The 52,620-nt window shown below is 69.8% G+C and carries 67 protein-coding genes and 2 tRNA genes (2 of these 69 cut by a window edge); 25 read left to right on the forward strand and 44 right to left on the reverse strand.

All coding sequences use genetic code 11. The annotated features are described in order from the left end of the window. From MKK58_RS17500 to MKK58_RS17510, 3 genes are all read right to left on the reverse strand, one after another. A protein-coding gene (locus MKK58_RS17500) for a beta-ketoacyl-ACP synthase (RefSeq protein WP_243913332.1) crosses the window boundary here: on the reverse strand, positions 1-422 show its start. It extends 718 nt beyond the left edge of the window; the window shows 422 of its 1,140 coding nt (coding positions 1-422); it begins with the start codon at positions 420-422; its stop codon lies beyond the left edge, outside the window. A gap of 46 nt (positions 423-468) precedes the next feature. Further along, positions 469-939: a 3-hydroxyacyl-ACP dehydratase FabZ family protein gene (locus MKK58_RS17505; RefSeq protein ID WP_243913334.1), complete on the reverse strand. Its 471-nt coding sequence runs from the start codon at positions 937-939 to the stop codon at positions 469-471. 65 nt (positions 940-1,004) lie between these two features. Next, positions 1,005-1,307 (reverse strand): acyl carrier protein, encoded by a 303-nt coding sequence (locus tag MKK58_RS17510; protein ID WP_243913336.1) that lies wholly within the window; start codon positions 1,305-1,307, stop codon positions 1,005-1,007. Between the two features lie 297 nt (positions 1,308-1,604). On the opposite strand from MKK58_RS17510, the gene MKK58_RS17515 reads away from it, so the two are divergent. Continuing rightward, positions 1,605-2,765 (forward strand): AI-2E family transporter, encoded by a 1,161-nt coding sequence (locus tag MKK58_RS17515; protein ID WP_243913338.1) that lies wholly within the window; start codon positions 1,605-1,607, stop codon positions 2,763-2,765. A 22-nt stretch (positions 2,766-2,787) separates the two neighbouring features. On the opposite strand, the gene MKK58_RS17520 is transcribed toward MKK58_RS17515, so the two are convergent. After that, on the reverse strand, positions 2,788-3,165 hold the full coding sequence (locus MKK58_RS17520) for a hypothetical protein (protein WP_243913340.1): 378 nt from the start codon (positions 3,163-3,165) through the stop codon (positions 2,788-2,790). 170 nt (positions 3,166-3,335) lie between these two features. Then, positions 3,336-3,758: a nucleoside-diphosphate kinase gene (ndk, locus tag MKK58_RS17525; RefSeq protein WP_238280611.1), complete on the reverse strand. Its 423-nt coding sequence runs from the start codon at positions 3,756-3,758 to the stop codon at positions 3,336-3,338. Positions 3,759-3,980: 222 nt separating this feature from the next. Here ndk and MKK58_RS17530 point away from each other — a divergent pair, with 222 nt between their 5' ends. Next, the gene (locus MKK58_RS17530) at positions 3,981-4,514 is read left to right on the forward strand and encodes a DUF2147 domain-containing protein (protein WP_243913342.1); all 534 of its coding nucleotides are present in this window, start codon (positions 3,981-3,983) and stop codon (positions 4,512-4,514) included. Positions 4,515-4,524: 10 nt separating this feature from the next. Here the strand turns inward: MKK58_RS17530 and MKK58_RS17535 are convergent, their stop codons facing one another. Continuing rightward, a complete protein-coding gene (locus MKK58_RS17535; RefSeq protein ID WP_243913343.1) occupies positions 4,525-5,160 on the reverse strand; it encodes a glutathione binding-like protein in 636 nt (211 codons plus the stop codon). Between the two features lie 220 nt (positions 5,161-5,380). On the opposite strand from MKK58_RS17535, the gene MKK58_RS17540 reads away from it, so the two are divergent. From MKK58_RS17540 to MKK58_RS17560, 5 genes are all read left to right on the forward strand, one after another. Beyond that, complete coding sequence (locus MKK58_RS17540) at positions 5,381-5,692, forward strand: hypothetical protein (RefSeq protein ID WP_243913468.1); 312 nt, start codon at positions 5,381-5,383, stop codon at positions 5,690-5,692. A 101-nt stretch (positions 5,693-5,793) separates the two neighbouring features. Then, the gene (locus MKK58_RS17545; protein WP_243913344.1) at positions 5,794-6,210 is read left to right on the forward strand and encodes a DUF4345 domain-containing protein; all 417 of its coding nucleotides are present in this window, start codon (positions 5,794-5,796) and stop codon (positions 6,208-6,210) included. Beyond that, a complete protein-coding gene (locus MKK58_RS17550; RefSeq protein WP_409565265.1) occupies positions 6,207-8,228 on the forward strand; it encodes an FUSC family protein in 2,022 nt (673 codons plus the stop codon). Before MKK58_RS17545 ends, MKK58_RS17550 begins: the two co-directional genes overlap by 4 nt. Then, positions 8,228-8,422, forward strand: coding sequence for a DUF1656 domain-containing protein (locus tag MKK58_RS17555; protein WP_243913345.1), 195 nt, complete (start codon positions 8,228-8,230; stop codon positions 8,420-8,422). The genes MKK58_RS17550 and MKK58_RS17555 overlap by 1 nt, the downstream gene beginning before the upstream one ends. A 2-nt stretch (positions 8,423-8,424) precedes the next feature. Beyond that, on the forward strand, positions 8,425-9,471 hold the full coding sequence (locus MKK58_RS17560) for an efflux RND transporter periplasmic adaptor subunit (protein ID WP_243913346.1): 1,047 nt from the start codon (positions 8,425-8,427) through the stop codon (positions 9,469-9,471). Between the two features lie 7 nt (positions 9,472-9,478). Here the strand turns inward: MKK58_RS17560 and MKK58_RS17565 are convergent, their stop codons facing one another. From MKK58_RS17565 to MKK58_RS17585, 5 genes are all read right to left on the reverse strand, one after another. Beyond that, a complete protein-coding gene (locus MKK58_RS17565) occupies positions 9,479-10,111 on the reverse strand; it encodes a LysE family translocator (protein ID WP_243913347.1) in 633 nt (210 codons plus the stop codon). 129 nt (positions 10,112-10,240) lie between these two features. Then, positions 10,241-11,116, reverse strand: a complete 876-nt coding sequence (locus MKK58_RS17570; RefSeq protein ID WP_409565267.1) for an outer membrane protein — start codon at positions 11,114-11,116, stop codon at positions 10,241-10,243. Positions 11,117-11,484: 368 nt separating this feature from the next. Continuing rightward, a complete protein-coding gene (locus MKK58_RS17575) occupies positions 11,485-12,765 on the reverse strand; it encodes an aminopeptidase (RefSeq protein WP_243913350.1) in 1,281 nt (426 codons plus the stop codon). A 96-nt stretch (positions 12,766-12,861) separates the two neighbouring features. Next, positions 12,862-13,155, reverse strand: a complete 294-nt coding sequence (locus MKK58_RS17580; protein WP_243913351.1) for a DUF2218 domain-containing protein — start codon at positions 13,153-13,155, stop codon at positions 12,862-12,864. Between the two features lie 281 nt (positions 13,156-13,436). Then, positions 13,437-14,861 carry an FAD-binding oxidoreductase gene (locus MKK58_RS17585; protein ID WP_243913353.1) on the reverse strand — a complete coding sequence of 475 codons (1,425 nt, stop codon included), beginning with the start codon at positions 14,859-14,861 and terminating at the stop codon, positions 13,437-13,439. Positions 14,862-15,006: 145 nt separating this feature from the next. Here MKK58_RS17585 and MKK58_RS17590 point away from each other — a divergent pair, with 145 nt between their 5' ends. The 5 genes from MKK58_RS17590 to MKK58_RS17610 all read left to right on the forward strand — a co-directional run bounded on the left by MKK58_RS17590 (position 15,007) and on the right by MKK58_RS17610 (position 17,264). Then, a complete protein-coding gene (locus tag MKK58_RS17590; protein WP_243913355.1) occupies positions 15,007-15,705 on the forward strand; it encodes a fumarylacetoacetate hydrolase family protein in 699 nt (232 codons plus the stop codon). A gap of 4 nt (positions 15,706-15,709) precedes the next feature. After that, complete coding sequence (locus tag MKK58_RS17595) at positions 15,710-16,186, forward strand: NUDIX domain-containing protein (RefSeq protein WP_243913357.1); 477 nt, start codon at positions 15,710-15,712, stop codon at positions 16,184-16,186. A gap of 111 nt (positions 16,187-16,297) precedes the next feature. Further along, positions 16,298-16,372, forward strand: a tRNA-Gly gene (locus tag MKK58_RS17600). 106 nt (positions 16,373-16,478) lie between these two features. Next, a tRNA-Gly gene (locus MKK58_RS17605) sits at positions 16,479-16,553 on the forward strand. Positions 16,554-17,045: 492 nt separating this feature from the next. Then, positions 17,046-17,264, forward strand: coding sequence for a hypothetical protein (locus MKK58_RS17610; RefSeq protein WP_243913359.1), 219 nt, complete (start codon positions 17,046-17,048; stop codon positions 17,262-17,264). Positions 17,265-17,313: 49 nt separating this feature from the next. Here the strand turns inward: MKK58_RS17610 and MKK58_RS17615 are convergent, their stop codons facing one another. Genes MKK58_RS17615 through MKK58_RS17625 form a run of 3 tightly spaced genes read right to left on the reverse strand, consistent with a single transcriptional unit; the run spans position 17,314 to position 18,982 of the window. Next, on the reverse strand, positions 17,314-18,099 hold the full coding sequence (locus MKK58_RS17615; protein WP_243913361.1) for a hypothetical protein: 786 nt from the start codon (positions 18,097-18,099) through the stop codon (positions 17,314-17,316). Then, positions 18,096-18,527, reverse strand: coding sequence for a hypothetical protein (locus MKK58_RS17620; RefSeq protein WP_243913363.1), 432 nt, complete (start codon positions 18,525-18,527; stop codon positions 18,096-18,098). The genes MKK58_RS17615 and MKK58_RS17620 overlap by 4 nt, the downstream gene beginning before the upstream one ends. Next, the gene (locus tag MKK58_RS17625; RefSeq protein ID WP_243913365.1) at positions 18,524-18,982 is read right to left on the reverse strand and encodes a hypothetical protein; all 459 of its coding nucleotides are present in this window, start codon (positions 18,980-18,982) and stop codon (positions 18,524-18,526) included. Before MKK58_RS17625 ends, MKK58_RS17620 begins: the two co-directional genes overlap by 4 nt. Before the next feature lie 183 nt (positions 18,983-19,165). On the opposite strand from MKK58_RS17625, the gene MKK58_RS17630 reads away from it, so the two are divergent. The 9 genes from MKK58_RS17630 (at position 19,166) to MKK58_RS17670 (ending at position 24,332) form a co-directional block, all read left to right on the forward strand. Further along, on the forward strand, positions 19,166-19,603 hold the full coding sequence (locus MKK58_RS17630; RefSeq protein ID WP_243913367.1) for a hypothetical protein: 438 nt from the start codon (positions 19,166-19,168) through the stop codon (positions 19,601-19,603). A gap of 111 nt (positions 19,604-19,714) precedes the next feature. Continuing rightward, positions 19,715-20,014, forward strand: coding sequence for a hypothetical protein (locus MKK58_RS17635; RefSeq protein WP_243913369.1), 300 nt, complete (start codon positions 19,715-19,717; stop codon positions 20,012-20,014). Between the two features lie 110 nt (positions 20,015-20,124). Then, on the forward strand, positions 20,125-20,598 hold the full coding sequence (locus tag MKK58_RS17640) for a hypothetical protein (RefSeq protein WP_243913371.1): 474 nt from the start codon (positions 20,125-20,127) through the stop codon (positions 20,596-20,598). 71 nt (positions 20,599-20,669) lie between these two features. Next, entirely contained in the window at positions 20,670-21,206 is a 537-nt protein-coding gene (locus MKK58_RS17645) for a hypothetical protein (RefSeq protein ID WP_243913373.1), read from the forward strand. Positions 21,207-21,279: 73 nt separating this feature from the next. After that, the gene (locus MKK58_RS17650) at positions 21,280-22,914 is read left to right on the forward strand and encodes an AAA family ATPase (protein WP_243913375.1); all 1,635 of its coding nucleotides are present in this window, start codon (positions 21,280-21,282) and stop codon (positions 22,912-22,914) included. 11 nt (positions 22,915-22,925) lie between these two features. After that, positions 22,926-23,168: a hypothetical protein gene (locus tag MKK58_RS17655; protein ID WP_243913376.1), complete on the forward strand. Its 243-nt coding sequence runs from the start codon at positions 22,926-22,928 to the stop codon at positions 23,166-23,168. After that, positions 23,155-23,487, forward strand: a complete 333-nt coding sequence (locus MKK58_RS17660; protein ID WP_243913377.1) for a hypothetical protein — start codon at positions 23,155-23,157, stop codon at positions 23,485-23,487. Before MKK58_RS17655 ends, MKK58_RS17660 begins: the two co-directional genes overlap by 14 nt. Next, a complete protein-coding gene (locus MKK58_RS17665) occupies positions 23,487-23,900 on the forward strand; it encodes a hypothetical protein (protein ID WP_243913378.1) in 414 nt (137 codons plus the stop codon). The genes MKK58_RS17660 and MKK58_RS17665 overlap by 1 nt, the downstream gene beginning before the upstream one ends. Before the next feature lie 57 nt (positions 23,901-23,957). Then, complete coding sequence (locus MKK58_RS17670) at positions 23,958-24,332, forward strand: hypothetical protein (protein ID WP_243913379.1); 375 nt, start codon at positions 23,958-23,960, stop codon at positions 24,330-24,332. On the opposite strand, the gene MKK58_RS17675 is transcribed toward MKK58_RS17670, so the two are convergent. From MKK58_RS17675 to MKK58_RS17750, 16 genes are all read right to left on the reverse strand, one after another. Beyond that, positions 24,329-24,679: a hypothetical protein gene (locus MKK58_RS17675; RefSeq protein ID WP_243913380.1), complete on the reverse strand. Its 351-nt coding sequence runs from the start codon at positions 24,677-24,679 to the stop codon at positions 24,329-24,331. The two genes, MKK58_RS17670 and MKK58_RS17675, sit on opposite strands and share 4 nt — an antisense overlap. A gap of 114 nt (positions 24,680-24,793) precedes the next feature. Then, positions 24,794-25,636: a Rha family transcriptional regulator gene (locus tag MKK58_RS17680; RefSeq protein WP_243913381.1), complete on the reverse strand. Its 843-nt coding sequence runs from the start codon at positions 25,634-25,636 to the stop codon at positions 24,794-24,796. Between the two features lie 264 nt (positions 25,637-25,900). Then, on the reverse strand, positions 25,901-26,089 hold the full coding sequence (locus MKK58_RS17685) for a hypothetical protein (RefSeq protein WP_243913383.1): 189 nt from the start codon (positions 26,087-26,089) through the stop codon (positions 25,901-25,903). Between the two features lie 2 nt (positions 26,090-26,091). Then, a complete protein-coding gene (locus MKK58_RS17690) occupies positions 26,092-26,256 on the reverse strand; it encodes a hypothetical protein (protein WP_243913384.1) in 165 nt (54 codons plus the stop codon). 61 nt (positions 26,257-26,317) lie between these two features. Continuing rightward, complete coding sequence (locus MKK58_RS17695) at positions 26,318-26,497, reverse strand: hypothetical protein (RefSeq protein ID WP_243913385.1); 180 nt, start codon at positions 26,495-26,497, stop codon at positions 26,318-26,320. Continuing rightward, a complete protein-coding gene (locus MKK58_RS17700; RefSeq protein WP_243913386.1) occupies positions 26,494-26,733 on the reverse strand; it encodes a hypothetical protein in 240 nt (79 codons plus the stop codon). Before MKK58_RS17700 ends, MKK58_RS17695 begins: the two co-directional genes overlap by 4 nt. Further along, positions 26,730-27,110, reverse strand: coding sequence for a hypothetical protein (locus MKK58_RS17705; RefSeq protein WP_243913387.1), 381 nt, complete (start codon positions 27,108-27,110; stop codon positions 26,730-26,732). Before MKK58_RS17705 ends, MKK58_RS17700 begins: the two co-directional genes overlap by 4 nt. Beyond that, positions 27,110-27,355, reverse strand: coding sequence for a hypothetical protein (locus MKK58_RS17710; protein WP_243913388.1), 246 nt, complete (start codon positions 27,353-27,355; stop codon positions 27,110-27,112). The genes MKK58_RS17705 and MKK58_RS17710 overlap by 1 nt, the downstream gene beginning before the upstream one ends. A 2-nt stretch (positions 27,356-27,357) precedes the next feature. Then, positions 27,358-27,804 carry a hypothetical protein gene (locus MKK58_RS17715; RefSeq protein WP_243913389.1) on the reverse strand — a complete coding sequence of 149 codons (447 nt, stop codon included), beginning with the start codon at positions 27,802-27,804 and terminating at the stop codon, positions 27,358-27,360. 2 nt (positions 27,805-27,806) lie between these two features. Beyond that, on the reverse strand, positions 27,807-28,259 hold the full coding sequence (locus tag MKK58_RS17720) for a lysozyme (RefSeq protein WP_243913472.1): 453 nt from the start codon (positions 28,257-28,259) through the stop codon (positions 27,807-27,809). Positions 28,260-28,342: 83 nt separating this feature from the next. Next, positions 28,343-28,576 (reverse strand): hypothetical protein, encoded by a 234-nt coding sequence (locus MKK58_RS17725; protein ID WP_243913391.1) that lies wholly within the window; start codon positions 28,574-28,576, stop codon positions 28,343-28,345. Then, positions 28,573-28,917 carry a hypothetical protein gene (locus MKK58_RS17730; RefSeq protein WP_243913393.1) on the reverse strand — a complete coding sequence of 115 codons (345 nt, stop codon included), beginning with the start codon at positions 28,915-28,917 and terminating at the stop codon, positions 28,573-28,575. Before MKK58_RS17730 ends, MKK58_RS17725 begins: the two co-directional genes overlap by 4 nt. Then, positions 28,910-29,362, reverse strand: coding sequence for a hypothetical protein (locus MKK58_RS17735; protein WP_243913395.1), 453 nt, complete (start codon positions 29,360-29,362; stop codon positions 28,910-28,912). Before MKK58_RS17735 ends, MKK58_RS17730 begins: the two co-directional genes overlap by 8 nt. Further along, positions 29,359-29,628, reverse strand: coding sequence for a hypothetical protein (locus tag MKK58_RS17740; RefSeq protein WP_243913397.1), 270 nt, complete (start codon positions 29,626-29,628; stop codon positions 29,359-29,361). Before MKK58_RS17740 ends, MKK58_RS17735 begins: the two co-directional genes overlap by 4 nt. Further along, the gene (locus MKK58_RS17745) at positions 29,625-29,996 is read right to left on the reverse strand and encodes a hypothetical protein (RefSeq protein WP_243913399.1); all 372 of its coding nucleotides are present in this window, start codon (positions 29,994-29,996) and stop codon (positions 29,625-29,627) included. Before MKK58_RS17745 ends, MKK58_RS17740 begins: the two co-directional genes overlap by 4 nt. A 230-nt stretch (positions 29,997-30,226) precedes the next feature. Next, a complete protein-coding gene (locus tag MKK58_RS17750) occupies positions 30,227-32,212 on the reverse strand; it encodes a hypothetical protein (RefSeq protein WP_243913401.1) in 1,986 nt (661 codons plus the stop codon). Between the two features lie 899 nt (positions 32,213-33,111). Between MKK58_RS17750 and MKK58_RS17755 the strand changes: the two genes are divergently transcribed. Together MKK58_RS17755 and MKK58_RS17760 are read left to right on the forward strand one after the other, a co-directional pair. Continuing rightward, on the forward strand, positions 33,112-33,498 hold the full coding sequence (locus MKK58_RS17755; protein WP_243913403.1) for a hypothetical protein: 387 nt from the start codon (positions 33,112-33,114) through the stop codon (positions 33,496-33,498). Between the two features lie 78 nt (positions 33,499-33,576). Then, positions 33,577-34,185, forward strand: coding sequence for an alpha/beta hydrolase family protein (locus MKK58_RS17760; protein WP_243913405.1), 609 nt, complete (start codon positions 33,577-33,579; stop codon positions 34,183-34,185). A 130-nt stretch (positions 34,186-34,315) separates the two neighbouring features. Here the strand turns inward: MKK58_RS17760 and MKK58_RS17765 are convergent, their stop codons facing one another. The 6 genes from MKK58_RS17765 to MKK58_RS17790 form a co-directional block, all read right to left on the reverse strand. Further along, positions 34,316-35,113, reverse strand: a complete 798-nt coding sequence (locus tag MKK58_RS17765) for a metallophosphoesterase (protein ID WP_243913407.1) — start codon at positions 35,111-35,113, stop codon at positions 34,316-34,318. Next, positions 35,110-35,664, reverse strand: a complete 555-nt coding sequence (locus MKK58_RS17770) for a metallophosphoesterase (protein WP_279578430.1) — start codon at positions 35,662-35,664, stop codon at positions 35,110-35,112. The genes MKK58_RS17765 and MKK58_RS17770 overlap by 4 nt, the downstream gene beginning before the upstream one ends. 209 nt (positions 35,665-35,873) lie before the next feature. Continuing rightward, entirely contained in the window at positions 35,874-36,668 is a 795-nt protein-coding gene (gene qatD, locus MKK58_RS17775) for a Qat anti-phage system TatD family nuclease QatD (protein ID WP_243913409.1), read from the reverse strand. Positions 36,669-36,709: 41 nt separating this feature from the next. After that, positions 36,710-37,903: a Qat anti-phage system QueC-like protein QatC gene (gene qatC, locus MKK58_RS17780; protein WP_243913411.1), complete on the reverse strand. Its 1,194-nt coding sequence runs from the start codon at positions 37,901-37,903 to the stop codon at positions 36,710-36,712. A gap of 80 nt (positions 37,904-37,983) precedes the next feature. After that, complete coding sequence (gene qatB, locus MKK58_RS27005) at positions 37,984-38,853, reverse strand: Qat anti-phage system associated protein QatB (RefSeq protein WP_313899293.1); 870 nt, start codon at positions 38,851-38,853, stop codon at positions 37,984-37,986. 3 nt (positions 38,854-38,856) lie between these two features. After that, positions 38,857-40,722 carry a P-loop NTPase fold protein gene (locus MKK58_RS17790; RefSeq protein WP_243913415.1) on the reverse strand — a complete coding sequence of 622 codons (1,866 nt, stop codon included), beginning with the start codon at positions 40,720-40,722 and terminating at the stop codon, positions 38,857-38,859. Positions 40,723-41,003: 281 nt separating this feature from the next. On the opposite strand from MKK58_RS17790, the gene MKK58_RS17795 reads away from it, so the two are divergent. Further along, positions 41,004-41,696 carry a DNA-binding protein gene (locus MKK58_RS17795; protein ID WP_243913417.1) on the forward strand — a complete coding sequence of 231 codons (693 nt, stop codon included), beginning with the start codon at positions 41,004-41,006 and terminating at the stop codon, positions 41,694-41,696. A 135-nt stretch (positions 41,697-41,831) separates the two neighbouring features. Here MKK58_RS17795 and MKK58_RS17800 read toward each other — a convergent pair whose 3' ends face one another. The 4 genes from MKK58_RS17800 to paoA are packed head-to-tail and all read right to left on the reverse strand — an operon-like array spanning position 41,832 to position 46,364. Continuing rightward, entirely contained in the window at positions 41,832-42,551 is a 720-nt protein-coding gene (locus MKK58_RS17800; protein ID WP_243913419.1) for a RibD family protein, read from the reverse strand. 22 nt (positions 42,552-42,573) lie between these two features. Continuing rightward, positions 42,574-44,778, reverse strand: a complete 2,205-nt coding sequence (paoC, locus tag MKK58_RS17805) for an aldehyde oxidoreductase molybdenum-binding subunit PaoC (protein WP_243913421.1) — start codon at positions 44,776-44,778, stop codon at positions 42,574-42,576. Positions 44,779-44,781: 3 nt separating this feature from the next. Beyond that, positions 44,782-45,732, reverse strand: a complete 951-nt coding sequence (locus MKK58_RS17810) for an FAD binding domain-containing protein (RefSeq protein WP_243913422.1) — start codon at positions 45,730-45,732, stop codon at positions 44,782-44,784. Further along, on the reverse strand, positions 45,729-46,364 hold the full coding sequence (gene paoA / locus MKK58_RS17815; protein WP_243913423.1) for an aldehyde dehydrogenase iron-sulfur subunit PaoA: 636 nt from the start codon (positions 46,362-46,364) through the stop codon (positions 45,729-45,731). The genes MKK58_RS17810 and paoA overlap by 4 nt, the downstream gene beginning before the upstream one ends. A gap of 227 nt (positions 46,365-46,591) precedes the next feature. Here paoA and MKK58_RS17820 point away from each other — a divergent pair, with 227 nt between their 5' ends. Continuing rightward, positions 46,592-47,485, forward strand: a complete 894-nt coding sequence (locus MKK58_RS17820) for a LysR family transcriptional regulator (RefSeq protein WP_243913424.1) — start codon at positions 46,592-46,594, stop codon at positions 47,483-47,485. A 10-nt stretch (positions 47,486-47,495) separates the two neighbouring features. On the opposite strand, the gene MKK58_RS17825 is transcribed toward MKK58_RS17820, so the two are convergent. The 4 genes from MKK58_RS17825 to MKK58_RS17840 all read right to left on the reverse strand — a co-directional run. Further along, positions 47,496-48,263, reverse strand: a complete 768-nt coding sequence (locus tag MKK58_RS17825; protein ID WP_243913425.1) for an SDR family oxidoreductase — start codon at positions 48,261-48,263, stop codon at positions 47,496-47,498. A gap of 58 nt (positions 48,264-48,321) precedes the next feature. Next, positions 48,322-50,739, reverse strand: a complete 2,418-nt coding sequence (locus MKK58_RS17830) for a membrane-bound PQQ-dependent dehydrogenase, glucose/quinate/shikimate family (RefSeq protein ID WP_243913426.1) — start codon at positions 50,737-50,739, stop codon at positions 48,322-48,324. 35 nt (positions 50,740-50,774) lie between these two features. Then, positions 50,775-51,818 (reverse strand): SMP-30/gluconolactonase/LRE family protein, encoded by a 1,044-nt coding sequence (locus tag MKK58_RS17835; protein WP_243913427.1) that lies wholly within the window; start codon positions 51,816-51,818, stop codon positions 50,775-50,777. A 217-nt stretch (positions 51,819-52,035) separates the two neighbouring features. Further along, positions 52,036-52,620, reverse strand: the end of a protein-coding gene (locus tag MKK58_RS17840) for an MFS transporter (protein WP_243913429.1). It continues 636 nt past the right edge of the window; the window shows 585 of its 1,221 coding nt (coding positions 637-1,221); the start codon falls outside the window, past its right edge — the gene reads right to left on this strand; its stop codon occupies positions 52,036-52,038.

The following is a 52,620-nucleotide window of genomic DNA, read 5'->3' on the forward strand; positions in this document are numbered from 1 at the left end:
GGGCGCAGGTCGTTCTGCAGGTGCTCGTTGAGGTAGGCGCCGGGATCCTCCGCCGTGCGCAGGCCCGTGAGGATCGCGCCGTCCACCGCCGTGTCGCGCTCGCCGCCGCCGGCAGAGACCACGAGGTGCATGCGGCTCTTCAGGTCGGCATCGCCCTTCACGCCAGCGGAGTCGAGGGCGAGGCCGGCGGCGTAGACGCCGAGGCGCTGCCAGGGCTCCATCTGGCGCTGGTCGGACTTCTTCGGGATCTGCCCGTCGAGGGCGATCGGCGCGACCGGGTGCACCGTGTAGGGCGCGAAGGTCTCGGTGTCGGTGCGCGCAGGCGCGCCCGCGCCGAGGGCCGTGAGATGCGCGGCGATGCCCTCGCCCGCGCAGGAGACGAGGCCGATGCCCGTGACGACGACGTCCCGCGAAATGCTCATCTCGGCCCGCTGCTTAATGTCGAAGACTCATGTTAATTTGGAAGGCTCATGCGGGCTCGCCCGCGAGGTCGAACAGCCCGATCCGGCGGGCCCGCTCGCGCATCGGCGCGTCGAGGCCAGCCGGGAACGGCATGGTGCGGAAGCGCAGCTCGGCATCGGCCAACGGCTTGCCGTCGTGGCGGATCGCAGCCTTGGTCACGGCGTAGCCCGAGCCGTCATGCTCCAGGCTCGCCTCGATCCGCAGCTCGGCGCCGGGGCCGACGAAGGACCGGAATCGCGCCTTGTCGACGCCCATGAGGAACGGCATCTGCCGAAAGCCCAGATGGGCGAGCACGAGGTAGCCCGAGGCCTGCGCCATGGTCTCGGTGAGCAGCACGCCCGGTACCAGCGGGTGATCGGGGAAGTGCCCCTCGAAGACCGGGCTTTCCATCGGCACGCGGGCCAGGGCCTCGATCCGGCCGGCCTCCCGGTCGAACCGGGTCACGGCGTCGATCATCTCGAAATATTCGAGGCGCATGGCGTCCTAAGGTCCCGTACGGGCGGGTTTCGCGAAGCGGCCGCGCCGGCTCGCGGCGGTTCGGCTCAAGCCTTGGCGGCTTTCTCGGCCACCAGGGCGTCGATGCGGGCGCAGAGGTTCTTCAGAACGAAGTACTCCTCGGCCGGCACCTTGCCCTCGTTGACCTCCTGGGTCCAACGCTCGAGGGGGAGCTTGATGCCGAAGGCCTTGTCCACCGCGAAGGCGATGTCGAGGAAGGCGAGCGAATCGATCCCGAGATCGTCGATGGCGTGGCTCTCGGGCGTGATCGTGTCGCGCGGGATGTCGGCGGTGTCACTGATGATGTCCGCGACGCGGTCGAAGGTTGCGGTGTGAGTCTGGTCGGACATGCGTTCTCGCCGTGTGACTGGGTATCCCACCGGATTCGGCCCGTGCCGATCGGGGGCCGGAGCGATCCGGCGCATGGTGCCCGGTGCCCCCGGTCGCGCAGCATGCCCCTTCGGCCGGCGTTTCCGCCGCCCTGGACAGTGAAGGCGGTCCCTTACACGAGGGGGGTAGGAGGGGCAACCGTGGCCATCACGGCGTCGCGATCCGGTCGGCGCCTCCATACCGATCCCGCGGGGATGGACTAGATGCATCGGCAGGACGTGCCGCCGCGGCCGGTCCGCACGAGGTCGAGCAAGACGATGGCACACCCTCCCTCCGTGACGCCGACCGGAGCGCCGCCCACCGGCCCGCGCCGGGCTCCCGAGCTTCCATCGCATGCGGGCGCCCGGCCGCTGTCGGGCCCGGCGCAGAGCCTGGCCCGCCTCGCCCTGGTCCTCGCGCTGGCGGGCCTCGGGATCTGGGTGCTGCACCACTTCATCCCGGCGCTCGTCTGGGCAGTGATCCTGGCGATCGCCCTCGGGCCCCTCTACGCCCGTGCCGAGCGGCGCTGGCCGCCGGGCCGGCACAACATCCTGCTGCCGCTCCTGTTCACCGCAGCGGTGGCCCTGGTGTTCCTGATTCCCCTGGTGGTGCTGGGGGTGCAGGCGGCGCGCGAGGCCCACGACGTGGTCGCCTGGGCGCGCTCCTTCGAGAAGTCCGGCATCCCGGTCCCGGACTTCCTCGGCCACCTGCCCTTCGGCGCGGCGCAGGCGCAGGGCTGGTGGGCGGAGAACCTGAGCCACCCCGCCGCCGGCTCGGAACTCCTGCACCGCTTCGACAATTCCTCGGTGATCGGGGTGACCCGCAGCCTCGGGGCGCAGATCGTCCGGCGCGTCGTCCTGTTCGGCTTCACCCTGGTGGCGCTGTTCTTCCTGTTCCGCGACGGCCGGGAGGTCGCCGCGCAGGTGCTCGCCGCCAGCGCGAAGCTGTTCGGCCCACGCGGCGAGCGGGTGGCGCGGCAGATGGTGGCCTCGGTCCACGGCACCGTGGACGGCCTCGTCCTGGTCGGCCTCGGCGAGGGCGTACTCCTGGGCATCGTCTACTATTTCGCCGGAGTGCCGCACCCGGTGCTGCTCGGGGCGCTGACGGCGGTGGCGGCGATGATCCCGTTCGGGGCGCCCCTGGTCTTCGGCATCGCGGCCGCGATCCTGCTCGCGAACGGCGCGGTGGTGCCGGCGGTGGTCGTAGTGGTGGCGGGCTTCGTCGTCACGTTCGTGGCGGACCACTTCGTGCGCCCGGCGCTGATCGGCGGCACGACCCGCCTGCCGTTCCTCTGGGTGCTGCTCGGCATCCTCGGCGGCGTCGAGACCTTCGGCCTCCTCGGCCTGTTCCTCGGCCCGGCCGTGATGGCCGCGCTGATCCTGCTCTGGCGGGACTTCACGCAGGGAGACGCCGGGCCCGCCGAGGCACCCCGGGCCTGAGCCCGGGGCGCCCGGAGCGTCCTTACGCCGGGCGCGGCAGCTGGCAGCTGTCGAGGGCCGAGAGCGCCTTGGCGCGGGCCGAGTCGTTGAAGTAGCCGGTGCTGCGGTAGGCATCGAGCTCGCCCCGGTCGAGGCTCGCGAGCGTCCGGTTCGCGTAGCAGCCGCAGGGGCGGGCCAGCGAGACCTCGGAGACGTTCTGCAGGCGGGCCTGGGTGACGGTGCAGGCGTGGCGCACGCGACCCGTGAGGTTGCCGGTGGAGGCCGTCTTCAGCGCCGGGTCGGGGGTGTAGCCTTCGAGGGACGCGGTCGGGCCGGACTTGTTGGCGTTGCAGGCGGCGACGAGCGAGAGCAGGCCGGCGGCGAGCAGAAGCCGGCCGGTGCGCGGAGCGATGAGGCGCATGGAATGTCGGGTCCGTGAAAGCGATTCGGGAACGAACCGGTTTCACGCCCGCGACTCCGCCGCGCAAGGGCGCCGGAGCCACACCGGGACGGCAAACGCCGAAGCTTGGCTGAAGCTCCGGCGCGTCGCAATCGATGGCCTAGCCGACGGATTTCCGCGGCCGGCAGACGTCAGCCGGCGATGTCGGAATCCTTGAAGAACTGGGCGATCTCGGCCTTGGCGTTCTCCAGGCTGTCGGAGCCGTGGACGGTGTTCTCGCCGACCGACTCGGAGAAGGTCTTGCGGATGGTGCCCTCGTCGGCGTTGGCCGGGTTGGTGGCGCCCATCACTTCGCGGTACTTGGCCACGGCGTTCTCGCCCTCGAGCACCTGCACGACGACGGGGCCGGAGGTCATGAACTCCACGAGCTCGCCGAAGAACGGGCGCTCCTTGTGGATCTCGTAGAACTTTTCCGCCTGCTCGCGGCTCATCTGGATGCGGCGCTGGCCGACGATGCGCAGGCCCGCCTTCTCGATCACGGCGTTGACCGCTCCGGTCAGGTTCCGCTTCGTCGCGTCGGGCTTGAGAATGGAGAAGGTGCGCTCGGTGGCCATGGTCCGTCCGGTTGTGATCGCTCAGCCGAAAATGGCTTCGGCGCCGGGCTTATAGCGGGCGGACTCCCCACCCTCAACCCGAGGCGCGATCGCGGGGGATTGTGGACGATTTCCCGTGATCATGGCTTTGGCGCAACACCGCCGGAAATTCGCCTGAATGCGGGCCCTTCCTGAGGCCAAGACGACGGACCCCGATTTCACCGCCCCACAGGAGACCCGGACATGCGCGTCGCACTTTCCGCCGCCCTCATCCTCGCCGGCCTGATTCCCGCCACCGCCGCGCCGGCCCAGGACCCCACGGGCACCTGGCTCACCGGGGACGGACGCGCCAAGGTGCGCATCGACCGCTGCGGCCCGGGTGCCGCCAACATCTGCGGCAAGGTGGTCTGGGCCAAGACCGCGACCAACGAGGACGGCACCCCGCGCACGGACATCAAGAACCCCGATCCGAAGAAGCGCAGCCGCCCCGTCCTCGGTCTCACGCTCCTCGACAACCTGAAGCCCGAGGAGACGAAGTTCTCCGGCGAGATCTACAACGCCGACGAGGGCAAGATGTACCAGGTCAGCCTGGAGCGCGAGAGCAGCTCGGAACTGTCGGTCTCGGGCTGCCTGCTCAAGGTTCTGTGCGGCTCGCAGACCTGGACCCGGGTGCCGGACGTGAACCAGCAGGCCGCCGCGCAGCCGGAGCCGGCCCTCAAGCCCGCGCCGAAGGCCGCGAAAGCCGCCCCCGCGAAGGCCGCCGCGCCGGCCGAGTGAGGCCGGTCGCTCAGACCGCCGCGAAGCCGCGCTGCACGGCCGGGCGCGCCATGACGCGCTCGAGCCAGGCCCGTACGTTGGGCACGCTGGCGAGCGGAATGTTCTGCTTCTCGTGGTACTTGGCCCAGGGCAGGATGGCGATGTCGGCGATGGAGAAATCGCCCGCCACGTAGTCCCGGTCGGCCAGCCGCCGGTCGAGGACGCCGTAGAGGCGCTGGGCTTCCGCCGTGAAGCGCTCGATGGCGTAGGGGATCTTCTCCTGCGCGTAGATCCGGAAATGGTGCGCCTGGCCGAGCATCGGCCCGAAGCCCGCCACCTGCCAGAACAGCCACTCGTCCACCGCGACCCGGGCGCGCTCGTCGGCCGGGTAGAGGCAGCCGGTCTTGCGGCCGAGATATTGCAGGATCGCGCCCGATTCGAACACCGTGATCGGTTCGCCGCCCGGTCCGTCCGGGTCGACGATGGCGGGGATCTTGTTGTTGGGCGAGATCGTCAGGAAGTCCGGCGCCATCTGGTCGCCCCGGCCGATGTTCACCGGCACCACCCGGTAGGGCAGGCCGCACTCCTCCAGCATGATCGGGATCTTCCAGCCGTTCGGCGTGCTCCAGGTGTGCACGTCGATGGGTTTTCCCGGCGCGTGTGCCATGCGGTTCTAATCCAGCCCAGAAGAAGCTCGTCCCGAGCCCCGGATCAATCCGGAACGCGAGCCGATGGTTGCAGAGGCCGTGCCAGCGACGCGGACAGTGGACACGCGCCGAGGTGCGGGTGATTGGCGCTTGCCAGGATTGGCGCTTGCCCTCGCCTAGGGTTGTGGTGTGATGCAGCCGGAGCGCCCGCCGGTGGCGCTCAGGATCTCGGGGGTCGTCATGCTGTCGTTCCGTTCGCACCGTCGCGTCGCGTTTGTCCAGGCTGCGTTCTTCGCGGCCTTCGCGCTCCTGGCAAGCCCCCTGGCCGGGTCCCTCGTCGCGGGTAGTGCGCTGGCGCAAGGCGCGGCCGCCCCCAAGGAGGCCAAGGAGGCCAAGGAGCCGAGCGTGGGGCAGAGCGCGGCGCGCGAGCGCCAGAAGAAGTGCGGGGCGGAGTGGCGCGCCCTCTCGGTCTCCGACAAGGCGGCGCAGGGACCGAAATGGCCCCAGTATTACAGCAAGTGCGTGAAGCGCCTGAAGCAGATCAAGGCCTGAGCGCGGGAACCGGACTGCACGCTTTGCGGCGCGCCGAAGGAACGTAAGCCTGGCCGCACCGGTTGCCGATCCGGTCAGGTGCAACGCGGGTGGATGCGACGATGCGGGAACGGCAGGCGCTGCAGCGCGTGGTGGCGGTGGCGGCCCTCGTTCCGGTGCTGTCGGGCCTCTACGGGGTCCTGTTCGGCCTGAACGGCATCGGCCGCAGCGGTCTGGTGGACATCTCGGCCGACAGCCATTTCCGCTACCTGTCCGGCCTGCATCTCGGCATCGGCATCCTGTTCTGGACCTGCGTGCCCGGGATCGAGGCGAAGACCACGCTGTTCCGCCTCCTCACCCTGGTGGTGGCGCTCGGCGGGCTCGCGCGCCTGCTCGGGCTGGCCCTGACCGGATTGCCCTCCCTTGTGATGATGGGGGCGCTCGCCGTCGAACTCGGGGTGACGCCGCTGCTCTGCCTGTGGCAGGCGCGGGTGGCGGCCCGGAGCACCGAGACCGCCGGGCCGGAGGACACCGTGTGAGCGCGGCCACGCCGGGTCAGACCCGAACGGGCTTCACCGACCGGGCCCTGGCCCTGGCCGAGCGCGTGGTGCCCAAGCCCGCCGCCTGGGCCTTCGCGTTCCGGATCTGGCTCGCCATGATCCTGGCGCTCTACGCGGCGTTCTGGCTGCAGCTGTCGAGCGCGTCCTCGGCCGCCGTCTGCGTGGCGATCCTGGCCCAGCCCACCCGGGGACAGGCCCTCTCGAAAGCGCTCTACCGCTTCCTCGGCACGCTGGTGGGTGCCGTCGTGGCCATCGTCCTGATGGCGCTGTTCGCGCAGGATCGGGTGCTGCTCCTGGTCTCCTTCGCCACTTGGCTGGGCCTGTGCGTCTTCACCGCCCACTTCCTGCAGGACAGCCGGGCCTACGGCGCCATGCTGTCCGGCTACACCGTGGCGATCATCGCCATCGCGCACATCGACACGCCGCAGAGCACCTTCGACGCCGCCGTCGACCGGGTCGCGGCGATCACCCTCGGCATCGTGGCGATCACCCTCATCAACGACGCCCTCGGCACGCCGAGCATCTGGCGCAACGTGCGCGACACCCTCGCGGGCGCCATCGCCGAGACGCGGGCCTTCGCCCGCGAAACCCTGGAGCGGGGCGATCCCGGCACCCTGCGGACCGCCGCCCTGATCCAGCGGATCGCGGCGATGCGGGGCGATGCCGGCGCCATCGCGGGCGAACTCGACGATGGGCCGGACCGGGCCGCCGGCGCCCGCAGCGCCATCGCGGCGCTCTACGTGATGGCGGCGGCCGCCCGCCACCTGCGCATGGCCCTCGCGCGCCTGCCCGAGGCGTCGGCGGGCGTCGGCGAGGCGCGCCGCCTATGCCTCGGACTCACCGAGCCGGAGGCCGATCCCGGGGCCGCCGTCGCGCGCCTGTCCGACCTGGTGGCGCAGGCCCTGTCCGAGGGCGATACGCCCCTCGACGAGATCCTCGCCCTGCAACGCGCCCTCGATTTCGCCCGCGCGGCCGCGTTCGCGCAGGACGGCCACCGGGTGCTGGCGCAGGGCGGCCGGCCCTTGCGCGACGTGCCCCTGCCCACCCACCGCGACGTTCCGGAGGCCCTGCGGGGGGCGCTGCGCGTGGCGATCGCCTTCGCCCTGAGCGCGCTTTTCCTCATCGCCGCCGGCTGGCCGGCGACCTCCTTCGCCCTGGTGCAGGTTGCGGCCACCTGCGCCCTGTCCTCGATCAACCCCGATCCCCGGGCCTTCGCCAAGGGCGTGCTCATCGGGATGCCGCTGGCGGCCCTATGCGCGGGCATCGTGCTGTTCGGGGCGCTGGCGGGGGTTCAGGGCTTTCCGCTCCTGGCCATCGCCATGGCGCCGGTGGTGTTCGTGGCCTGCTTCCTCAGCCTCAACCCGCCGACCTTCGGCATCGGCTTCATCCTGCTGGTGTTCTTCCCCGTCCTGCTCTCGCCCGCCAACCCGCAGAGCTACGACCCGCAGGGTTTCCTCACCAACGCCCTGCTGGTGATGGTGTCGGCGCTGATCCTGTTCTTCACCGTGCGGCTGGTGCTGCCGGTCTCGAAGGCGCGACACCGGGCCTTCGCCCTCGATTCGGCGCGGCGCGCCTTGGCCGAAGCCCTGGCCGGGCGGGGCGGGGACGCCACCACCCGCACCAGCCTCAACAGCGACCGCCTGCTGCAATTCGCCCGCTGGAGCTCGGGCAGCGCCGCCGTGCGGGGGGCGAGCCTCGGGCGGGCCTTCGAGCTCGCGCGCCTCGAATCGGCCGCCGCCCGCGCGCACGCGCAGCTGCGGGGCCTCGCGCGGGATGCGGCCCTCGCGCCCGCCGCCGAGGAGGCCGGAGCGGCGATCCGCGCGGTCGATGCCGGCCGGATGCTGGACTCCGCTCGCGCCCTGCGGGCGGCGGCTCCTCACGCCGCGCAGGAGACGCGCCTGCACCTCGCCCGCGCGATCAGCGACCTCGCCACCGCCGCGCACGTGATCGGGGCCCAAGGGCGTTTCCTGCGCCGCCTCGGCGTGAGGGCCGCCTGATGCGCAGCGACCTCGACCTCGGCGGTATCCTCGTATCGCCGTTCGTCGCCTACGCCGCCGGCGCGCTGGCGATCCTGATCGTCCTGCGGCTGACCTTCGCCCGGCTTCGCATCGCCCGCTACGTCGCCAACCCGCCCCTGGCGGAGGCCGGCCTCTACGTCTGCATCCTTGCCCTCCTGATCGTGTTCTTCTGACGATGGCCGACGACACCACCGACACGTCCGCGCGCCCACCCGCCACGGGCAAGGAGGAGACCAAGGGGGCGGGCAAGGGAGAAGGCGGATCGCCCGACACCCGCCCGCGCCGCTCCGGCCAGGGCCGCCGGCTCCTGCGGCTGCTGGTCACCGGGTTCATCCTGGTCTGCGCGCTGATCGCGGCGGCCCTGGTCTGGCAGTTCTACGTCACCGCGCCCTGGACCCGGGACGGGCGGGTGCGCGTGCAGGTGGCGGCCGTCGCCCCCCAGGTCTCGGGCCAGATCACGGAGTTGCGCGTCACCGACAACCAGACGGTGAAGAAGGGCGACGTGCTCTACGTGATCGATCCGTTCGACTTCGAGGTGGCGGTGGCCTCGGCCCAGGCCGAGATCGAGAACCGGGAGGCGGACCTCCAGGTCAAGCGGACCCAGGCCGCGCGGCGCGAGGCGCTCACCACCCTCTCCACCTCTGTGGAGGAGAAGCAGCAATATGCCGGCACCGCCAAGATCGCGGAGGCGGCCCTCGCCTCGGCCAAGGCGCAGCTGTCGCAGGCCAAGGTCAACCTGCAGCGCACTCAGGTGCGCGCGCCGGTGAACGGCCGGGTGACCAACCTGCTCCTGCGGACGGGCGATTACGCCAGCACGGGCACGGTCAACGTCGCGATCATCGACACAGACTCGTTCTGGATCGACGGCTATTTCGAGGAGACCAAGATGGCCCATATCCACGTGGGCGATCGGGTCACGGCCGAACTCCTCGGCTACGATCCGCTCCTGAGCGGCACCGTGGAGAGCATCACGCTGGGCATCAGCACCGCCAACGCGACGGCGAGCACGCAGGGGCTGCCCAACGTCGACCCGGTCTACACCTGGGTGCGGCTGGCCCAGCGCGTGCCCGTGCGCATCCGGATCGACCGCGTGCCGGAGGGCGTCACCCTGGTGGCCGGCATGACCGCCACCGTCTCGGTGGGCGAGCCCGGCCGGCATCGCACCGACTGGCTCGCCCGCCTGCGCGCGCGCTTCGGCGGCGCGATGGCGCCCACGCCGTAGGGCGCGTTCAGCGCCGCGCCTCGGTGGCCATCCGGATGGCGAGGCCCGCCAGCACGGTTCCCATGATCCAGCGCTGGACCACCGCGAAGGTCGGCCGGCGCACGAGGAACGCCGCGATGGAGGCCGCCGAGAGGGCGACGAGGGCGTTCACCGCGACGCTGACGACGATCTGCACCGATCCCAGCACGAGGGCCTGGGCCAGCACGCTCCCGTTCGCTGGGCCGATGAACTGGGGCAGCAGCGACAGGTACACCACCGCGATCTTCGGGTTCAGCAGGTTGGTCAGGAGGCCCATGAGGAAGAGGCGGCGCGGGCTGTCCGGGGGCAGCATCCGAACCTCGAAGGGCGAGCGGCCGCCCGGCCGTAGGGCCTGCCAGGCCAGCCAGAGGAGGTAGAGCGCCCCCGCGAAGCGGATCGCGTCGTAGGCGTAGGGCACCGCCAGCACCAGGGCGGTGAGGCCGAAGGCGGCGCACAGCATGTAGACGACGAAGCCGAGGGCCACGCCGCCGAGGGAGATCAGGCCGGCCCGGTGTCCCTGCGAGAGCGAGCGCGAGATCAGGTAGACCATGTTGGGGCCCGGCGTCAGGGCCATGCCGAGGGCGACCAGCGCGAAGGCGAGGAGATTGCTGGGGTCGGGCATGGGGTTTTCTGACCGTGTCGAGAGGGCGGCAACGCCCCGGGATCACTCCCGGGGCGCCATTTGACCGGGCGGCCAGTCTGATCGGGCTGGGGAACGCGACGGTCAAATCGAGGATCGGCCCTCTGGGTCTCAGTAGGTGCCGAACTTGTAGTTCAGGCCGGCGCGCACCACGGCGAACTCGTCGGAGCGGCGGCTGGTATAGCCGGTGGTGGAGGCATAATCGGTGCCGGAGACGTTGTAGACCGTGCCGGTGCTGTTCGAATAGGCGAACGCGCCGTTGGTGCCGTTCCGGTCGAGGCTGACATAGAGACCCTCCACCTTCACCGTGACGGCGGAGGACTTGAAGAAGTTCAGGAAGGAATCGGCCGGCAGGGCGTACTCGATGCCGCCGCCGGCAGCCCAGCCCGTGCGGAAGCTGTCGCTGGTGCTGTTGGGCAGGCCGAAGCTGGTGCCGCCTCCGCCGCCATAGGCGAAACCGCCGGTGCCGTAGACGAGGGTCCGGTCGAAGGCGTAGCCGAGGCGGCCGCGCACGGTGCCGAAATAGTCGAGGTTCGACAGGCCGTTCGGGTTCACGAAGGTGATGTCGGCGTTCGGCGTGCCCGTGAAGGTGGCGGTGTTCCGCCCGTTCCCGAACCCGAGATACTGGGCATCGGCCTCGATACCGATCACGAAACCGGAGCCCGGCGTGAACTGATAGTTGTAGCCGATCTGGCCGCCGCCCGTGAAACCCTCGTTGTTGCGCCGGTTGCTGAAGGTCGCGATGCCGGGCGCGCCGCCATTGTCGATGAGACCCGAGGCGGCGCTGGTGGTGATCGCGGTGGAGCCGCTGCTGCCGCTGCCCGCATCGAAGCCGTAGCCCGCGTTGAAGCCCGCATAGAAGCCGGTCCAGGTGAAGACCGGCACGGCGGTGAAGACCGGCGGCGCCGCTCGGCGCGGCAGATCGGCGGCCACGGCCGCCCCGGTGATGAGGAGGGCCAAGGGCCCGGCGTGAAGGACTTGCTTGATCATGGAAGCCTCGTTGTCTTCGGGCGCGTGATCCGCGCCGCATCGCCGGCGCGGGGCATCGCTCCGCGCATGGGCATCCGGCGGACCGGACCGCCCGTCCCGGTGCGGGTCTGTGGCCTCGGCGGCCACGCGATCTCAGTGCGTGGGAATTTTACCCACGTCAACGGAATGCGGGTCATGTGTGTGCGCCCGCGCACGGGGCGCGGGCGAGCCGGATCGCCGGGATGGAGCGGTACGGACCTGGCCGATCCGGCCGGGGCCGCGCCGCGATCAGTGATCGCGCGGGGCGGCCCTCACCGGCACGGTGCCTGCAACGGGGAGAGGTCGATGCCTATGCTGTATCGGCGATCCGGGTTTGGACCGCCGCGCTAGTCGATCCACTCGCCGGCGCGCATCACCGGGACGGCGCGCCCCTCCGCGGAGAGGCCGTCGACGTCGATCCGGTCCGAGCCGATCATCCAGTCGATGTGGATCAGGCTGCGGTTGGCGCCGCGCGCGGCGAGGTCGTCCTCGCTGAAATCCGCGCCGCCATTGCGGAAACACTTGCTGTAGGCTTGGCCCAAAGCGATGTGGCTCGCAGCATTCTCGTCGTAGAGGGTGTTGTAGAACAGCAGCCCCGAGGCGGAGATCGCCGAGGAGGCCGGCACCAGGGCGACCTCGCCGAGGCGGCGGGCGCCCTCGTCCGTCTCCAGCACCTTGGCGAGCACGTCGCCGCCGGTGCGGGCGCTGGCCTCGACGATGCGGCCGCCCTCGAAGCGCACGCTGATGCCGTCGATCAGGGTGCCCTGGTAGGAGAGGGGCTTGGTGCTGGTGACGGTGCCGTCCACCCGGTCCTTGTGGGGCGTGGTGAACACCTCCTCGGTGGGGATGTTGGCGTTGCAGACGATGCCGCTGCGGGAGGCCGAGGCGCCGCCGCACCATTCGTGGTCGTCGGCCAGACCCACCGTGAGGTCGGTGCCGGGGCCGAAGAACCGCAGGGCCGCGAAGCGATGGGCGTTGAGGGCATTCATGCGCGCGTGCAGGGCCGCGTTGTGCGCCTCCCAGGCCGCCACCGGGTCGGGCCCGTCCACCCGCGAGGCCGCGAAGATCGCGTCCCACAGGCGGGCGATCGCCTCGTCCTCGGGCAGGTTCGGGAACACCGTGCGGGCCCACGGTGCGGTCGCGGCGGAGACGATGGTCCAGTTGGTGGAGAAGTTGGCGATGAGTTCGAGGGCCGGCACGTAGGCCTTCGAACGGGCGCGGTTCGCGCGCGCGACCTTGGCGGCGTCCTGGCCGGCCAGCAGGGCGGGGTCGTCGCCCGCGATGGCGAGGCGCGCCGCGCCGTTCCGGTAGGCCTCGGCCATGCCGGCGTAGAGCCATCCGGCGGCGGTGTCGAAGGCCGCCTCGGGGGCGTGGGCGAAGCGGGCCAGGGTGGCGGCGTCGTCCGAGTAGAAGGTGGTTACCAGGGAGGCGCCGGCTTTGTACGCCTGCTCCGTGATGGCCCGGGCGAGCGCCACCGTCTCGAGGGGCGCGGTGATGACCAGTTCCTGCCCCGGCCGGAGACCGAGGCCGACTTTCACGGCGACCTCCGCGAGGCGCTGCAGCCGCTCGGCGTGCGGCGCTGCGCCCGACGGCGCGGCCCCGTGGGTTGTCTGCGCGATCCCGTCCATGCCGTCTCTCCCGGTGCTGCCTCGAGCGTTCGTGCTCAAGATCGGAACTCGGGACGACAGGTCAAGCCTCGCGGTACGGCCGGGCCCGACCGACGCTCAGGCGGCGCGCGACCAGGTGATCTCGCCGAGGTTCTCGCGGAAGGCGAAGCGCAGGAGATGGTCGGAAACGACGTTCTCCAGGCGGGTGAGGGCGGCCGGGTCGGGGGTGGCGACCCGCATCAGCAGGGCGTCGGGGCCGGCCTCGAAGGTGCAGACCCGATCCTCGCCGAACGGCACGCGCCCGGAATCCTCGGTGGCTTCCACCTGGAACTTGTGGCTCCAGTGGCGGCAGAGCTGCTTGAGGTAGCGGCTGGCCTCGGCGGTGGGAACGCGCGCCTGGGAAATCGGCATCGAACGGGTCTCCTGCTCGGTCTTCGCTCGCGGCCCGCCGGACGGACCGCCTCGTCGCGTCGGCGGGGTTGTTCCCGCCATCAAAGGCCGGAAGGGTTAAGGCCGGGCTAATCCGCCGCAGCGCACCCAACCTGCCGCCCTTTCGGTTCAGCCTCTTCCGCCAGCAGCAGAGCCAATTTATGGCGCGCTGCGGTCAACAATCTGGCCGCCCTTTGTGCGTCGCACAACACCAATCTACCGGGGCAGGGTCCGGTTCCGGCAAAATTCTTTTCGCACGCGCCTCAAGCCCCAGGCGGATCCGGCAGAATCTTGCCGGGATTGAGGATGTTCCCGGGGTCGAGGGCCGCCTTGAGGCTGCGCATCAGGTCGAGGGCGACAGGGTCGGCGGTGCGGCCGAGCTCGGCTCGCTTCAGGAGACCGACCCCGTGCTCGGCGGCGATGGACCCGCCGAGGGCCAACACGATGTCGTGCACGATGCGGTTGAAGCGGTCCCACAGGGCGAGGAAGGCGGCGCGGTCCATGCCGACCGGCTGGCTCAGGTTGAAGTGGATGTTGCCGTCCCCGAAATGCCCGAAGGCGCAGACGCGCAGACCCGGCAGCTCCGCCTCGCAGGCCCGGGTCGCCCGCGCGAGGAATTCGGGCAGGCGGGAGAGCGGCACCGAGACGTCGTGCTTGATCGAGGCGCCCTCGGCCTTCTGGACCTCAGACAGGCTCTCGCGCAGGTCCCAGAAGGCCAGGGCCTGCGCCTCGCTCGCCGCGAGCACGGCGTCCTCCACGAGCCCGCGGGCCTGCGCCCGCGCCAGCATGGCCTCCAGCACCGCGCCGGCATCCTCGCCGGGGCGGGTGGTGGAGACCTCGACCAGGGCGTAGGCCGCGTGCCGTCCCGTCAGGGGGCGCCGCGCCCCGGCCCGGTGGCGCAGGACGATCTCCAGGCCGAAGGGCGCGACGTATTCGAAGGCTGTGAGCCCCGCGCCGGCCTCGGCCCGGAGCGCCACGAACAGCGCCAGGGCGGCCTCGACGGAGGCGAGGCCGAGGAAGGCCACCGACCGCGACAGGGGCAGGGGATGGAGCTTCAGCACCGCCGCCGTGACGAGGCCGAGGGTCCCCTCGGACCCGAGGAAGAGCTGCTTCAGGTCGTAGCCCGCATTGTCCTTGCGCAGGCCCTTGAGCCCGTTCCAGACCCGGCCGTCGGCCAGCACCACCTCGAGCCCGAGGACGAGGTCGCGGGCATTGCCGTAGGCCAGCACCGCCGTGCCGCCCGCGTTGGTGGAGAGATTTCCGCCGATGCGGCAGGAGCCCTCGGAGGCCAGCGAGAGAGGAAACAGCATCCCGGCGTCGCGCGCCGCCGCCTGGACGTCGGCCAGAACCATCCCGGCCTCCACCGTGATGCTGGCATTGACGGGGTCGAGGGCGCGCAGTCGGTTCAGCCGCGCCAGGGAGAGGACGATGCCGCCCTGGGGCAGGCCGCCGCCGACATGGCCGGTATTGCCCCCTTGCGCCACCACCGGCACCCCCACCTCGGCGCAGGCCCGCACCACGCCCGCCACCTCTGCGGTGTTGGCGGGCCGTACCACCGCCAGGGCATGGCCCCGGCGCAGGCCGCGCGTCTCGGCGAGATGGGGCGCGACGTCGGTGGGGTCCGTGAGCACATGGGCGGCGCCGAGTCGGTCGGCGAGATGCGCCAGCAGGCGGGAAGGGTCGGTCACCAGGGGCCTCGCAGCGGCGGGCGTCGGAGCGCGGCGGGATGGCGCGGCCGGGCCCGCCCCCTATGATAGGGATGGCGCGGGGCCCTGTGCAGGGCGAGCGACCGGGCGCCGCGCCGCATCGGCCAAGAGAAGAGGTTGGAAACCCATGCTGTCCGTGATTCCGAACCCGCCCCGCATCGCCCTGCCGATCGTCGGCAGCGAAGACCTGTTCCCGGTCCGGCGGGTCTACTGCGTCGGCCGCAACTACGCGGCGCATGCCCGCGAGATGGGCAAGGACCCCGACCGCGAGCCGCCGTTCTTCTTCATGAAACCCGCCGACACCCTGCAGATCGTGACCGGCGACGCGGCCGTGGATCATCCCTATCCGCCGCGCACCGAGAACTACCATTTCGAGGTCGAGATGGTGGCGGCCCTCTCGGTCGGCGGCCGCGACATCCCGGAGGCCGATGCCCTCCACCACGTCTACGGCTACGCGGTGGGCCTCGACATGACCCGGCGCGACGTCCAGGACGAGGCCAAGCGCCTGGCGCGGCCCTGGGACCTCGCCAAGTCCGCCGACGCCTCGGCGCCGATCGGGCCGCTGCACCCGGCCGACCGGATCGGCCATCCCGTCCGGGGCGCCATCACCCTGGCGGTGGACGCCACCGAGCGCCAGCGCGGCGACCTCTCCGAGATGATCTGGTCGATCCCCGAGCAGGTCGCGCTGCTGTCCACCTATTTCGAGCTGCATCCGGGCGATCTCATCTTCACCGGCACCCCCTCGGGCGTCGGCGCGGTCGGACGCGGGGAGACCATGACGGCCGCCATCGAGGGCCTGGGCGCCATCCGCCTCCACGTGGTCTGAGGGCATGCTCCTCGATTCACCCTGGATGCTGCGCCTGTTCCATCTTGGGGCGCTCGTCACGCGCGGCATGACGCTGGGCGTGCGCGGCGCGGCCATCGATCCGGAGGGGCGGGTCTGCCTCGTGCGCCACACCTACGTGGCGGGCTGGCACCTTCCGGGTGGGGGCATCGAGGCGGGGGAGAACGCCGCGGAGGCGATGATCCGCGAGTTCCGGGAGGAGGCCGAGATCGTCGTCGATCCCGCGCAACCCTTGCGGCTGCACGGGTTCTACCACAACCGGGCGGCGTCTGGACGCGACCACGTCGCGCTCTACGTCGCGCCGGCATTCACGGTGCGCGCCCCCAAGGCACCGGACCGGGAAATCGCGGCCTGCGGGTTCTTCCCCCTCTCCGAACTCCCGGCGGACACCACCGCGGCGACCCGCGCGCGCCTGCGCGAGATCGCCGAGGGCCTGCCCCCGGCCGCGCATTGGCAGCCCTGACGCCGGCAAACGGTCCCGGCGATTCAGCGCTTGCAACACCCGGCGGAATGGTGTTTAGAGACGCCGTCCGGGGCCGCCGGCGGGTCATTTCCTCCAGCGGCGCGGTTGTGAGCGGGTGTAGCTCAGGGGTAGAGCACAACCTTGCCAAGGTTGGGGTCGAGGGTTCGAATCCCTTCGCCCGCTCCAATTCGAAACCGGGACGACCGAAGCGCACGACGCGACCGCGTGGTGCTGTGCTTCGTTGAGACGACGAGCCGTGGGGTGGGGGTCTTCCTCCACGAGGCGGCTGTGAGCGGGTGTAGCTCAGGGGTAGAGCACAACCTTGCCAAGGTTGGGGTCGAGGGTTCGAATCCCTTCGCCCGCTCCAATTTCACGGACGAATTTTGACGCGTTTTCAGCGCGTTAGCGGAGGCCGCCTTCGGGCGGCCTTTTGCTTTTCCAGGCTCTGGGTTGGAAACTGGGTTGGAAACGTGCGGAAACCCCGCTCGGGAGGCTCCCGGCAGGGGGGTCGGCGCCGGGCGGGTCGGAAATCAATCCAACCCGAAATTCGGCGCGGATCGAAGGTGCCACCGGCTCCGTGTCCCGTTCCAGGTCACGCCCTTGCCGATCCGGCCGCCGGACGGCTGTGGTCGGATGACGCAGGCTTGGCCGTGGGGTGATCCATTCAGTTGATGGCGTCCGGCGCCTCGTCGTGCCTTCGCGGTCCGAGTCCCGTTCCAGGCCACGTGGGAGTCGACGGCCTTAACCGGGCGGCAAGGCGGTTCGTAGCAAACCTGCGGTCAGGCGGACTTGCCCATACCCAGACCGATGCTTGGCACCGATTGCCCGGCGGCGGTCGCCGGGATGGAGGAACCCAAGTATGCCTGTCAAGTCGAGCCTTCCCGTGAAGGTTAGGAAGGCGTTCGTGACTTTCCGAGATGACATCCGCAACATCGCTGAGATGGAGCGGGGCAACTTCGAGGAGATGTCCGAGCGCTGGCACGAAGGCGACCGCTCTGCGGAAGTCAGCGACTGGCTGGACGCACTCGACGAATTGGTGAGTGATCTCGACGACATCACTCTCCCCGACGACGTGTAGTGTCCCAGAGGGCCCCGGCATCGCTGCCGGGGCCCTTTTGATTCCGGGGTCAGCCCAGCGTTGCCAGGTAGCCGCGGGAACCCGGAGCATCTCCGTCGAAGGTGACCCGCCCCCTGAGCTCGACCGCCTCGACGTCGTCGAAGAGGCGTGTGCGATAGTAGCCATCGGGATCTCCGAGGGCCCTCGCGTACACCGGCCCGCCGAAGCGATGCCTCTTCGAGGTCGTCAGCGTCAGTGCGTGCATCCCGCCTTCGATGGTCTCCTCTCGCCTTTCGAGTCGGACCCCGGGGAACACCCGTTCGACGCCGGGCCCCGTCTGCCTGAAATCGAAGGTGCCATCGTCGTTCCGGGTTAGCACCTGCTCCAGCCTTGGCGGCTCGACGGCGGCCCGCAGCGCCTGGGGAGCCTTGTCCGGTCGCCAGGTCAGCCCATCCTCGTCGGTCAAGGCGATGGACTTCGGCACGCGCAGGGTCGCCCCGGCAGCGCGGAAGGCCGCCACGAGGTGGCGTAGCTGTCTGACCGACCAGCCGGAGGGCTGGCTGTTCTTGGGGCCGAGGGCGCCGTCGATGGTGGCCCTGGTCTCGCTCCAGGTGTCGATCTCGACCAACAGGTAGCTCAGGCCGTCCGCCTTTCGGAGCGACCAGAACCCGTCCGAGACCATGTCCTCGTTGCCGACCAGGTGCTCGCCGTAGCCCTGGCTATCGAGGCAGTTGCCCATGACGACGCCTTCGCGCTTCAGGGCCTGCTTGGTGACGAGCCGAACCCAGTAGGCCCTGTCGTCGGCCTCGATCCTGTCGGCGGTGCCCTTCTCGCCGGCGGGCGTACGTTCGCTCATGCGAGGCTCCCAACCGCCGGCAAGTCGGCGTCACGGCCGGGCGCCGGACACTCCACCGGCTCGACCCACTCGTACCGCCGGCAGACGTTGAACTCCTCCTCGCCGACCTCGGTCCAGCCACTCGCCGGGGCCTTCACGCACACGACGGTCATCCCATCCGGCGCGTGCCCGTCGGAGCCGTTGTGGCTGACCACGCGGTGGACGTCGGTGCCGTCACGGGTCACCAGGTCGCCGACGGCGAAGAAGCGGTTGCCGTAGGCGTCGGTGAGCCGGCCGGACGCAGCCTCGGCGGAAGGCTTCGATAAGCCCTCCTCGAATTGCCGGCTCGATGGCTCGTCGAGATCGAAGGACAGTGTCCACGTCCCCTTGGCCTGGTCGAGTTCAAACGCGGTGACCTTGCCCTGCCAGGGCAGCATCGGGTCGCTCATGAACCCCTCCTCGACCTGGCGGCGGGCTGGCGCCGGCGCGCCCGTGGCTCCTCCGGCTCCAGGTTGCTCGTCATCGCGGCCGCCGGATTCGCGAACCGCGCGGCGAACTCCGCCGGCGACAGGTCGCTCGTCATGGCGCGGCGGGCGGCCTTGGGCATGCCGAAGCTCCGCACAGGCGGCGGGTCCCATGCCCGGGGCTGGCAAAACTCCAACAGGAAGCGCTCGGCTCGGGCGCGGACGTCCTTCCAGTCCGGAGCGGGCTGCGTGGCGCCGGTCCCCGCCGGCATCGCCCGCAGGATCGCGGCCTGCGCCGGCGTCGCGATCCACACCTGAAGCCCGTGCAGCATGGGCGAAGGCGCCCCCGCCGGTACCCTGGCGGTCTCGTATGCCGGGTCCGCCAGCAGCAGGGCGTAGGTCGCCTCGTCCTCGCAGTAGAGGCCCGGCGGGAGCGACACCACGCCCTCCGGTACGTGCCAACATTCACCCACGACAGGCCCCCCGAATCCACCGAGGGAGAGTCTACTGACCGGCCAGGACGAGGACGAAATGGGGCTTGCGTTAACCACAATGTCGGTTTAGAACTGCCATTATCGGTGATGGAATTTCCGCGCCGACGACACATAGAGATCGAGAGCCCCATGACCGACAAGCTTATCAAATCGCTGTCCAAGATCGTCATCTGCGACGAGAACCGCGACGCGCTCAACGAGGCGCTCAAAGCCCTGAAGGGGCCCAGCAAGAAGCCCTTCCCGGACGCGGGTGACGTGGCCTACTGGATCGGCCATCAGGACCCCAAGCTGGCCGATGCCGGCGTCGCTCCGACAAACCGGATCGGCTGCACATACGAGTACCGCGCCCCCGGGCCGTCGGCGGCCTCTTACAAGTACAGGAAGGCGGTCATCGCATTTGAGGCGAAGCGGACCTCAAAGGGCTGGGTCGTCACGTCCGCCAGCACCGCGCACGTCCATCCGCAGCAGCCCATGATCAGCCGTATCTCGCTGACCCCCAAGGCCAAGCAAGCCGTCGTCCGGGCCGCGCTCGAACCCTTCGGCACGCTTCAGTCCAAGGCCGCCTGACGCGGCGGTCCCTTCTCCCCCGGGCGGGCCTGCCCACCGGGGGAGCGGGAAGCGCCGAGCGGCGATTCCTCCGGCGCTGGGCCTTCCGCGCCGAGATACGGAGACTACCCCATGCCCCCTCCTCACATCCGACGCATCGAAGCGGCCGCTGACGCCGCCCGGGCAGCCCGTTCCCTCCTCCGCCTGTGGGACGCCGTCGAGGTCTACACTGAGATCTGCAAGGCCGAGGGCGTCTGCCCCGACGAGAACTTGGACATGAGCGCTCTGCCCCGCTTCGGGGGCAACTCGCCGGGTTGGGTCACGGACCGCGGCGTCGATGCGATACTCTCCTGGGACCGGACACACGTCCTCTGCTCCATGGAGGATGGCCTGCCCCACCGCCTCATCGCCCGGGCCGCCCAGGCCGCCTGAGCGGCTCTCCCTTCTCCCCCGGGCGGCATCGTCCACCGGGGGATCGGGGAGCGCCGACAGAGCGACTCTCCGGCGACGGATCGCCCGCGCCGAGATACGGAGACCACATCATGAACACGCGACTCGACACCGCCCTGATGACTGTGTTGCAGGCTAGAGAAAAATGGTGCCCCGAGGCCCGGAGCACGTCTGCTGAATACCCGGGTGACGTGCCCCCCCCGACCGTAAATCGTCAGGCGTTGGGAGCTGCAGATAACGGTTCCCTCTGCCTTGGTGACCGCTGCATGTTCTGGCGCTGGCACGACCGGGGCGAGCGTCATCAGTCGCCTATCGCTCGGTCGAGGGCGCACGTCGTCCCCAGCTATGGCCTGATCTCCGGCAGCGTCACCCCTCACTGGGAAGGCAAGCCGGACGACGGCCGGGACTGGCTTCTCGATGAAGAAGAGGGCGAGTGGTACATCCCGTCGCCTCCGCTTCCTCCCCGGGGCTACTGCGGGAAGGCGGGCCATCCGCACGCGGCGGCCCTGGTCGATGCGCAGTTGGAGCTCGCCCACTACCAGCTACACGAGCACCGCCGCGCCTGAGGCTCGCCTCGAATCGTCGATTTCCTGGGCGGTCCTGCGGGGCCGCCCTTCGCCATGTGAGGATCCTCAGAATGAAGATCGTTCTCTGTCCAATGGACCAACCCTCTGACGGCGAGGGCTTCTGCATCGGTACGCTCGACGGGCACCCGCTCATCGTCCACGACCGCAAGCTCTACGCCAGCGGCCGCGAGTACGAGCACGGCGCCGTCGCGAACGCGTACGTCGAGGCGGTCGACCGCGCGGCGTCGGAGGTGTTCGGATCGGACTGGGTCACGCCCCTCGCGAGGCTCATGCAGATCAACAAGCGCTCTACTGCGAAGGACAGAATAGCGAAGTTCGGATTGCCGAACTACGTCCTTCAGTTCTTGGCCAAAGCCTCGACATACCCGGTACCGAGGGCGCTCGGATATGCCCTGTTGTGCGTGGAAGAGGCACAGGAGACGATGTCGGTGACGCATCGGGCCCCGACGGGTCGCCCCCTGGAGGTCGATGTCCAGGTGCGCAGCCAGGTCGTGCGGAGTGTCGTCCTTCAGGCCACAGATCTTGTGGACAACATCCTGTCGGAGCGTGCGGCGTTCCGAATGCAGAAGCCGTTAACCGCCGAGTAATCGGCGTGCTCTAGAACGGACGCCAGACGACCGCCCACGGTACATCCGGGGCGCCGGCCGATGGAGACCGACAATGACCAACGACCGTACTCGGGCGGCTGCGTCCGCCGTGGATCTCGACGCCTGCCTGAGCGGGCTCTGTCCACCCCCCTCCCGCCACGACTCGCCGTTCCGCTTATTGGAACTCGTCGTCGCCGCCCGCTGCCCGAGGGACCAGCCGCGGCGCCGCGACGTCACCCGATTCGGTGACGACGACCGCGCCCTGGCGCTTTGGCAGAGCGCCTACGCCACGGTCGAAGGCGTCCGTGACGGGGGCTGGCAGGACCCGCGCCGCGCCCATACGGCATACGTTCAATCGCTCTGCCTGCTGGAGACGACCGAGCGATTGCTCGAAGAGCTCGACGAGCTCCTCAACCTCGATCCGGACGATGTCCAGGATGCCGTCGCCTACCGCGTCGAGCTCGATCAGCTCGCCGGCGCGGCCGCGGGCAGCCTCGCGGATTGCGGCGACCGCTGCGGCTGGGACTTCTGCCGGGAGCGTGCCGCCTGGTGTGTCGAGCACGGCCAGGACGGCTACCGGTACGCGGCCGCCCTGCTCGGCCTGTCAGGGGATGTGCGGTGGACTTGGAGGCCGGGGCAACCGGGGTTGGGCGCCTTGGCGGCCGCGCTGCAGAGCGGCGACGACACGCTGCACGGGGCCGTCCGGGTGGCCACGCCCGAGGCTGACGAGCCGGAGCCGTTGTGGGCCGCCGAGGTCAAGGCGGCGGCCGCCCATAGGAAGGCGGAGCGGGACCGGCTCCTGTCCGAACCGTCCCTGCTTGTCCTGGCGAGCGTCGAACATCTTCCGGGATCGGCGCGGGACGGCGAGGGCAAGGCCGGCAAGACGACCGCGCACAACGCCCGGGCCGAGTGGGGGCCGTTCGCCGGCAAGCGGTGGCAGCTCGTGCGGGTGCCGGACCTCGCCCAGGCGCGGGCCGAGCTCGTCGCCGAGTTCCCCTACGCCGCGGACGTCGTCGACGCGGTCCTGCGCGACCTCGTCGGGCGTCCCCACGTCGTCGTCCGGCCGCTTCTCCTCGTAGGCAGTCCGGGCAGCGGCAAGACGCGGTTCGCACGCCGGCTGGCCGAGGTCCTCGGCCTGGGGTGGCAAGTCCACGCGTGTGGCGGGGCGTCGGACGCGACGATCCTTTCGACTTCGCGCCAGTGGAGTACCGGCCGCGCCTCGACGCCCCTTCAGCTTCTGAAGAGGCTCGGGACAGCATCCGCGCTCCTGGTCTTAGACGAGCTCGATAAGACCGGAACCGGGACTCAGAACGGGTCGCTGTTGGACGGGATTTTGCCCCTCCTGACGGACGACGCGGCGAGGTTTCACGACACGTACCTGGAGTGCGCCACAGACCTCAGCGGCCTGAGCTACGTCGCTACGGTGAACGGCGTCGAGGGCCTCCGTCGGAGCCACCCCGCGCTCGTCGACCGATTCCGTGTCCACGTCCTGCCGGCACCGCGGCGCGAGGATTTGCCGGTGGTGTGCCGCACGATCCTGGCGGACCTCCGGGCCGAGCGCGGCCAGGACGAGACGTGGTGTCCCGATCTCGACGGCGAGGAGCTCGCCCTGGTCGAGCAGCACTACCGCGGCGGCAGCCTGCGTCTCGTCCGCCGCCTCTGCGAGACCCTCGTCGCCGGCCGCGACGCCCTGGCCACCCGGAACTGAGGGAGGACGCCATGATCGATCCGACCCTCGCCCCCGTCTGGGACTATCTGGCCTCGACGATCCGGGGCTACCGGATCGCCGGGACGTGCGACGCCCGCGTTGGCGTCGTCCTAGAGGACTACGTCGGCCACGCCGGGCGACTCGTCCGGGACCGGCACCTCACGCTCTCGGAGGGGCTCGTTCTCGCCAACCGGGCGGTCCGCGCGGCCCGGGATCTCCACGCCCTGGAGGAGGCCCGTCGTGCGCCGCGTTGACGTCTACCGCAACCTCAACAAGTCGTGCTGGTCGGTTCGCGAGAATCGCAGGGTCGTCGACCACGTCGAGTCCATCGCGCTCTACGACGTCCGCTTCCACGTCAGCGAGGCGGCCCGGCAGCGCGTCCTGCGCCTTGGGCAGCGGGCGGTCCTTGCTTGGGCCAACGGCGTCATCATCGACGCGCCCCTGCAGCGGTCATCCGAGCGCATCAAGTTCGACCCCTTCGAGGGCCCGCATTTCATGGTGGGCGAGTGGCCCGTCCACGAGGCGAACCTCGTCCATTTCGACCGCAACGGACGCTGCTGGGGAGTGCTGTGATGCGCGCATTGATGATCGCCCTGGTCGTGCTCGCGGCCGCCCCCGCCGTCGCCTCGGAGCGCTTCCCTGCCGAAGGCGACGCCTGGCACTACGAGGGTCGCACGCCGGTCGCCGGCGGTGTGGCGCGATTCCTCCGCCTCGAAGCGACGCCTGCCCCGCGGTCGGGCTGGACCGTAACCATGACTTGCGGGACCGTCAGGGTCGTCGATGGTCGCGAGGTCGTCACGTACCGGGGCACCGGACCGGGCGGTAGGTCGCGCTGGGGTTCGATGGGTGGGACGTCGACGGCGCCGGGGCATGACACGACCGGCTGGCTGATCGAACAGACCGGCGACGGGCTCCTCGATCAGGCCGTGCAGGCCCAAGACAGCGTCTGCGCTTCAGGGCGGGGCGACCTGTCGGCCGGCGACTAGGGCTGGTCGTATGCAAGGGGGACCCGCAGGGTCTCCTCAGATCTGAGGAGACCCCCCATGCGCTTGCGCGACCTTTCCCCCGACGAGCTCGCCAACGTCGCGGTCCTGCGCCACCGGCTTCGGGCGAGCCATGGCGCCGAGGCGGCCAGCGCACCGTTCCTGACGGAGTGGTCGACGAGGCCGGTGCCGGGCGGTGGCCTGCGCCTGCACGGCCTGTGCTGGGGCCATCCAGGCCTGGGCGACACGTTCGTGACGACGACGCCGGTCGTCGAACTGTCCGAGGCGCACGCCCGGACCGAGAGCGGGCGGCTCTACCTTCTAGGCCCCGAGGACCGAGACCACCGGCGCCGGCGCGCCCTGACAGGCCAGCGCGGCCCCCTCGTCATCTCCGCGGCCGGCGCGCCCGAGGACACGCCGGCTTTTCGGCGTTAGCGCTTTTCGAGGGCGCGCTGGATGCGGGCGATGTGGGCCCGCGCCACGGTCTCGATGCGCGCGACTTTTAGAGGGCTCGGACGGCACTCGCCGAGCTCCCATCGGCGAACCGTGCGGTGGTCCTCACCGACGTCCGCGGCGAGTTTCCCGTGCCACCTCTCGCCGTAGCAAGCGTGCCCGATCCGGGCGACGACCTTGCCCGGGTGCTCGTCAAGGGGAGGTCCGCCGTTGCCGGTGGGAGCGGGAGGGACCTCCTTGGCCATTTCCCGGGCAATCATCTCCTCGATGTCGACGATGCCGAGGTCGTTCTGGGTTACTTCGATTAAGGGTGAAACGTCGTCCAGCATGGTCGCTCCGGCTCTGGAATGGGGGATCGGGCGCCCTGGCGGGCCGGCTCCCGCAGAGGGGGAACCGGCCCATTCGGTAGCGATGGGCAGATCGATACCGATTGCTCGCAGGGGTCAGACCGCGAGGCGACCCTGCCGCTCGGCGATCTGCGCCTGCAGGGCGAGGACCTTGCCGGGGCCGATGGCCCAGCGCTGACGGAGCCATGCCAGCCCGGAGCGGGTGACCATGCACTGTTTGCGGAGCTTGCCGACCGAGTCGGGGCCGGCGCGCAGCTTCATGTAGCCGTCCTTCCGCATCGCGGCGGACGGCTGCAGGTCGCCGTTCTCGCGGATGACGTAGCCCTTGTCCTTGATCCAGTCGAAGAAGAGCTCGCTGGGGGCGTCGATGGCGCGGGCGGCGGTGCGCAGGTTGCACAGGCCGCGGTCGTCGAGGAACGCCTCGTACGCCTCGACCATCGGGCGCTGCTCCTCGACCACCGCCGAGACGAGCACCAGAGCCGTGGTCTTCTCGGCGACGACGGCGGTGAGCTCGTCGACCTTGTCCATCTTGGCCAGCAAGAACCGGCGCAAGGTGGCGTTGTCGTCCATGTCCGGGGCGTCCCGGCGGCGGATCTCCGCCTCCATGGCGTTGAAAGCGCCGAGGAAGCCAACCTTCCAGGTCATCGCCTTGGAGCCGGTGAACCCCATCGCCAGGATGGCGACACCGTCCCGGTCCATGAGGAAGAACTCCTCCTCCCGGAATCCGCCGTTGGGCATCGGAACCATGGTGGATGCGGACGCAAAACTGCGTTCACATCCGGGAACGGTGGAAATGAGCAGCTTGATGCTGCGGAGCACGTCGCCGTGGCGCTTGCCGAAGGTCTGGGCGACCTGGCGGCTGTCTGCCCGTGCATGGCCGTCGATCAGGGTGACGACGGGGGCGATTGATGTGGTAGTGGTGAGGGCAGTTTGGTTCACGGGAGCACTCCGCTGAGCTAAGCGAGGCCCTCGATGTCCGGCGCGTCCAACGCCGGCCGAGGGCCGCCCTTCTGGGGGCACCTCAGATTGAAGCGATTCGACCAGGTTCCCACAAGGTCCATGTCCGCTTTTTCGGACATGATCTCGGAAATACTTGGTCAGCCTAACCCGCACTACCTATTTGAACAACGATTTCACCAACAGCCTGGTTGAAAAGCGTTGTTTAAAAGGCGCCCGTTGTTGGGAGCGTGGCGGGGTACGCTCTCAGTGCGTACCCTTCACCTCGGGCTCGGCCAGCAGGTCCGGGAACAGCGCCGCCAGGGCCAGCATGGCGAACGTCGCCAGCATCGCCTCTCCCTCACGAACGGCCCGATCCGCGTAGACTCGGCGGGCCTCGCGCAGCGCGTCCCGGGCGAACAGCCGGGCGTCGTCCTTCGCCTGATCCGCGGGCATCGCTACGTGGTCTTCCGGTCAAGGGCTTGGAGCGCCGCTTCGAGGGCGGCCTGGAGCCGGCACGGGAGCGGCCGGTCGGCGGGGAGGTCCTGGTACCAGCGCGAGTGCTTGATGACGGCCCGGGCGGCGGCGACGACGGCGCGGGTGTCGAGGGCTTCGTGGGTCATGGCCTGGGGTCCCAGAGGCAGAGGGCCATCAACGCGCCGACCGCGAAGGCGACCTCGGCGCTCACCGGCGACCCCTGCGCACGGCGGCGACTGTTCGGATCGCGCTGGCGACCTCGCCCTTGGGCGCGGCGGCCGCGCCGGTGGTCGCGTCCCCACGGAGGGCGCGGTGGACTTCTTCGGAGACGAGCGGCGCCGGCTCCCGGGCGAGGCAGGCCAGGGCGATCAGCGCCACCGGCGTCATGACCCCGGCCTCGCCATGGCCCGGACCTCGCCGAGCTTGCCCCGGCAATCGGCATGGGCGGCCCGAAGGTCGACGACGTAGCCGGCCGCGTCGCGCTGGGTGCCGCCCCGCTTCCAGGCGGGCGCCCCCGAGCAGGTGAGGAGCTCGTCGGGGATCTCGGCGAGGGGCGCGCCGGCATGCTGGCAGCCACCAAGGCAGAGTGCTAACAGCGCGGCGGCCGCGAGGATCGGCTTCACTGTCCGGCCTCCAGGGCGTCGCGCAGGACCGGGGCGAGCGGGCCGTCGTCGGACGCGGGCGCCCGGCGGATGCGGTCGTGGGCCGAGGCGGTCGCGGCGCTGCGCTTGGCCGCCGCCTTGGCGTTCCGCTGCAGGGCCTCGACGGCGCCCTTGCGGACCTCGGCGAGGGCGGCCGCCTCGTCGCGCTGGCGCTGGGTCGACGCCAGGTCGGCCTGGAGCCGGCTGACGTAGGCGACACCGAGCAGGATCACCGCCACGAGCGCGACCGGCAGGGCCAGCCGCGGGGCGTAGAGCAAGGCCAGGACCGCGAGGCCGATGGCGACGACCGCCGAGATCCCGGCGGGTGTCGTCACGAGGGCCAAGAGGAGCGTCAGCATCAGGCGCCCTCGGTCTCGAATTTCACCACCGTCGGGTCCGGCAGGCGCACCCAGACGTCGCCGGGCGTCGACTGGACGTCGATGGACAGGACCTCGGTCTGGCCGCCGGGATGCGTCAGCGTCCGGACGAGCAGGGTCCGACCGGTCGGCACGGGCTCGCCCAAGACCCCGAAGGCGTCGACGGTACGGGTCGTCTCGGTCTGCATGACCTGCGAGATGACCGGGGTAGGTGAGGAATCCGCCACGGTCACCACCCCGACTTGCGGTGGGACTCGAACCGCTTCTTCTTCGGAAGCGGCTTGGTCTCGCCGTCGAGCTCGTCGAAGGCCGACTTCACCTCCTCGGTCGCCTTCACCGACCACGAGGCCAGAATTTCGGGGTTCAGGTCAGCCGTCTCGATGGGGCGCTGGGTGTAGGCCATCACGATGGGATCGGCCTCGGCCGCCGGCGGGATGACCGTGCCGGGCGGGATCTCGTGCACCGACCCGACGGTCAGCGAGGTGAGGTTCCGACACGGGCAAGCCGGGGCGGTGACCTTCATGCCGGCCGGGATGACCAATTCGCCGGACGGAAGCTCGATGAAGTTGGATGCCGCGGTCAGCTTGGCGATCTCGACCTCGCGGACGGCCTGGACAGCGACGACGAAGGCGATCAGGCAGAAGAACGCGACCGCGATGATGGCGATGGCCGTCATGATCAGATCCCCTTGAGGCAGAGGGCGCGCTCGGCCTCGCGCCGGCGGGTCAGGCCGGGGAAGACGACGCCGGCGGCGCGGTTGAACTTGAGGAGGGCGTCGCAGGCGGGGCGGGTCTGCCCGGCGTTGTGCAGCCGGACGACGCTGGACCGGCAAAATCCGCCGGTGCCGATGTTGTAGGCCAACGAGACGTAAGCGGCGTAGGCGCCGTCGGTCATCGGGGCCGTGACGCACCCCTCGACCGCCAGGGCGTACTTCTCCAGCGACGTCGCCAGCATCGCCTTGCACTCGGCCACCGTGTAGCGGTCGCCCGCCTTCACGCCGTCGGTCTCGCCGTAGCAGACCGTCCACGGCTTCCCGCGGGTGGCCGGGTCCGGATAGGCGACGGTCCGTAGGCCCTCGAAGGAGCCCACGACCGAGATGCAGGCGGCGCCGAGCACGGCGTTCCGCTTCATGCGGGACGGCCCCTTGCCGGACGCCCGGGCGGCGGGAGCGGCGGGAACCCCGGCCGGCGCCGGCTTGCGAAGGAAGGCGAACATCAGGACTGGTCTCCGGACAGGGCCGAGTTGGCGAGGAACGGGAGGACGAGGGCGGCGAGCGAGACGACCGTCGTCACCGCGGCGAACACCACCGGGCTGAAGGGCGGATCGGACGCCAGGCAGGCCATGCCGCCCTGGAGCGCGGAGAAGACGAACCCCGCGCCGGACAGCCAGACGACCCGGCTGTGCTTGGCGACGCGCGTCGGGTTCGAGACGAGCTTCGGCTTCTTCACGGGGTTGTCCTCCGGACACGTGTGCGCCGGGGCGGGACCACAGGCGGCGGGGGTGGGGGCGGCGGCGGCGGGGCGAACGCCTGCCTCAGCAGGGCGCCGTGGTCGTTCAGCGCCCGCGTCAGGTCCGTGCCGGTGCGGACGATGGTGAAGCCGAGATCCCGGTCGATGGGATCGAGAGCGACGCGCGGCAGGCCGAGGGACTGCTCGGGCGGCCGGCGCGATTCCTTGATGCGGGCGACGACGTACGTGGCCAGGCCGAGGACCGCCCCGACGGCGACGGTTCCGATTGCCTTCAGCGCGTCGGCCGGCAGCGAGATGAACGAGGTCACCAGGTCACCCACGCGCCGCTCTCCTGACGATCTTCGCGCGGGCGTCGTTGGCGCCCTGGTCCCAGATCGCCCGGAGGGCGCAGTAGGCGTCGACCGCGGCGAGGACCCCGTAGGCCCCCACGCCGGTGTTCCAGCCGGGGTAGCCGTCCCTGGCGAGGAGCCAGGCCAGCGCGGTCCAGACGCACGCGCCGACGGTGGCGGTGACGAACCGGAGGGACGGGCTGTGGTGCTTGTCGCCGTTGGCCCAAAGGCCCAGCATGCGGATGACGGCGACACCGAGGAGCGTCGCGCCCCAGGTCCCCTCCGGTGCGATGGCACCGAAGACGTCGAACGTCGGCCGCGAGAACGTGGCGCCGGGCAGGAGCAGCGCGATGGCGACGCCCAGCAGCACCAGCGCGCCGACCCATTCGGCCTCGCGACGCTGGTGGTAGCCCTGGAAGGGGAGTGCGGACCTCACCGGTTCCTCCCCTTGCCGGCGGGCGCCTCGGCCTCGCTGGCCTCGGGCTCGTCGACCGGCTGGACGGGGGAGCCGTCGGGATCGGCAACCGCCGTGTTCTCGGCGGGTGTCACGAGGTCGGCGTGCCGGACGATGCCTTGCTTGCCGCAGCGGCCGCAGTGGACCTCGGACCAGTCCTGGCCGGGCGCCAGAAGCGGACGGAGGCCGTCGCGGCAGGTATCGGGGCTGTCGCAGCCCTCGAAGGTGAAGGTGGTCTCGACGGTCATGCCGCGCTCCCGAGTTCGAGGACGCTGCGCTTCCGCGGCTCGGCCGGCGCCGGCGTGGCCAGCAGCGGCGGCTTGGCCCCGATCCGCGCCATGACCGTCACCACCTTGCCGTCGACGAGCCGGAAGCGGAGGGCCTCGGGGAAGGCGATGCAGTCGCCGGACGTGCGCCCGGTCGACATGATGACCCCGCCAATGTCGGCGATGCGGGCGCGGATGCGGGCGAGATCCACGCCCTTGGCGCGGAGGAGGTTCACCGCGACGCGGTCATCCTCGGTCTCGACTGTCACGCCGAGGTGGCGTTCCGCGTACCGGCGGACCGCGTGGTCGGTCGCCCGGGCCTTCGGGCTGTGTTGGCTGATGTGGGACACGAGACGGCGAGACCCCCTGATGCGATGGGGTCAAAGGTCCGCCTCGGGCTCGAATTCGGATAGGTGCCGGAGCCCAACTGGTAGGTCCGGTGGTCCCGGATGACGGGAACCAAAACGACGATGCCCTCACGCCGGGTTGCGGCGGAGGGCATCTCAATCGTGGTGCGATTGGCCGGTCGAGGGCATCTTGATCCTAGTCGCGCCCCATGCCGGGCACAAGGCGAAACGGTCTAGAGACCGGGCGAAACCCTGCCTTCGGTGGTGAAATCGAACGGGTCGTGGCCAAGGGCCTGAAGCGCCCGGGCGCGGGGTTCCATGAACATGGTCGGCCCCGTCACGATCCGCCCGTCCACCTCACGGATCTTCCAGACCCGCTCCTTGGGAGCGTCGAAAGCGGACCTGGGACGGGGGGCGGGAGACGGAGACGGAGAGGGCATGACGATGTCCGAGGCGATGGTGGCGACGAAGGGCGACACAGCCCCCCCCGGAACGTCCAGGGGAGGCCGGGAACGGGGGTCGGGAAGAAAGGAGCGAGGGACCACGGGGTCCGAGAACACCACCACCACAGGCCGAGCTAGGGTAGGAGGATAGAGGGTCCGGGACAAGGTTCCCGGGACAGGACCACCAGGCTCCGGCACCGGGTCTCCTATAGGCTCCGCGGGGGTGGGGACCGGCTCCGCCACAGGGAGGCCCAGGGGCTCCGCTACGGGGGTCTCCTCTAGCTCCGCGGCAGGGAGACCCGGCTCCGCCAGGAAGGGCCCCACGGCCTCCGGCAGGGGTTCTCCTACGGGCTCCGCGACAGGGTAGCCCGGCTCCGCCAGGGGGGTCTCTACCCGCTCCGCGGGAAGTGGTGCCGGCTCCGCCAGGGAGGGCTCCCGGGGCTCCGCCAGAAGGGAGGTATCATTATGTCGGTACGTTTTGATCGAAGTCCCTGAAACCTTTGACTTAATCCCGACAAGAGTTGAGGCCAAAACCTCGCCCATGATGGCGGTCACGGTACCCTCGTGACGGGCCGGGACGCGGAAGGAATCGTGCACGGGCAGGCACGGGATGCCCGCCTTCCGGCACCCCTTCATGACCCTGCCCGCCATGCCGCTGTCGATGGCCATGAGCCTCACCCCGGCGTCGCTGCCGAACATGTGCGCGATGTGCGGGTTCGCCTCCTTGATGGCCTCCAGGATGCAGCCCGTCTGGCGCCGGCCGTACCGCCACACCGGCTCGCCGTCGTCGCCGGTCTCGTCCCGCTTTTTAAGCAGGCCGCCGATTGCCTCGGCGTCGGTCTTGGCGTTGATCGCCGTGTTGAACGCCAGCTTCCCGGCTGCGCGGGGCCAATACCCGGTCGTGTACGGGTCGTGCGCGATGGCGTGGCCGCACATCGCATATAAGAGCGTCGGGTGGAGCCAGTGGAAGTCCGGTTCGACCGTGAACTCGCCGTCGATGAGCAGGTCGCCCCGCCGGTCCTTGGGCAGGCCCTGCCAAAATCCGTAGTACCGGCCGTGGAGGTCGAACCGGGACCGCGAGAAGATCCTCACGACGCTCGGGGCCTGCCCCGGGACGACCGTGGCCCAGGTCTCGGAGCCGTCGGCCTTGACCTTGCGGGCGCTGAGGTGGTGCTCGGTCCGGCGCCAGTTCGCCGGGTCGGCGGCCGGGTCGATGGTGACGAGCACGGATTCGAGCCAGGCGTTGGTCTCTTCGACGTCCTTCCGGAAGCGCCGGGTGCGCTCGGTCTCGGCGTAGTCGACGAGGTCGCCGTTGATGTCCCGCAGGATCAGGGGGCACCGCGGCACGAGATCAACGAGCTTGAGGCCCTTGAGCCGGTCCATCATCGCCGGCAGCGCGTAACAGGCGCTCTGCAGGCGCTTGGCCTCGTCGCGCTGGAGATGGGCGCCGGGCAGCGCCTTCATGTTGACGATCAGCCCGGCCTCGGCCAGGCCGTCGATGGCGGCGCAGACCCGCTTGCGGCTGTAGGGCGTCGACCGGTACCGCTCGGGCACGTCGTAGTGGTCGGTCGACCGGGAATAGGAGACGCGCCCGAGACTCTCGCCGGCCTCGCGGGGCCGGTCGTAGTGGAGCGCGAGCGAGGCGATGATGCTGGCCTGGACCTGGCGGTCGGCCAGCGACCTGCCGGGCGTCAGGCCAAGCCGCTCGATGGCGGTCTTGTCCGCTCGCCAGCGGTAGCCGAGGGCGGAATCCGCCCCCCGCGTGTAGTCCGTCATGATGGGGGCACTCTCGACCTGCCTGTCGGCTCGTCGAGGCACCACACCCGACGCGACCAGGTGAGGATTGCGCCTTGAACCGCCTGCTACAAGAGCAGCTTAGCCACCTCGGCTGACTCCCTCGCGTCAACTTGGGATGCCGAACCAGGACTAAAGAAACTGGCCCGATTTCGCCCCATGAGGCACGCCACAGGCCCGATCACCGCGATGGATGACATCGAACCCACCTCTCATGGCTGGGCCGGGATTTTGGGCCTCTCTACGCCCAAAACTTTATTTTCGGGGGGCTGTGGAAAGGCCAGGGAACAGGCCTGAAGGACCACCGATCCGGTCCTTGGGATAGCGTTGAGGATTCGAATTCGGTGCGTGGCCTGGATCAGGCAATGCGTCCTTAGACAAGCTCCAGGCATGAGCTTCAGCGTCGGGATCATGATTGCCAAAATATCAGGGCGCATGTGGTCGCCTGTCGCACCGCGTGCGAGGCGCTCGTCAGGGACACGGTCGGAAGATCTCGGCGACGTCATGAATGCGACAGCCCGACTGGAAGTCCTGTGCAGGGAGACGGGGCGGTCCGTGCTCGTCTCGGAAGTTGTCCTCTGCAGGATGCCCGTGCTTCCGGACGGCATCGATGCGGAGGCCTTGGGGCGGCATGTCCTGAGGGGGCGCAGCGGGAAGATGGTCGTGCACGCGCTTGCCGAACGTCGCAGGTTCGCGGTCGTCGGCGATCCCGTCTGTAGCCCCGATCACGGGCGCGGAGTGGCGGTTTCCCATCTCTTGTCTTGAACGGGGCGCCGTAAGCGCCTTTGGACGGCGGGAACCATCGCCGCCCCTCGGGGCACCCAGCGAAAGCTCTAAGGCTCCGGCCAGATCAACCTGCCGTCGAACACCGTGAGACGTTCATGACCACCATCGACGATGTCCCGCCACGCTCGGACGTGTTCCCGGATCCGAGCCATCGCGGCCTCCGCCGCCGCCGCTTCGGCGCAATGTCCCTGGCGGTGGGTGCCGGAGGCTGGTTCTCCTCACTGCCGGCAGAGGCGATGCCGGCGTCGGCCGAGGCACGGGCCATCGACTTCGAGTGGGTCGACCCGTCACGTGACCGCGCGGTGCCGGCACGGCTCTACTGGCCGGCCGCCTCGACCCGGAAGGGACCGATCCCGCTGATAGTGTTCTCCCACGGGCTCGGCGGCTCGCGGAAGGGTTACGGCTACCTCGGCGAAGGGTGGTCGGGGCGCGGGACCGCCAGCCTGCACATCCAGCATGTCGGCAGCGACCAGACGCTGTAGGAGGGCAACCCGATCCTGCTCCTCGACCGCCTCGATAGCGCGGCGGACGAGTGCGAGGCCATCGAGCGGACGCGTGACGTGAGCTTCGGCCTCGACCGCCTGCTTAACCGTGAGAATCCCTTCCATGCCGCCATGGACCGGAAGCGCATCGTCGCTGCCGGCCACTCCTACGGGGCGACCACCACCTTAATCCTCACCGGCGCCCAGGTGATACGCGACGAGAAACCTCTCGCGTGTAAGGACCCTCGCTTCAAGGCGAGCATCGTCGTCTCGGCCCCGCCCTTCTACGGCGAGACCGACCTCGCGGCGGTTCTGGCGATGATCGACGTCCCCGCCCTCCACGTGACCACGACGGAGGACACGATCCGCATCCCCGGCCGCTACTCACCAGTCCAAGACCGCATCGACGTCTTCAACGCCATTCCCACGGAGAGAAAGGCGCTCGTCGTGTTCCAGGGCGGTTCGCACAGCGTGTTCACTGACCGATCCCTCAGGAACGGCGGGCAGCTGAACCCCCTAATGAAGCGTGCCACGGCGGAGGTGGGACTTGCTTTCCTCGACCTCGTCCATCGCTCCGATCCAGTTCCGATGGACGAATGGAGCGTGACCTGGAAGCCGATCCTGGCCGCCGCACCGGTACCTTTCCCGGTTCCTCCAAGGAATGTGGACCGTCGACGTCGCGCCTGATGCCCGCGCCGCATCACCGCTCGACGTGGTTTCGGCGCGACCTGTATACCGGCCGGCGGACACAGGTAGCCTGGACCAGATGCCATTCGATCCGATTGCCGGGCGGTTCCGCGTCACCTCATCGGGGCTGTCAGACCTCGATGATCATGCCGGAGATGAACCCGGTGCTCTCGTCGACATGGCCGCGTGCGTTGCAGACGATGCGCGTGCGACCAACGCGATAGTCCGAATGCCGGTGGACATGGCCATGCAACCATAGGTCGGGGCCATGAACGTCGATCATTCCGGAGAGGTCGGAGGCGTCGCACCATGCGAGATGCTGGTGTCGCGACGACAGGCTGTGCGGGTGCGGGGCATGGTGCGTGACGACCACGGTGGGGCCGTCATGGGCCTCGGCGAGACCGGCGTCGAGGAACGCGCGCGTCCGCCGGTGCATCGCCAGGACGGCCTCGGGTTCGATCCGATGCCTTGAGCTCGGCCCGGTGCGGATGCGGCGGTAGTCGACCATGCCGTCGCGACCCTGGGCGCTGCGCATGCCGTGCGTCAGGCTGAAGGACCCAAGCCGGAAATCGGTCCAGAGCGTGCCACCGAGGTAGCGGGTCCCACCGAGCGTTACCGCGACGTCCAACAGCAGCGTGATCCCGAGCGCGGCAGCCCGGTCGCGCCCTCGCGCGATCTGGTCGAAGATCGTGTAGCGCTCCTCGCCGCGGTCCCACCAGAAGTCGTGGTTGCCTGGCACGTAGACGAGTGGCACGCCGGGCAGGCGCTCGCCGAGCCATTCCAGGGCACGCGTCAGCGGCATGTGGACGTCGCCCGCGACCACGACCACGTTGAAGCCGCCGGCCGGCGCGTGGGCGGCGGGGTCCCAGGCGTTCTCCGGGCAGTCCTGATGGAGATCCGAGAAGACCCAGAGCCTGGCCGCGTTCATGGTTCGATCCCCGCGGCCATGGCATTCTCGGCGAGGCGCACGCGGATCTCGGCCAGGGTCACCGGCCTGAAGTCGAAGCAGTCGACGCCGACGTCGGTGCTGGTGGCGGTGCCGGGCAGGCTGCCGTGCGAATGTCCGAAAAGGTGGAGGTCGCCGTAGTGCTGGCGCGGCCAGACGCGGTGGGCGTAGTGCGAGCACCAGACCCCAGTGGTTGTGCCGTCGGCGTTCTTGACGGCGACCCGGATGACGTCGACGACGGGCCCATCCCAAGGCAGCCGCGAGGCGATCTTATCGTGGTTGCCCCGCACCAGCCGTCGCTGACCGACCAGGCGGCGAAAAACGCTTCGGGCGCGGGCCTCCGGGCAGCGGTAGCAGAAGTCGCCGAGGTGCCAGACGGTGTCCTCGGGCCGCACGACGGCGTTCCATCGCGCGATCAGGGTCTCGTCGTGCTCCTCGATGGAGGCGAACGGCCGGCGCAGGGCCATCGTTGGCGAAAGGATGTTGCGGTGTCCGATGTGATGGTCGGACGTGAAGAGCGTCCTGGGTGGCATCGTAGCCTCGCGAAAAGCGGAGGCTCGGCAAGCGTCGGCACTCCGGGGTCAGTCGGTCGGGTGCTGGCTCGCGCGTATCATCGGGGGTCTCCGGGAAAGGCGGCGAACGTGACCTGGCCGGTGCCGATAGGCAAGGCCGGAGGCCTGGATCCACAGGCGCGGGGGGCAGGATTCGCGACGCCTAGGCAGGTATCGGGAAGCGCTATCCGCTATCCAGCGTAAGTAGGGATTTCACCGGGACGAGATAACACCCTGGGTCTGGTTGCCATCTCTGAGGCACGTGTCGCCAACGAACGAAGGTTATCTCGTAGTTGGCGATGCGCCTCCATCGCCGGAAGCTGCCAGAGCTCCGCGAGGGCGTTCTCGGCCGCCGCCACATCCCATGGCATCAACGGCTGTCCGGAAATCTGCGCGAACGGTGCGTCGGTTTCCGTCAGGACCCGGTTCCTTGGCATCGCAGCCGCCAAACGGCGGCCAGCTGGCGTCGTCAGCATCAACGGTCCGACGCTGAACCAGCATCCGGCGGTCGCCGCTCGTTCGAGTTCCTTCATGCTGCCACTGAACCAATGCAGCACCGGGACGCCACAGGTCGGCGTCCCGGCGAGGATATCCAAAACCGCGCCCGCCGCCCGCCGCGAGTGGATGCTCAGGACCCTTCCACCGAGATCGGCGCATGCCTCGACGATCCGCGCGAACACGAGTTCCTGTCGGGCGAAACTGGCTCGATTCCGAGGGCTGCCGTCCAAACCAACCTCGCCCACGTAGGCGGTGTTGGGTAGGAGTTCCACGAAGTGGTCGATCTCGCCATGCCGCTCGGCGACGAGTTCCGGATGCAGGCCAAGGGCGACCCTGACCCTACGACGACCCTCGACCAAATCCAGGTTGCCCTGGAAGGCAAGCGGCGTCGTGGTGACCGCAAGCACGAAGACGCCCTTGTCCTCCGCTGCGTCCAGCACCGCCCTGGGGTTGGGATAGAGGTCTATGTGGCAATGGAGATCGATCAAGCGGACGCTCCGGCTCCCCTTCGGTCGCCGGGAGTGCCCGGTCAGATGACCCCGACGCTCCTCAGGAAGGTGCCGAGCTCTCCGATCCCACGCCTGGCAACGTCTTCGTACGCCCCGGTATCGCCGCCGAGTTGGGCCGCATTGAGGGCGCCGCCGAGCCACTCCTTCAGGCCCGCGGTCTCCACCCTGCCGACGGCCATGGCCGCCGCCCTGACGTCCTCGAAGTCCCGATGGCGACGCCCGGGCAGGGAGATATCGTACCTATAGGGTGGCGTGGTGTCCGCAATGCCTGCCGCATGGAAGGAAGCACGCCGGATGAGGCAGGGCACGCATCGCCCGCATTGCGTGAAGGCGGTGCGGGCGTAGCGGCCGCAACTGGTGGTCTCGCCGGCATGCGACAGCAAAAACGCGCGATCCGCACAGCCGGACAGCATCTCACCCTTGGTCCTGAGGATGTAGGGGTTCACCAGCCGGACCCGGAGGCCGGCGGCGTCGATCAGGTCCTGTAGGCGGCCCATGAAGACCGGATGCGTAGTTCGCGTGCTGTGGCTGGCCATGCGCAGCGGCGTCAGGGGCACGTTGAGGCTGATGAACCCGTTCTCGGGAACGTACAGGTCGACGGTCCCGCCATCCTGGTAAGCCGCGAGGCAAGTGGCTGCCAGCACGCCGTAGGCCATGAAGATAATCGAGCGGGACCTCTGGGACCGCTCCGAAAAGCCACTTGGGGGCCTGGCGTTGTGGTTGAGCTGCAGGTGAAGGCCGCTCCCGGCGATCATGCGACCGAGTTCGCGCTGGGTCTGCTTGTCACCCTTCGCGACCTGGCTCACCAGCAGCGGGTGCTTTTCCTGCGCCCTGAGGTCGAGCGCGCCGATGAGGCTGTCGAGCCCCCCTGACAGCAGGCACACGCACTCCTCCGGGCGGGCGACGGCCTGCTGGGGAGGCGCGGGCTGCAGCCCTCCGCCGACGAACTCGAAGGACCAGCGGTCCGTCGACAGGAAGCCCAAAGCGTCCTGCAGGATGTCCCGCCGACCGTTCCAGAACGCCGGGTCCGTGACCCCGACCTCCAGGTCGATGCTCCGTGTCCACCCATCCGCGCTGGCGCTGCGGGAGCAACCCTCGTCCGCCGCGATGACGGATAGCGCAAGCGACAGGAAATCCCAGGCTCGCGACGACGGCGCCAATCCGAGACGACGAACGGTCGGGATCAGGGCAGTCGCGACCGATCCGACATACATGGCTGGCGGGGGGCCGTACAGAACGTAGCGGAGGTCGGCGGGAGCGGCGGCGGGGACGCCCGCCGGAAGGCAGGAAACTCTCATTGCAGGTAGCCCTCGAAGACCTCGAAGACGTCCCGGAGCACACTCGCCGCGAGCGTCGCCGACCCCTGGCGGTCCAGACGCTGCCCACGGTCGGAGCGTGCCCGGAAACAACGCGCCACCTCCTGGCGGACGTAGTCCTTCATCTGCTCAAGACGTTGCGTTGCAGTCGCGGGATCGGGGGCCTTGTCGTGGACGGCCTTGCCGACGTCGAGCTCGATCCGATGGCAGAGGTCGTGGGCGACGTATCCCTCGACCACCGTTCCGATCTGCTCAGGGGACAGTGCCAAAAGGTCGACCTCGGGCTCGGCCGCCACCAGGTCGGAGATGGCCCGGGAAATGGCATCCCGCGCCGCCTCGGTATCCTGGGTGCCGTCTGATGGCCTGAGCGCGTTCGCGATCCTGTCGGCCACCTCGGCGGCAGGGCGACCGCGTAGCTCGGCGGCGTCAACTCCGAGATCGACGGGCGACCGAGCACCCGAGCTAAGGGCGCTCAGGACCCCATACAGGCCACCGGCGGTGACGACCGTCCCGCCCATCCGGCGGGTCGCCGCCGTGGACCCTCCGAGCCCCGTACGGCTGTAATGCCCAAGCCCGCGACGCAGATCGTCGCCTGAACCCGAACGGGAGAAATGCCCTAGGCTCGTACGCGCCGCTGAGAAGCGACGTGGCGGCGCGACATGATTAGGGGGCGCGGGTGGCAACGGCTGCGGGATGTCCTGCGCCGGCGGGGGGCCGTCTTGGTCCGGCCCGGCATCGGGAGGCGCTTCCGGCGGAAGTGGTGGAAGCAAGGGTGGCAGGGGGGGTACCCACGGCGGGACCATGGGAACCCCGCCACCCGGACCTTTGCTCGATGAGGAGGTTCCCATCGATCAGCGCCTGCGACTTGCGTTGGCCGTAATCGCACGCTTCACCGGCACCGGCGTATCGTCCTGCTCGCCCCAATGCGACAGCACCGTCCGAGCCCAAGCCTTGTCGGACAGGAGAGGCACGATGGCCGGGGTAAGTTGGGCAGGTGGCACCTCGCGAAGGAATCGAGCGAAGGTTAAACCGTGTTCGGGGTCGACTGCCGCGACGGTCAATACGGCGTGCAGGATCGGCGGCGTTCCCCATTCCTGGATCTGACGAGCCTTGCCGAGCACCCGCTCCATGATCTGCGTCGTCTCTCGGGTCGGTATGCCTCGAAGCTTCGTGACGAGTTGCTCGCCAATGCCCGAACGAATGGCCAGCACCCCAGCAAGCAACGCAGCCGCTTCCGACGACAGCTCGTCCTTCGGCGTAATGATCGGAAGGTGGTCGCGGCTCACGTAGACGACGGCGCGCAGGTCGAGGTCGCCGAGCGGTGGATCTAGCGCCAGCCAGCTTTGGGCGAAGTCGCTGTTGAACTCGGGCCTCAGCCCTTGCGCCGGTTCCCCCTTCCGCAGCGCCTCTTCCCAGGGGGTCAGGAATACGGGCTTGCCTTCGTCATGGGCCGCCACTGCCTTGAGGATGCTGGCATGGGCGTCCTTATGCCCGCACCGTTCGAACAGGAGCATCTTCGCAAGAACCTGCTCGTCGACCGTCACGCTCTGCGCCCGGGCAATCGACATCCGGATCGATAGGGTGTTCAGGAAGCGCTTGATCAGACGGGGATTGCCGGCAATGCGTTCGGCGGTCGCCATCGTCGGAGCAAGCCGGTCGGCGAGATCGAACCGGGCTGCCAGGGGATCGGGGCAGTCCTGAATAAGGGTCTTCACGAAGGCGGCATCGACACGTTTGCCCTGCCAGGTCTGGCCGAGCCGTTCGCAGATGGCCGTCCGAAGTTCGTCACGTCGGTCCTTCTCAAGCCCGCTGTTCTCAATGAACAGAAGCATCAGGTAGGCGCGCACGTCCTGCGTTCCGAGTGGAGGCACCCGGATCGGAACCTGGATGAGCTTGTCGAAATAGCTCGTGATGAGGTCGTCATCGAGCGCGACGTCGAAATTGAAATGGGCCCGCACGGCGGTTCTGATCATGCGGTCGTCTGCGGCGATAACGAATGCTGTCCGGTCGAGGAACAGAAACAGTCTGACCGCTTCCAATGTCGCGATGGCGGTCGCAGGAAGGCACCGGTCGAGGTCATCGATCAACACGACAAGCGTGACGTTGAGTTCCTTAAGCGTCGCCTCGAAATGGTCGCGCAACTCCTGGATCTGCTTCGGCGGCGTCGGGCGCTCCTTCTTCTCGCCGACCAGCCCCTTGCCGGTATCGGCCGCCTCCTTGCCCGCCTTCTTAGCCGCGTCGACGTCGTCGCTCGTGACGTCGCCGTCCGTCATGCCGCGAAAGGCGTCCCAGAGCCCGCCGAGAACCCCCGGCAAGGGCATCCCAACCATCGCCGATCCCGCCACGCCGGCGGCTAGGCCAGCGGCGCGTGCCCAGCGAACACGTCCGAGGAACTCAAGAATTCGCGTTGTCGGCTTCTCATGCTCCTCCGCATACTCAAGGAGCTTGGTGCCTATCACCTCCATCAAGGCCGACCGCGCGTCGTCGTACCCCTGATAGAGCCAGGCGTTGAACTCCACGAACGCGAAGTCCTGGCCCTCGCGCTCATCAAGTTCTGTACGGATGAGCTTGACCATGGACGACTTGCCGACGCCCCAGCCGCCCGAAATGCCGAGGGACAACGCCTGCCCATCGGCCTGGACGATCACCTCGGCGGCGGTGGCGGCCACTGCGCGGAAGTTCAGGAAATCCCGATTGGTCTCCTTGTCCGACCACATCGGCGAGCCCCCCTAAAAGGCCAAGTTTGGCTGACAAGGCGTTTGAGCCCGTTTTGTTCCACTCGCGCAGGTAGAAACCTTCCTGGCCTTCAGCGATTGCGGTCGCCGACAAGACGGCCACGATGGTGGCGCCGGCGAACCCCATCCGAAAGCGCGGGGTATCGAATAGCGCTACCCGATACCCGCCGTCGGAGTCGCGAATCCTTCGGCTCCGGCGGCCCTTCGTGACGGGCGCTTAACCCCGCCGAGGCATGCTCCGACCGATCACCGGAGCACCCTCGATGCCCACCGAACTCTCCGTCTTCATGGTCGCCGACGCCATGCTCGCCAGGGGCGAGAAGCCCAGCCTGCGCAAGGTTCGCGAAAGGCTCGCCACCGGCGGCTCGCCGCGCGAGGTCTGCAAGCACCTGCGGGCCTGGCGCAAGAAACGCGGCTACGACCCGAAGCTGGAGCCGACCGACATGTCCAAGGGCATGAAGGCCGCCGCCCAGGCCCTCGGCATGGACCTCTGGAAGATGGCCAAGCGCGAGGCCACCCAGACGTTCTCGCGCGAGCGCGAGCAGGCGAAGGCCGACCAGGCCGGCGAGAAGGAGGACCGCGAGCACCTTCTCGGCATGATCGAGACGCTCCAGGCCGAGAACGCCGCCCTCAAGGCCAAGGGTGCCGCCGCAGACCAGGACGGCGAGCGCCTCCAGGCGCGGCTGGCCAAGGTCGAGAACCAACTCGAACGCTTCCGGGCCGAGGAGTTCTGGGACCGCGTCATGCAGGAGGTCCACGACATCATCCCGGACGGAAGCGCCATGACCCCGGCCGAGATCCTACCCGAGATCAGGACCTGGACCGTACGGGGCGCCGCCCTGCACAAGGAACCGCTCACCCCGGGCGTGCTCAAGAAGAAGATGGACGTGCGCATCAAGCACGGCAAATACTTCGAGGCGCAACCGCAGGGGCGGTACGGCCGCCGCACCGCCTGACCGCCAGGTACGACCCGGCCTTCGTCGCACGGCGGGGGCGCCTCCGTCTGTCGGTCGTACCCGTCGACCGGATGCGGTTCCTCGACCCGGCGACGGCGACGGTTCGATGCATGGGGCCGAACCGAGATGTGGCCCTCAAACCGCGACAGCATCCTCCAGCCGGTAACGAAGCCAGACGGTTCCGCCGTCCAGCGTCTCGGTTCGCAGGTGGCGAAGGGCCTTGCCGGCCGCCGGCCGCTCGTCGGGCCCGCCCTGGTACTCGAAGATGGTCGGCACGCCCGCCAAGCCGTCGAGGGCCGGCGACACGAGCAGGCTGACCTCGTCGATCAAACCGGCCTTGAGGAAGGCCCCGTTGATGATGGCGCCGCCCTCCAGCAGCAGGGTCCGCACGCCGAAGGTCTCGCCCAGGGCCTCCAACGCACCCGCGAGGTCCCGCCCGTCCGGACCCGCGAACAGATAGGAGACCCCGTCCTCGCGAAGCTCGGTGAGATAGGTGTCGGTGACGCCTTCACCGAGGATCGCCACGATGTGGTCCCCGCCGGCATCGTCCCGCCCGTAGCTGACCTTGCCGTGCGGATCGATGGCGACGGCCAGGTCCCGACCCTTCCGGTCGCCGACATGGGTCCGGCGGAGGTCGCCGGGGATGACCTTCGGCGAACGGGGATGCCCCTCGGCGATCTCGGCCATGGTCGTGCGTCCCACGATCCACCCTTCCGCGTCGAGGCGCGCGGCGGTCTCCTCGTAGTAGCGATGGACCAGCCCTTCCTCGATGCCGGCGGCGGGAGGCGTCCAGCGGCTCGGGTGGAGCCGGCCGTCGATGGAGCTGCCCATATGGCAGATGATCTTGGGACGCATGATGGGGCTTCCGTCGTTCGTGTCAGGCCGCGTCCGGCATGCGGTCGAGGAGCTTGTCGAGGGTGATCGGGTAGTCGCGGACCCGCACGCCGGTGGCGTTGTAAACGGCGTTCGCCACCGCGGCGCCGACCCCGCAGATTCCGAGCTCCCCGACGCCCTTGGCCTTCATCGGCGACGACATCGGATCGACCTCGTCGAGGAAGACCACCTCCTGGTGCGGGATGTCGGCATGGACCGGCACCTCGTAGCCCGCGAGGTCGTGGTTGACGAAGTAGCCTCGCTTGGTATCGACCGCGAGTTCCTCCATCAGGGCCGCGCCGACGCCCATGGTCATGCCGCCGATGACCTGGCTGCGGGCCGACTTCGGGTTGAGGATGCGGCCGCTGGCGCAGACCGCCAGCATGCGGCGGACCCGGATCTCGGCCGTGGCCACGTCGACCCCGACCTCGACGAAGTGCGAGCCGAAGGTCGATTGCTGGTGGGTCTTGTCGAGGTCGCCGAACTCGATGGCGTCCTCGGCCACGATGTCCCCGCCGGCCGCCGCCTGGGCGAGCGGCACGGCGCGGTTGCCCGAGCGGACCTGACCGTCCTCGAACACGGCGTCGGCCGAGTTGAACCCGAGCTTGCCGGCCACGGCCTCACGCAGCTTGATGCAGGCGGCGTAGACGCCTGACGTCGAGGAATTGGCGCCGAACTGCCCGCCCGACCCCGAGGAAACGGGAAAATCGGAGTCGCCGAGGCGCACGATGACCTTGTCGAGGGTGACCCCCATCATCTCGGCCGCCGTCTGGCCGATGATGGTGTAGCTGCCGTTGCCGATGTCGGTCATGTCGGTCTCGACGATGACCATGCCCTTGCCGTCGAGGCGGACGCGGGCAGCCGACTTCAGCACCATGTTGTTGCGGAAGGCCGAGGCCATCCCCATCCCGACGAGCCAGCGGCCGTCGCGGACCTGGCCGGGCTTGCCCCGCCTGTCCCAGCCGAAGCGCTCGGCGCCCTGACGGAGGCAGGTCACGAGGCTGCGCTGGGAGAAGGCCCGCTCCGGCTTCTCGGGGTCGACCTGGGTGTCGTTGATCTCGCGGAACCGCACGGGATCGAGCCCGAGCTTCTCCGCCATCTCGTCCATGGCCACCTCAAGCGCCATGAGGCCGGGGACCTCGCCCGGAGCCCGCATGGCGTTGCCCTCCGGAAGGTCGAGCACCGCGAGGCGCAGGGCGGTCATCCGGTTCGGGGCCGCGTAGAGCAGGCGGGTCTGCAGGACCGCCGCCTCGGGCCCGCCCTCGGGCAGGTCGCCCGACCAGCTCTCGTGACCGATGGCGGTGATCTTTCCGTCCGGGGTCGCGCCAATGCGGATGCGCTGGAACGTGGCGGGCCGGTGCGTGGTGTTGTTGAACATCTGCGGACGCGTCAGGGCGACCTTCACCGCCCGACCGGCCGCACGGGCGCCCAGCGCCGCGAGGAGCGCCTCGGACCGAAGGAAGAGCTTGCCGCCGAAGCCGCCGCCGACGAAGGGCGACACCAGCCGGACCTTCTCCTGCGGGACGTCCAGGGTCAGCGCGAGGTCGCGCGTGCCCCAGGCGATCATCTGGTTCGAGGTCCAGACCGTCACCTTGTCCCCGTCCCACGACGCCACGGAGGCATGCGGCTCCATCATCGCGTGGGCGTGGTCGGGCGTCTCGTAGCTCTCGTCGAGCTTGACCGGCGCCGAGGCGAATGCGCCGGCGAAGTCACCGACTGAGGAGGAGGACGGGCTGCCCTGGACGTCGCCCGGGTCCTTCGCTCCATCCTTCACCGCGGCGAGGTCGAAGGCGCCCTTGGTGGCGGCGTACCTGACCTTGACCAGCGCCGCGGCGGCGCGTGCCTGCTCGAACGTCTCGGCGACCACCACGGCGACCGCCTGGTGGTAGTGCTCGATCTCGGGGCCGCCGAGGAGTTTCGCCGTGTTGAGCTTGCCCTTGCCGAGCTTGCCCGCGTTCTCGGCGGTGACGATGGCGACGACGCCCGGGGCGGCCTTGGCGGCACCCAGGTCCATCGAGGCGATCCGGCCCTTGGCGATGGTGGCGCCGACGACGACGCCGTAGGCGAGCTTGGCCTGCGGGTCATGCCGGTCGTTGGCGTAGGGCGCGGTACCGGTGGTCTTGAACGGGCCGTCGATCCGGTCCGTCGGCTTGCCGACGACCTTGAGCTGGTCGATGGGGTTCTGGCCTGCGGGTGTGTCGAACTTCATGGATCAGGCCCTCGCCTCGGTCAGGACGGCACCGAGCGTGCGCTCGGCGAGCTTCAGCTTGTAGGCGTTGTCCTCGGTCGGCTTGGCCCCGGCGAAGACCTTGTCGGTCACCGCCTTGGCACCCCGCGGCAGGGCGGCCTCGGCGGCCTCGACGCGCCACGGACGGGGCGCCACGCCGCCGAACGCCACATGGCCGGTCCCGTCCTTGCCGATCACGGCGGCGACCGAGACGAGGGCGTAGGCGTAGGAGGCCCGGTCGCGGACCTTGCGGTAGATGTGTGTCCCGGCGACCGGCTTCGGCAGGGTGACCGCAGTGATGAGCTCACCGGGCTTGAGCACGGTGTCGACCTCGGGACGGTCGTCGGGGAGCCGGTGGAAGTCGGCGACGGGGATCTTACGGGTGGCGCCCTTGGCGTCGACCGTCTCGACGGTGGCGTCGAGGACGCGCATGGCCACGGCCATGTCGCCCGGATAGGTCGCGATGCAGGCCTCGCTCGCACCAATCACGGCGAGCTGCCGGCTGACCCCGTCGATGGCCGAGCAGCCCGACCCGGGCTGCCTTTTGTTGCAGGCCTGGGCGGTGTCGTAGAAGTACGGGCACCGGGTGCGCTGGAGCAGGTTGCCGGCGGTGGTCGCCTTGTTGCGCAGCTGGCCCGAGGCGCCGGCGACGATGGCACGGCTCAGCACGCCGTAATCCTTGCGGACACGGGCGTCGGCCGCGAGGTCGGTGTTCCGGACCAGCGCGCCGACACGAAGCCCGCCCTCGGCCGTCGGCTCGACCTTGTCCAGGCCGAGGCCGTTCACGTCGACGAGGTGCGTCGGGGTCTCGATCTGCAGCTTCATCAGGTCGAGGAGGTTGGTGCCGCCGGCGATGAACTTGGCGTTCGGGGTGCGGGCGACGGCGGCGGCGGCGGCGGCGGGGGTGCCCGGGCGCTCGTAGGTGAAGGACTTCATGCCTGTCTCCCGGCGACTTCGGTGATCGCCTCGACGATGTTGGAGTAGGCGCCGCAACGGCAGATGTTGCCGCTCATGCGCTCGCGGATCTCGGCGTCGGTGACTTCGTAGGTCCCGTTGAGGTCGGCGCTGACGTGGCTCGGGATGCCGGACTTGATCTCTGCGATGACCGCCACGCCGGAGCAGATCTGGCCCGGGGTGCAGAAGCCGCACTGGTAGCCGTCGTGCCTCACGAACGCGGCCTGCATCGGGTGGAGGTCGCCCGGCTTGCCGAGTCCCTCGATAGTCATGACGGTTGCGTCCTGGTGCATCACCGCGAGGGTCAGGCAGGAGTTGATGCGCCGGCCGTCGACGATCATGGTGCAGGCGCCGCACTGGCCGTGGTCGCAGCCCTTCTTGGCGCCGGTCAGGTGCAAGTGTTCGCGGACCGCGTCGAGCAGGCTGGTCCGGGTGTCGAGTTCGAGCTCGCGGCGCTCGCCGTTCACCGTGAACCCGACCTTGGCCAGGACCGGCTTGTCGGTTCCGGCGGGCGCGGCACCTGCGGCGGACGGAACGGCGGCAAGGGCCGCTGTGGCGGATGCAGCCACCATCAGGTCTCTCCGGTTGAGGTCGTAGTCTCCAGGTCGTCCCATCTCGGTCTCCGAAGATGCTGCTGGGGGCGATGGCGCCATGGCCGTCCATCGAAGGCGAGGTGCCCGGAGAAACACGGACACCTTGGATAAGCTCCAAGGTATCGCGTGACGTCTCGTTGATTAGTGCCTTCCGGCCACATAGGGTCATGAGCAAGGCTTATGGATCGCCCGCGGCACGGTGCGGTAAGATCCTTTCCACCCTTCGGAATGCGGCGAGGAGCCGGTCCATGGCGCGCACGGACCTGACCGACCTGCTGTCCTTCGCGACAGTGTCGCAGGAGGGCAGCTTCACCCGCGCCGCGACGCGCCTGGGCGTCACGCAATCGGCCCTCAGCCACGCCCTGAAGGGCCTTGAGGCCCGGCTCGGCGTGCCCCTGCTGACCCGGTCGACCCGCGGCGCCGTGCCGACCGAGGCGGGGGAGCGCCTGCTGCGGATCGTGGGACCCCAGTTCGAGCAGATCGATGTCGAGCTCGCCGCGCTCACGGAGCTTCGCGACAAGCCCGCCGGCACCGTCCGCATCACGGCGTCCGAGGACGCGGCGGCGACCGTCCTGTGGCCGGTCCTGGCGCGCCTGCTGCCGGACTACCCCGACATCAACGTCGAGATCGTCACCGAGCAGGCCCTGACCAACATCGTGGCCGAGCGCTTCGACGCCGGCGTGCGCATCGGCGAGCACGTCGAGAAGGACATGGTCGCGGTCCGCATCGGTCCCGACATGCGCATGGCCGTGGTCGGGACGCCGGCCTACCTCCGGAAGCGCGCGAAACCCAAGCACCCCGAGGACCTCACCGCGCATCGGTGCATCAACCTGCGCCGGCCGACCCGCGGCGGGTTCTACCCATGGGAGTTCGAACGGAAGGGACAGGCCCTGAATGTCCGCGTCGAGGGCCAGCTCGTGTTCACCAGCCTGCCGCTGATCCGGGAGGCGGCGCTCTCCGGACTCGGGTTGGCCTACCTGCCGGAGGACCACGTGGCGCAGGACGTGGCCGAGGGCCGATTGGTGCGGGTCCTGAAGGATTGGTGCGAGCCCTTCCCGGGCTACCACCTGTACTACCCGAGCCGGCGCCACCCCGCCCCAGCCTTCACGGTTCTCCTGGACGCGCTCCGACACCGAGCGTGAGCAATTGGGATCAGGCGACGGTCTGGCCGCCGTCGACCACCATGGCGTGGCCGATCACGAAGGCCGCCATGTCCGAGCACAGGTAGAGGACCGCCGCCGCGATCTCCTCGGACTTGCCCATCCGTCCGACCGGCTCCTGCGCGATCACCCGAGCCAGACCCTCCGGGGTCCCGCCGGTGAACCGCTGCATCATCGGGGTGTCGATGATGCCGGGGCAGACCGCGTTGATGCGGACGCCGTCCTTCGCATAGTCGAGGGCGGCGCTCTTGGTCATGCCGATGACTGCGTGCTTGGTCGCGGCATAGGCGGCCTGGCCCGCGATGCCCTTCACGCCCGCGCCCGAGGAGGTGTTGACGATAACGCCGCCACCGTTCCTCAGCAGCAGCGGGACCTGGTGCTTCAGGCACAGGAACATCCCCCGCAGGTTGATCGCGACGAGGCGGTCGAAGTCCTCGTCCTCGATCTCGGACACCGGGGCCACCGGCTGCTCGATGCCGGCGTTGTTGAAGGCGAAGTCGAGCTTCCCGAAGGTCTCGATGGTCCGGTCGAGCGCGGCCTTCACGTCCTCGGCCTTGCTCACGTCGCAACGCTCCGCGAGCACGCGGCCCCCGGCCTCCTCGATCAGGTGGGCGGTCTCAAGGTTGCCCTCCTCGGACACGTCGGCGACCGTGACGGCGGCGCCGGCCTTGGCGAACGCCAGGGCGGTGGCGCGCCCGATGCCGCTCGTGGCACCCGTCACGAAGGCGACCTTGCCGGTGAAGTCATGGGTCTGGGTCATCGGTATCTCCGGAATCCGTGGATTTACCGCGCGGCCTCGGAAGGCCGCGCGAAAGGGTTCAGCGCGGCAGCGCGTAGGCCACGAGCTTGGTGCCGAGGCTGATGGCGAGCGGGGGCTTGCCGCCGGCCGCCACCACCACGAACTGGCGGCCGCTGACCGGGCTGCGGTAGGTCATCGGCGTGGCGTTGCCGCCGCCCGGAAGCCGAGCCTGCCAGAGCTCGCGTCCCGTGGTGGCATCGAGCGCCCGGAAGGTGCGGTCCATGCTGGCGCCGACGAAGACGAGGCCGCCGCGCGTTGTGACGGCGCCGCCCGAGACCGGCGTCCCCACCGTCAGGGGCAGCATCGACGGGATGTTGAACGGCCCGGTGTCACGGGCGGTCCCGAGGGGCTTGGACCAGAGCAGGCGCCCGCTCGACAGGTCGACGGCGGCGATGAGCCCCCAGGGCGGCGCGGTGCAGGGCACGCCGAGCGGAGACATGAACAGGCCGCCATAGGCGCCGTAGGGCGTGTTCAGCATCGGCCGGTCGGCGTCGCCACCGGGGCCTTGGCCGTCCGACAGCTTCAGCTTGCGCCGGTTCGCCACCTCGCGCGTCACGAGCTCGACCCGGTCGGGGAACCGCATCCAGTTCGCGATCATGATGCCGCGGTCGACGTCGATGGAGGCGCTGCCCCAGTTGACGCCGCCGACCGAGCCCGGATCGATCAGGACGGGCTTGCCCAACGTGATGGGGGTCAGGTGCCCCTCGTAGCGCGATTGCCGGAACAGGATGCGGCACAGCATCTGGTCGACGGGGGTCGCGCCCCACATGTCGGACTCGCGCAGGGTCGCGCCGCGGAAGGCCGGCAGATCGAGGGAGGCGGGCTGGGTCGGCGACAGGCGCTCGCCCGGGCCGAGATCCCCCTGCGGCGCCGCCACCTCGGTCACCGGCTTGATCGGCTGCCCGGTCTCGCGGTCGAGCACGAAGATCTCGCCGCGCTTGGTCGGCTGGATAAGGGCGGGCCGCATCCCGGTCGCGGTGGGCATGTCGACCAGGGTCGGCTGCGAGGGGGTGTCGTAGTCCCAGATGTCGTGGTGGGTCGCCTGGAAGCGCCAGCGTAGGCGGCCCGTCTCGGCGTCGAGGGCGATGACGGCGCTGGAGACCTCCTCGTCGAACGGCCGGCGCAGGCCGCCGAAGTTGTCCGGCGTCGCGTTGCCCATCGGCAGGTAGACCAGCCCGAGCGCCTCGTCGGCGCTGATCGGCGCCCAGCTGTTGGGCGAGGACGGCGTGTAGGTCTCGCCCGGCGGCGGCGCGCCGATCCGGTCGGGATGGCCGGGATCGAAGGCCCAGGACAGTTCGCCGGTGCGGGCGTCGAAGGCGCGGATCACGCCGGACGGGCCGCCCCAGAACTGGCCGTCGGGGATGCCGCCGCCGACCACAGCCTTGCCGCGGATGATCTGCGGGGCCGAACTCACGTAATATTGGCCTGCGGGGTAGGTGCTGATCCCTTCGCGCAGGTCGACGCGCCCGTCCTTGCCGAAGTCGGTGCAGGGCTTGCCGGTGGTGGCGTCGAGGGCGATCAGCTCGGGGGTCTGGCTCGCCGCGATGATGCGGGTGGCGCACAGGCCCGTCGCGTCGGGCACGCGGTAATGGGCGACGCCGCGGCACGGCTTGCCCGAGGGCGGGGTGCCGTTCGACATGTCGTGGCGCCAGCGCTCGCGCCCGGTCTCTGCGTCGAGGGCGAGGACGCGGTTGTGGCCGTCGCAGAGGTAGAGGGCGTCGCCGACCATGATCGGCGTCGCCTCCAGGGCGGTCGCCGGTCCTGGCGTGTCGGGGCCGGTCTCGGCCTCCCACGCGACCTCCAGCTTTCCGACGTTCCGCGGGGTGATGTCGGCGAGCGGGCTGAAGCGGGTACCGCCTGCGTCGTTGCCGAAGCTCGGCCAGTCCTCGCCCGAGATCCGGGCCAGCGGCTGCGTCAGGGTGTCGGGCGCGCGCTCGGCGACGCCCCGGCGCAGGATGGGCTCGGCCGGTGCGGCGGGGTGCAGGATACCGCCCGCGACAACGGCGAGGATCAGGGCCCCGGCGAAGGCCGGCCATCCCCAGGCACCGGTGAGCCTGCGGGGGCCGACGTTCCGGACGGGCGGCAACAGGAGCGCCAGGCCGAGGACGAAGGGCGCTAGCATGCGTGGCAGAAGCTGCCACGGGTCGAGACCCACCTCCCAGACGGCCCAGGCGGTGGTCCCGACCAGCATCGCGGCGAAGATCTGCGCGCCGCGGGGATCGCGACGCCAGACCAGGACGCCGCTCGCGAGGACGGCGGCGCCGGAGAGCAGGTAGTACGGCGAGCCGCCGTACCAGGCCAGGGCCGCGCCCCCGGCGCCGAGGATGGCCCCGACGAGGACGAGAAGACCGGCGACCGCTCGCCGCGTCCACACCGTCACGGGGCCGTCCCCGATTGCCGCGGCCCCGGACAGGGGCGCCGGTTCGTTGGTTTTCATGGTGGTGGTTTCCGTTGTCGGACCGGTGGCGGGCGTCATCGATGCGAGAAGAGCGGCAGCGCCTTCGCGAAGGCCCGGGCGTGGAAGATCGTGGAGCCCTGGCCGCCGGTGCCGTCGTTCGTGACGATGAGGAGGTCGTCGGTGCTGGGCCGCAGCGCCATGCTGGTGGAGCGCAGGTTGTGGCCGTCGTCCCGGCCCGGCAGCAGCACCTGCCCTATGGGGATGCCGTTGCGGTTGAACGCCAGGACGCGGCCCTGGCCGTACAGGGCGACGTAGAGGTTGCCGTCGGAGTCCGCGCGCATCGAGTCGGGCGCCGGACCGGTGAAATGGTAGGCCACCGTGGTCCCGAGCGGCGTGGGCGTGGTGGCGTCCGCGAGGTCGACCCGGTGCAGCAGGTTGCGACCGAACTCGGTGATCCACAGGGTCTTGCCGTCCGGGCTCAACGCCACGCCGTTGGCCTGCGCGAGGTTCGGCAGGATCGGGGTGACGGTCCTGAGGTCCGGCGCCACGTAGTAGGCGCCCCCCTTCGGATCGGTGGAGGTGCCCCGGAAATCGGTGAAGTAAAAACCGCCCTCGGCATCGAAGACGAGGTCGTTGACGACGTAGCCCGCCTCCGACGGGATGACGGTCCGCATGTCGGAGCCGTCCGGTCCCACCGAGACGATGGAGCCGCGCTTGAAGCCACCGGTGCCGGCCGCGAAGATGCGCCCGTCCCCGTGGATCGCGAGGCCACCCAGGTTCAGGGCGTTCGCCGGAACGACCGTGGTCAGTCGCCTGTCCGGCGTCAGGCGCAGCACGCGGCCGGTGCCGGCATCGGTGAGCAGCAGGTCGCCGGCCCGGTCGAAGGACGGCCCCTCCAGGGGGATCCCTTCGTCGGAAACCTTGAACCAGGGCTGGGCGACCACGCTCTGCAAGTCCCGCTCGCCGGGCGGGATGGGCACCGGTCCGCGTGTCCGCCCATCGTAGGTCAGCTTGCCCGGCGCCTCGTCGGCCGATGGCGCTCCGACCGTGCCCGAGAGGCAGGCCGCAACGACGAGGGTGCGAGCCAGGGCCTGCCGTCCCTGCGTCCAGGCGGTCATCGAACGGCCCCGCTGGCTTCCAGGGCCGCGGCGACGGTCTCGCCGGCGAGCCGGATGCGGATGCTTTCCGTCACGGGTGGTTTTCCGTTTTGAGATGCGGAAGGCCGAGCGTCCGGGACGGGCTCGGCGCGAAGCACTGCTTCGCCGGAGGGGACGGCGGCAATCGCCACGGTCAGGAGCGTCACGGCTCGGGTCGCGCGGTGCATGAGGGGGCCCGTCAATTCGAGGTGTGGCTGCCGTCGACCGGCCGCTGGCGGCTGGCGAGGAGGGCGACCAGGGCCGAGGCGCAGAGCGCGGCGGCGCTGACCGCGAAGGTCGCGCGATAGCCGCTCGCGTCGTAGGCGATGCCGCCGAGGGTGGCCCCGAGGGCGATGGCGAGTTGCACCACGGCGACGAGCAGCCCGCCACCGGCCTCGGCCTCGTCGGGCAGCGCCCGGCTCACCCAGGTCCACCACGCCACGGGTGCCGCCGTGGCGACCAGGCCCCATCCGGCGAGCAGGGCCGCCGACGCCACCGACGACCCGCCGACCACCGTCAGGGCGACGGCGATGGCCGCCATCACGAGGGGCATGGCGATCAGCAGGCTGAAGAGCCGTGTCCTGAGCACGAACCCGATCAGGTAGCTTCCGACGAGACCCGCCGCGCCGGTGCCGAACAGGATCAGCGAGAGCGTCGCCACGTCCACGCGCGGCACCGTCTCCAGGAACGGACGCAGGTAGGTGTAGAGGGCGAACTGCCCGAGGAAGAACAGCGAGACCGAGAGCATGCCCAGGGGCACCTGGCGTCGGCGCAGGACCCGGAA

It is taken from the genome of Methylobacterium sp. J-078, assembly GCF_022829285.1.
Taxonomy (GTDB): domain Bacteria; phylum Pseudomonadota; class Alphaproteobacteria; order Rhizobiales; family Beijerinckiaceae; genus Methylobacterium.

Excerpts from the sequence above, each read along its gene's own strand:
- MKK58_RS17505 (WP_243913334.1), bottom strand. The coding sequence starts at position 939 with ATGCGCCTCGAATATTTCGAGATGATCGACGCCGTGACCCGGTTCGAC.
- MKK58_RS17510 (WP_243913336.1), bottom strand. The coding sequence starts at position 1,307 with ATGTCCGACCAGACTCACACCGCAACCTTCGACCGCGTCGCGGACATC.
- MKK58_RS17515 (WP_243913338.1), top strand. The coding sequence starts at position 1,605 with ATGGCACACCCTCCCTCCGTGACGCCGACCGGAGCGCCGCCCACCGGC.
- MKK58_RS17520 (WP_243913340.1), bottom strand. The coding sequence starts at position 3,165 with ATGCGCCTCATCGCTCCGCGCACCGGCCGGCTTCTGCTCGCCGCCGGC.
- ndk (WP_238280611.1), bottom strand. The coding sequence starts at position 3,758 with ATGGCCACCGAGCGCACCTTCTCCATTCTCAAGCCCGACGCGACGAAG.
- MKK58_RS17530 (WP_243913342.1), top strand. The coding sequence starts at position 3,981 with ATGCGCGTCGCACTTTCCGCCGCCCTCATCCTCGCCGGCCTGATTCCC.
- MKK58_RS17535 (WP_243913343.1), bottom strand. The coding sequence starts at position 5,160 with ATGGCACACGCGCCGGGAAAACCCATCGACGTGCACACCTGGAGCACG.
- MKK58_RS17540 (WP_243913468.1), top strand. The coding sequence starts at position 5,381 with ATGCTGTCGTTCCGTTCGCACCGTCGCGTCGCGTTTGTCCAGGCTGCG.
- MKK58_RS17545 (WP_243913344.1), top strand. The coding sequence starts at position 5,794 with ATGCGGGAACGGCAGGCGCTGCAGCGCGTGGTGGCGGTGGCGGCCCTC.
- MKK58_RS17555 (WP_243913345.1), top strand. The coding sequence starts at position 8,228 with ATGCGCAGCGACCTCGACCTCGGCGGTATCCTCGTATCGCCGTTCGTC.
- MKK58_RS17560 (WP_243913346.1), top strand. The coding sequence starts at position 8,425 with ATGGCCGACGACACCACCGACACGTCCGCGCGCCCACCCGCCACGGGC.
- MKK58_RS17565 (WP_243913347.1), bottom strand. The coding sequence starts at position 10,111 with ATGCCCGACCCCAGCAATCTCCTCGCCTTCGCGCTGGTCGCCCTCGGC.
- MKK58_RS17575 (WP_243913350.1), bottom strand. The coding sequence starts at position 12,765 with ATGGACGGGATCGCGCAGACAACCCACGGGGCCGCGCCGTCGGGCGCA.
- MKK58_RS17580 (WP_243913351.1), bottom strand. The coding sequence starts at position 13,155 with ATGCCGATTTCCCAGGCGCGCGTTCCCACCGCCGAGGCCAGCCGCTAC.
- MKK58_RS17590 (WP_243913355.1), top strand. The coding sequence starts at position 15,007 with ATGCTGTCCGTGATTCCGAACCCGCCCCGCATCGCCCTGCCGATCGTC.
- MKK58_RS17595 (WP_243913357.1), top strand. The coding sequence starts at position 15,710 with ATGCTCCTCGATTCACCCTGGATGCTGCGCCTGTTCCATCTTGGGGCG.
- MKK58_RS17610 (WP_243913359.1), top strand. The coding sequence starts at position 17,046 with ATGCCTGTCAAGTCGAGCCTTCCCGTGAAGGTTAGGAAGGCGTTCGTG.
- MKK58_RS17615 (WP_243913361.1), bottom strand. The coding sequence starts at position 18,099 with ATGAGCGAACGTACGCCCGCCGGCGAGAAGGGCACCGCCGACAGGATC.
- MKK58_RS17620 (WP_243913363.1), bottom strand. The coding sequence starts at position 18,527 with ATGAGCGACCCGATGCTGCCCTGGCAGGGCAAGGTCACCGCGTTTGAA.
- MKK58_RS17630 (WP_243913367.1), top strand. The coding sequence starts at position 19,166 with ATGACCGACAAGCTTATCAAATCGCTGTCCAAGATCGTCATCTGCGAC.
- MKK58_RS17635 (WP_243913369.1), top strand. The coding sequence starts at position 19,715 with ATGCCCCCTCCTCACATCCGACGCATCGAAGCGGCCGCTGACGCCGCC.
- MKK58_RS17640 (WP_243913371.1), top strand. The coding sequence starts at position 20,125 with ATGAACACGCGACTCGACACCGCCCTGATGACTGTGTTGCAGGCTAGA.
- MKK58_RS17645 (WP_243913373.1), top strand. The coding sequence starts at position 20,670 with ATGAAGATCGTTCTCTGTCCAATGGACCAACCCTCTGACGGCGAGGGC.
- MKK58_RS17650 (WP_243913375.1), top strand. The coding sequence starts at position 21,280 with ATGACCAACGACCGTACTCGGGCGGCTGCGTCCGCCGTGGATCTCGAC.
- MKK58_RS17655 (WP_243913376.1), top strand. The coding sequence starts at position 22,926 with ATGATCGATCCGACCCTCGCCCCCGTCTGGGACTATCTGGCCTCGACG.
- MKK58_RS17665 (WP_243913378.1), top strand. The coding sequence starts at position 23,487 with ATGCGCGCATTGATGATCGCCCTGGTCGTGCTCGCGGCCGCCCCCGCC.
- MKK58_RS17670 (WP_243913379.1), top strand. The coding sequence starts at position 23,958 with ATGCGCTTGCGCGACCTTTCCCCCGACGAGCTCGCCAACGTCGCGGTC.
- MKK58_RS17675 (WP_243913380.1), bottom strand. The coding sequence starts at position 24,679 with ATGCTGGACGACGTTTCACCCTTAATCGAAGTAACCCAGAACGACCTC.
- MKK58_RS17685 (WP_243913383.1), bottom strand. The coding sequence starts at position 26,089 with ATGCCCGCGGATCAGGCGAAGGACGACGCCCGGCTGTTCGCCCGGGAC.
- MKK58_RS17690 (WP_243913384.1), bottom strand. The coding sequence starts at position 26,256 with ATGACCCACGAAGCCCTCGACACCCGCGCCGTCGTCGCCGCCGCCCGG.
- MKK58_RS17695 (WP_243913385.1), bottom strand. The coding sequence starts at position 26,497 with ATGACGCCGGTGGCGCTGATCGCCCTGGCCTGCCTCGCCCGGGAGCCG.
- MKK58_RS17705 (WP_243913387.1), bottom strand. The coding sequence starts at position 27,110 with ATGCTGACGCTCCTCTTGGCCCTCGTGACGACACCCGCCGGGATCTCG.
- MKK58_RS17715 (WP_243913389.1), bottom strand. The coding sequence starts at position 27,804 with ATGACGGCCATCGCCATCATCGCGGTCGCGTTCTTCTGCCTGATCGCC.
- MKK58_RS17720 (WP_243913472.1), bottom strand. The coding sequence starts at position 28,259 with ATGAAGCGGAACGCCGTGCTCGGCGCCGCCTGCATCTCGGTCGTGGGC.
- MKK58_RS17740 (WP_243913397.1), bottom strand. The coding sequence starts at position 29,628 with ATGACCGTCGAGACCACCTTCACCTTCGAGGGCTGCGACAGCCCCGAT.
- MKK58_RS17750 (WP_243913401.1), bottom strand. The coding sequence starts at position 32,212 with ATGACGGACTACACGCGGGGGGCGGATTCCGCCCTCGGCTACCGCTGG.
- MKK58_RS17755 (WP_243913403.1), top strand. The coding sequence starts at position 33,112 with ATGACCACCATCGACGATGTCCCGCCACGCTCGGACGTGTTCCCGGAT.
- MKK58_RS17765 (WP_243913407.1), bottom strand. The coding sequence starts at position 35,113 with ATGAACGCGGCCAGGCTCTGGGTCTTCTCGGATCTCCATCAGGACTGC.
- MKK58_RS17770 (WP_279578430.1), bottom strand. The coding sequence starts at position 35,664 with ATGCCACCCAGGACGCTCTTCACGTCCGACCATCACATCGGACACCGC.
- qatC (WP_243913411.1), bottom strand. The coding sequence starts at position 37,903 with ATGTATGTCGGATCGGTCGCGACTGCCCTGATCCCGACCGTTCGTCGT.
- qatB (WP_313899293.1), bottom strand. The coding sequence starts at position 38,853 with ATGGGAACCTCCTCATCGAGCAAAGGTCCGGGTGGCGGGGTTCCCATG.
- MKK58_RS17790 (WP_243913415.1), bottom strand. The coding sequence starts at position 40,722 with ATGTGGTCGGACAAGGAGACCAATCGGGATTTCCTGAACTTCCGCGCA.
- MKK58_RS17795 (WP_243913417.1), top strand. The coding sequence starts at position 41,004 with ATGCCCACCGAACTCTCCGTCTTCATGGTCGCCGACGCCATGCTCGCC.
- MKK58_RS17800 (WP_243913419.1), bottom strand. The coding sequence starts at position 42,551 with ATGCGTCCCAAGATCATCTGCCATATGGGCAGCTCCATCGACGGCCGG.
- paoC (WP_243913421.1), bottom strand. The coding sequence starts at position 44,778 with ATGAAGTTCGACACACCCGCAGGCCAGAACCCCATCGACCAGCTCAAG.
- MKK58_RS17810 (WP_243913422.1), bottom strand. The coding sequence starts at position 45,732 with ATGAAGTCCTTCACCTACGAGCGCCCGGGCACCCCCGCCGCCGCCGCC.
- paoA (WP_243913423.1), bottom strand. The coding sequence starts at position 46,364 with ATGGGACGACCTGGAGACTACGACCTCAACCGGAGAGACCTGATGGTG.
- MKK58_RS17820 (WP_243913424.1), top strand. The coding sequence starts at position 46,592 with ATGGCGCGCACGGACCTGACCGACCTGCTGTCCTTCGCGACAGTGTCG.
- MKK58_RS17825 (WP_243913425.1), bottom strand. The coding sequence starts at position 48,263 with ATGACCCAGACCCATGACTTCACCGGCAAGGTCGCCTTCGTGACGGGT.
- MKK58_RS17830 (WP_243913426.1), bottom strand. The coding sequence starts at position 50,739 with ATGAAAACCAACGAACCGGCGCCCCTGTCCGGGGCCGCGGCAATCGGG.
- MKK58_RS17835 (WP_243913427.1), bottom strand. The coding sequence starts at position 51,818 with ATGACCGCCTGGACGCAGGGACGGCAGGCCCTGGCTCGCACCCTCGTC.